The organism is Streptomyces sp. NPDC098101, assembly GCF_044760185.1.
Classification (GTDB): Bacteria; Actinomycetota; Actinomycetes; order Streptomycetales; family Streptomycetaceae; genus Streptomyces.
In genome coordinates this window covers 113,610-170,496 of record NZ_JBIWAS010000002.1, presented here as the reverse complement: position 1 = coordinate 170,496, position 56,887 = coordinate 113,610, and the positions used below count along the sequence as shown (strand labels likewise).

48 protein-coding genes, 1 tRNA gene and 1 riboswitch (1 of these 50 running past the window's edge) are annotated in these 56,887 nt (G+C 71.7%); of the genes, 19 read left to right on the top strand and 30 right to left on the bottom strand.

All coding sequences use genetic code 11. The features are described from left to right. Window positions 1-63: 63 nt before the first annotated feature. The 10 genes from ACIQVI_RS07940 to ACIQVI_RS07895 all read right to left on the bottom strand — a co-directional run bounded on the left by ACIQVI_RS07940 (window position 64) and on the right by ACIQVI_RS07895 (window position 10,982). Window positions 64-1,617 (bottom strand): alkaline phosphatase family protein, encoded by a 1,554-nt coding sequence (locus ACIQVI_RS07940; RefSeq protein WP_403592605.1) that lies wholly within the window; start codon window positions 1,615-1,617, stop codon window positions 64-66. A gap of 134 nt (window positions 1,618-1,751) precedes the next feature. After that, a complete protein-coding gene (locus ACIQVI_RS07935) occupies window positions 1,752-2,810 on the bottom strand; it encodes a 2-aminoethylphosphonate ABC transporter substrate-binding protein (RefSeq protein WP_403592602.1) in 1,059 nt (352 codons plus the stop codon). 88 nt (window positions 2,811-2,898) lie between these two features. Continuing rightward, window positions 2,899-3,696 carry an ABC transporter permease gene (locus ACIQVI_RS07930; RefSeq protein WP_403592599.1) on the bottom strand — a complete coding sequence of 266 codons (798 nt, stop codon included), beginning with the start codon at window positions 3,694-3,696 and terminating at the stop codon, window positions 2,899-2,901. Then, the gene (locus ACIQVI_RS07925; protein WP_351971241.1) at window positions 3,683-4,543 is read right to left on the bottom strand and encodes a 2-aminoethylphosphonate ABC transporter permease subunit; all 861 of its coding nucleotides are present in this window, start codon (window positions 4,541-4,543) and stop codon (window positions 3,683-3,685) included. The genes ACIQVI_RS07930 and ACIQVI_RS07925 overlap by 14 nt, the downstream gene beginning before the upstream one ends. Continuing rightward, complete coding sequence (locus ACIQVI_RS07920; RefSeq protein WP_403592595.1) at window positions 4,536-5,648, bottom strand: ABC transporter ATP-binding protein; 1,113 nt, start codon at window positions 5,646-5,648, stop codon at window positions 4,536-4,538. The genes ACIQVI_RS07925 and ACIQVI_RS07920 overlap by 8 nt, the downstream gene beginning before the upstream one ends. Next, on the bottom strand, window positions 5,645-6,328 hold the full coding sequence (locus tag ACIQVI_RS07915) for a phosphonatase-like hydrolase (RefSeq protein WP_403592592.1): 684 nt from the start codon (window positions 6,326-6,328) through the stop codon (window positions 5,645-5,647). Before ACIQVI_RS07915 ends, ACIQVI_RS07920 begins: the two co-directional genes overlap by 4 nt. Window positions 6,329-6,333: 5 nt before the next feature. Beyond that, the gene (locus ACIQVI_RS07910) at window positions 6,334-7,455 is read right to left on the bottom strand and encodes a TIGR03364 family FAD-dependent oxidoreductase (protein ID WP_403592589.1); all 1,122 of its coding nucleotides are present in this window, start codon (window positions 7,453-7,455) and stop codon (window positions 6,334-6,336) included. A gap of 137 nt (window positions 7,456-7,592) precedes the next feature. Beyond that, entirely contained in the window at window positions 7,593-8,351 is a 759-nt protein-coding gene (locus ACIQVI_RS07905; RefSeq protein WP_403592586.1) for a GntR family transcriptional regulator, read from the bottom strand. A 134-nt stretch (window positions 8,352-8,485) separates the two neighbouring features. Then, on the bottom strand, window positions 8,486-9,616 hold the full coding sequence (locus ACIQVI_RS07900; protein WP_403592583.1) for a hypothetical protein: 1,131 nt from the start codon (window positions 9,614-9,616) through the stop codon (window positions 8,486-8,488). Between the two features lie 124 nt (window positions 9,617-9,740). Continuing rightward, window positions 9,741-10,982 (bottom strand): ROK family protein, encoded by a 1,242-nt coding sequence (locus tag ACIQVI_RS07895; protein ID WP_403592581.1) that lies wholly within the window; start codon window positions 10,980-10,982, stop codon window positions 9,741-9,743. A gap of 56 nt (window positions 10,983-11,038) precedes the next feature. On the opposite strand from ACIQVI_RS07895, the gene ACIQVI_RS07890 reads away from it, so the two are divergent. Further along, window positions 11,039-12,133 (top strand): Gfo/Idh/MocA family oxidoreductase, encoded by a 1,095-nt coding sequence (locus ACIQVI_RS07890; RefSeq protein WP_403592578.1) that lies wholly within the window; start codon window positions 11,039-11,041, stop codon window positions 12,131-12,133. Continuing rightward, complete coding sequence (locus ACIQVI_RS07885; protein ID WP_351971249.1) at window positions 12,130-12,612, top strand: heme-degrading domain-containing protein; 483 nt, start codon at window positions 12,130-12,132, stop codon at window positions 12,610-12,612. The genes ACIQVI_RS07890 and ACIQVI_RS07885 overlap by 4 nt, the downstream gene beginning before the upstream one ends. On the opposite strand, the gene ACIQVI_RS07880 is transcribed toward ACIQVI_RS07885, so the two are convergent. The 5 genes from ACIQVI_RS07880 to ACIQVI_RS07860 form a co-directional block, all read right to left on the bottom strand. Then, on the bottom strand, window positions 12,584-14,497 hold the full coding sequence (locus tag ACIQVI_RS07880; RefSeq protein WP_403592575.1) for a choice-of-anchor A family protein: 1,914 nt from the start codon (window positions 14,495-14,497) through the stop codon (window positions 12,584-12,586). The two genes, ACIQVI_RS07885 and ACIQVI_RS07880, sit on opposite strands and share 29 nt — an antisense overlap. Before the next feature lie 141 nt (window positions 14,498-14,638). Then, window positions 14,639-15,496 (bottom strand): fumarylacetoacetate hydrolase family protein, encoded by an 858-nt coding sequence (locus ACIQVI_RS07875; RefSeq protein WP_351971251.1) that lies wholly within the window; start codon window positions 15,494-15,496, stop codon window positions 14,639-14,641. A 136-nt stretch (window positions 15,497-15,632) separates the two neighbouring features. Further along, complete coding sequence (locus ACIQVI_RS07870; RefSeq protein WP_403592572.1) at window positions 15,633-16,373, bottom strand: YidC/Oxa1 family membrane protein insertase; 741 nt, start codon at window positions 16,371-16,373, stop codon at window positions 15,633-15,635. Window positions 16,374-16,466: 93 nt separating this feature from the next. After that, window positions 16,467-16,778: a DUF6412 domain-containing protein gene (locus ACIQVI_RS07865; RefSeq protein WP_403592569.1), complete on the bottom strand. Its 312-nt coding sequence runs from the start codon at window positions 16,776-16,778 to the stop codon at window positions 16,467-16,469. Between the two features lie 84 nt (window positions 16,779-16,862). Then, window positions 16,863-17,387 (bottom strand): winged helix-turn-helix transcriptional regulator, encoded by a 525-nt coding sequence (locus ACIQVI_RS07860; RefSeq protein WP_403592566.1) that lies wholly within the window; start codon window positions 17,385-17,387, stop codon window positions 16,863-16,865. 100 nt (window positions 17,388-17,487) lie between these two features. Here ACIQVI_RS07860 and ACIQVI_RS07855 point away from each other — a divergent pair, with 100 nt between their 5' ends. The 5 genes from ACIQVI_RS07855 to ACIQVI_RS07835 all read left to right on the top strand — a co-directional run bounded on the left by ACIQVI_RS07855 (window position 17,488) and on the right by ACIQVI_RS07835 (window position 23,215). Beyond that, window positions 17,488-18,966: an MFS transporter gene (locus ACIQVI_RS07855; protein WP_403592563.1), complete on the top strand. Its 1,479-nt coding sequence runs from the start codon at window positions 17,488-17,490 to the stop codon at window positions 18,964-18,966. A gap of 151 nt (window positions 18,967-19,117) precedes the next feature. Next, a complete protein-coding gene (locus ACIQVI_RS07850; protein WP_403592560.1) occupies window positions 19,118-20,116 on the top strand; it encodes an SEC-C metal-binding domain-containing protein in 999 nt (332 codons plus the stop codon). 70 nt (window positions 20,117-20,186) lie between these two features. Next, window positions 20,187-20,633, top strand: a complete 447-nt coding sequence (locus tag ACIQVI_RS07845) for a very short patch repair endonuclease (RefSeq protein WP_403592557.1) — start codon at window positions 20,187-20,189, stop codon at window positions 20,631-20,633. Then, a complete protein-coding gene (locus ACIQVI_RS07840; RefSeq protein WP_403592555.1) occupies window positions 20,626-21,612 on the top strand; it encodes a DNA cytosine methyltransferase in 987 nt (328 codons plus the stop codon). Before ACIQVI_RS07845 ends, ACIQVI_RS07840 begins: the two co-directional genes overlap by 8 nt. A 46-nt stretch (window positions 21,613-21,658) precedes the next feature. Then, a complete protein-coding gene (locus ACIQVI_RS07835; protein ID WP_403592552.1) occupies window positions 21,659-23,215 on the top strand; it encodes a DNA cytosine methyltransferase in 1,557 nt (518 codons plus the stop codon). A gap of 13 nt (window positions 23,216-23,228) precedes the next feature. On the opposite strand, the gene ACIQVI_RS07830 is transcribed toward ACIQVI_RS07835, so the two are convergent. From ACIQVI_RS07830 to ACIQVI_RS07820, 3 genes are read right to left on the bottom strand one after another with little or no spacing between them, the layout of a single operon-like run. After that, complete coding sequence (locus ACIQVI_RS07830; protein WP_403592549.1) at window positions 23,229-24,092, bottom strand: DUF6339 family protein; 864 nt, start codon at window positions 24,090-24,092, stop codon at window positions 23,229-23,231. Further along, on the bottom strand, window positions 24,089-25,084 hold the full coding sequence (locus tag ACIQVI_RS07825; RefSeq protein ID WP_403592546.1) for a hypothetical protein: 996 nt from the start codon (window positions 25,082-25,084) through the stop codon (window positions 24,089-24,091). The genes ACIQVI_RS07830 and ACIQVI_RS07825 overlap by 4 nt, the downstream gene beginning before the upstream one ends. A gap of 3 nt (window positions 25,085-25,087) precedes the next feature. Further along, entirely contained in the window at window positions 25,088-27,226 is a 2,139-nt protein-coding gene (locus tag ACIQVI_RS07820; RefSeq protein ID WP_403592543.1) for a helix-turn-helix transcriptional regulator, read from the bottom strand. Between the two features lie 920 nt (window positions 27,227-28,146). On the opposite strand from ACIQVI_RS07820, the gene ACIQVI_RS07815 reads away from it, so the two are divergent. The 5 genes from ACIQVI_RS07815 (at window position 28,147) to ACIQVI_RS07795 (ending at window position 40,368) form a co-directional block, all read left to right on the top strand. Next, a complete protein-coding gene (locus ACIQVI_RS07815) occupies window positions 28,147-32,910 on the top strand; it encodes a DEAD/DEAH box helicase (protein ID WP_403592540.1) in 4,764 nt (1,587 codons plus the stop codon). Further along, window positions 32,907-34,814, top strand: coding sequence for a UvrD-helicase domain-containing protein (locus ACIQVI_RS07810; protein WP_403592537.1), 1,908 nt, complete (start codon window positions 32,907-32,909; stop codon window positions 34,812-34,814). The genes ACIQVI_RS07815 and ACIQVI_RS07810 overlap by 4 nt, the downstream gene beginning before the upstream one ends. Next, entirely contained in the window at window positions 34,811-38,065 is a 3,255-nt protein-coding gene (locus tag ACIQVI_RS07805) for a helicase-related protein (RefSeq protein ID WP_403592534.1), read from the top strand. The genes ACIQVI_RS07810 and ACIQVI_RS07805 overlap by 4 nt, the downstream gene beginning before the upstream one ends. Then, a complete protein-coding gene (gene drmB / locus ACIQVI_RS07800; RefSeq protein WP_403592531.1) occupies window positions 38,062-39,921 on the top strand; it encodes a DrmB family protein in 1,860 nt (619 codons plus the stop codon). Before ACIQVI_RS07805 ends, drmB begins: the two co-directional genes overlap by 4 nt. Window positions 39,922-40,065: 144 nt before the next feature. Further along, on the top strand, window positions 40,066-40,368 hold the full coding sequence (locus ACIQVI_RS07795; protein ID WP_351969428.1) for a hypothetical protein: 303 nt from the start codon (window positions 40,066-40,068) through the stop codon (window positions 40,366-40,368). A 23-nt stretch (window positions 40,369-40,391) separates the two neighbouring features. Here ACIQVI_RS07795 and ACIQVI_RS07790 read toward each other — a convergent pair whose 3' ends face one another. From ACIQVI_RS07790 to ACIQVI_RS07775, 4 genes are read right to left on the bottom strand one after another with little or no spacing between them, the layout of a single operon-like run. Continuing rightward, window positions 40,392-41,660, bottom strand: coding sequence for a DUF445 domain-containing protein (locus tag ACIQVI_RS07790; RefSeq protein WP_351969429.1), 1,269 nt, complete (start codon window positions 41,658-41,660; stop codon window positions 40,392-40,394). Window positions 41,661-41,671: 11 nt separating this feature from the next. Next, the gene (locus ACIQVI_RS07785) at window positions 41,672-42,661 is read right to left on the bottom strand and encodes an ATP-binding cassette domain-containing protein (RefSeq protein WP_351969430.1); all 990 of its coding nucleotides are present in this window, start codon (window positions 42,659-42,661) and stop codon (window positions 41,672-41,674) included. Window positions 42,662-42,670: 9 nt separating this feature from the next. Further along, window positions 42,671-43,618 (bottom strand): ABC transporter permease, encoded by a 948-nt coding sequence (locus tag ACIQVI_RS07780; RefSeq protein ID WP_403592528.1) that lies wholly within the window; start codon window positions 43,616-43,618, stop codon window positions 42,671-42,673. Beyond that, complete coding sequence (locus ACIQVI_RS07775; RefSeq protein ID WP_351969461.1) at window positions 43,611-44,411, bottom strand: ABC-2 family transporter protein; 801 nt, start codon at window positions 44,409-44,411, stop codon at window positions 43,611-43,613. The genes ACIQVI_RS07780 and ACIQVI_RS07775 overlap by 8 nt, the downstream gene beginning before the upstream one ends. A gap of 148 nt (window positions 44,412-44,559) precedes the next feature. Here ACIQVI_RS07775 and ACIQVI_RS07770 point away from each other — a divergent pair, with 148 nt between their 5' ends. Continuing rightward, on the top strand, window positions 44,560-46,887 hold the full coding sequence (locus ACIQVI_RS07770) for a transglycosylase domain-containing protein (protein WP_403592526.1): 2,328 nt from the start codon (window positions 44,560-44,562) through the stop codon (window positions 46,885-46,887). On the opposite strand, the gene ACIQVI_RS07765 is transcribed toward ACIQVI_RS07770, so the two are convergent. From ACIQVI_RS07765 to ACIQVI_RS07755, 3 genes are all read right to left on the bottom strand, one after another. After that, window positions 46,881-47,201 (bottom strand): multidrug efflux SMR transporter, encoded by a 321-nt coding sequence (locus tag ACIQVI_RS07765; RefSeq protein WP_351969432.1) that lies wholly within the window; start codon window positions 47,199-47,201, stop codon window positions 46,881-46,883. The genes ACIQVI_RS07770 and ACIQVI_RS07765 overlap by 7 nt on opposite strands. 31 nt (window positions 47,202-47,232) lie before the next feature. Continuing rightward, window positions 47,233-47,306: riboswitch (guanidine-III (ykkC-III) riboswitch) on the bottom strand. A gap of 45 nt (window positions 47,307-47,351) precedes the next feature. Further along, entirely contained in the window at window positions 47,352-47,690 is a 339-nt protein-coding gene (locus ACIQVI_RS07760) for a co-chaperone GroES (RefSeq protein WP_030210124.1), read from the bottom strand. An 83-nt stretch (window positions 47,691-47,773) separates the two neighbouring features. After that, the gene (locus ACIQVI_RS07755; protein ID WP_121829875.1) at window positions 47,774-48,094 is read right to left on the bottom strand and encodes a DUF3618 domain-containing protein; all 321 of its coding nucleotides are present in this window, start codon (window positions 48,092-48,094) and stop codon (window positions 47,774-47,776) included. Between the two features lie 141 nt (window positions 48,095-48,235). Here ACIQVI_RS07755 and bcp point away from each other — a divergent pair, with 141 nt between their 5' ends. From bcp to ACIQVI_RS07740, 3 genes are all read left to right on the top strand, one after another. Then, on the top strand, window positions 48,236-48,709 hold the full coding sequence (gene bcp / locus ACIQVI_RS07750; RefSeq protein WP_121829874.1) for a thioredoxin-dependent thiol peroxidase: 474 nt from the start codon (window positions 48,236-48,238) through the stop codon (window positions 48,707-48,709). A gap of 109 nt (window positions 48,710-48,818) precedes the next feature. After that, complete coding sequence (gene proP, locus ACIQVI_RS07745) at window positions 48,819-50,315, top strand: glycine betaine/L-proline transporter ProP (protein ID WP_403592522.1); 1,497 nt, start codon at window positions 48,819-48,821, stop codon at window positions 50,313-50,315. 46 nt (window positions 50,316-50,361) lie between these two features. After that, window positions 50,362-50,445: transfer RNA gene (locus ACIQVI_RS07740), tRNA-Leu, on the top strand. A 55-nt stretch (window positions 50,446-50,500) separates the two neighbouring features. Here the strand turns inward: ACIQVI_RS07740 and rdgB are convergent. From rdgB to ACIQVI_RS07720, 4 genes are all read right to left on the bottom strand, one after another. After that, window positions 50,501-51,103, bottom strand: coding sequence for an RdgB/HAM1 family non-canonical purine NTP pyrophosphatase (gene rdgB, locus ACIQVI_RS07735; RefSeq protein ID WP_403592519.1), 603 nt, complete (start codon window positions 51,101-51,103; stop codon window positions 50,501-50,503). Window positions 51,104-51,138: 35 nt separating this feature from the next. Beyond that, a complete protein-coding gene (locus ACIQVI_RS07730) occupies window positions 51,139-51,519 on the bottom strand; it encodes a hypothetical protein (RefSeq protein ID WP_351969435.1) in 381 nt (126 codons plus the stop codon). 93 nt (window positions 51,520-51,612) lie between these two features. Beyond that, the gene (rph, locus tag ACIQVI_RS07725; RefSeq protein ID WP_053645661.1) at window positions 51,613-52,344 is read right to left on the bottom strand and encodes a ribonuclease PH; all 732 of its coding nucleotides are present in this window, start codon (window positions 52,342-52,344) and stop codon (window positions 51,613-51,615) included. 88 nt (window positions 52,345-52,432) lie between these two features. Continuing rightward, window positions 52,433-52,714: a PTS glucose/sucrose transporter subunit IIB gene (locus ACIQVI_RS07720; protein WP_276209138.1), complete on the bottom strand. Its 282-nt coding sequence runs from the start codon at window positions 52,712-52,714 to the stop codon at window positions 52,433-52,435. 186 nt (window positions 52,715-52,900) lie between these two features. Here ACIQVI_RS07720 and ACIQVI_RS07715 point away from each other — a divergent pair, with 186 nt between their 5' ends. Together ACIQVI_RS07715 and ACIQVI_RS07710 are read left to right on the top strand one after the other, a co-directional pair. Further along, window positions 52,901-54,199, top strand: a complete 1,299-nt coding sequence (locus ACIQVI_RS07715; protein WP_351969436.1) for a PTS transporter subunit EIIC — start codon at window positions 52,901-52,903, stop codon at window positions 54,197-54,199. 253 nt (window positions 54,200-54,452) lie between these two features. After that, the gene (locus ACIQVI_RS07710; RefSeq protein WP_351969437.1) at window positions 54,453-55,718 is read left to right on the top strand and encodes a PTS transporter subunit EIIC; all 1,266 of its coding nucleotides are present in this window, start codon (window positions 54,453-54,455) and stop codon (window positions 55,716-55,718) included. 116 nt (window positions 55,719-55,834) lie between these two features. On the opposite strand, the gene ACIQVI_RS07705 is transcribed toward ACIQVI_RS07710, so the two are convergent. Beyond that, window positions 55,835-56,587, bottom strand: a complete 753-nt coding sequence (locus ACIQVI_RS07705; protein ID WP_351969438.1) for an MBL fold metallo-hydrolase — start codon at window positions 56,585-56,587, stop codon at window positions 55,835-55,837. Window positions 56,588-56,788: 201 nt separating this feature from the next. On the opposite strand from ACIQVI_RS07705, the gene ACIQVI_RS07700 reads away from it, so the two are divergent. Next, on the top strand, window positions 56,789-56,887 hold the start of the coding sequence (locus ACIQVI_RS07700; protein WP_403592514.1) for a type II toxin-antitoxin system PemK/MazF family toxin. It continues 417 nt past the right edge of the window; 99 of the gene's 516 nt are visible here — the first part of the coding sequence; its start codon is at window positions 56,789-56,791; the stop codon falls past the right edge of the window.

Sequence of the window (56,887 nt, the reverse complement as noted above, 5' to 3'; positions counted from 1 at the left end):
CGTGCATGTCGTGCGGGTGCTGGGGGCGCCGCGACTGCGCTGTGGCGACGCCCCCAAGCCTAGTCAGGAAGCCGTGATCTTGACCCCGTCGATCGTCCAGTACCAGTTGTTGCTGCCGGTGTAGCGGAAGCGGAAGCTCACGGTGGAGGCGCCGGAGGGGACCGGGACCGTGAGGGACTGGGGCTGGGAGAGGACGTCGGCGGTGTAGCTCTTGACGGGGGTCGGGGTGCCGCCGTTGAAGCTCGCCAGGACCTGGGCGGTCTGGGAGCCCTCCTGGCGGTAGAGCGTGGTGAAGCCGAGGGTCACCGAGGACGCGCCGGAGACGTTGTGCGCGGGCGTGACCAGGGTGGAGTCGTACGTCCCCGAGAAGCTCTTGTCGGCCCATTCGTCGGAGTCGGCGACGGCGAAGACGCCCCGGGCCCGCACGTTCAGCTCGCGGGACTGGTCGCGCTGGGAGCGGGACCAGAACTCGTCGGTGGCGAAGGACCAGCCGCGCCACTCGGTCACGCCGCCGGTGCCCATCGCGTTGTTGACGACGGACCAGCCGCTCGGCGCGGTGTGGGTGAAGCCGAGGACCCCGGCGGGGATGCCGGTCTCGTCCACGCGGCCGGTGAGCGAGCCGTACAGGGTGTCGAAGGGGTCGGTGGAGCGCTCCTGGATCGGCTTGCCGTCCAGGCCCCAGGAGGGGTCGGGGACGATGCCGAGCTGGTGGAAGACGGTGGCGGCGACGTCGACCAGGCGGGTGTCGATGGGGCGGGCGCCGGCGGCGATGCCGGGGCCCTGGGCGAGGACGAAGGTGCGGCGCTCCTCGACGGCGGAGCCGCCGTGGCCGCCGCCGTCGGTGTGGCCGTGGTCGGTGGTGACGATGACGGTCCAGCGCTCCGTGCCGTACGAGGGGCGGGCCCGGATCGCGGCGAGGAGCCGGCCGAGGTAGGCGTCCTGGACGTCGATGGCGTCGAGGTACTTGGCGTGCGCGGCGCCGTGGTTGTGGCCGATCTCGTCGGTCTCGCCGAAGTAGACGAAGAGGACGTCGGGGTTCTGGTTCCGCAGGACGTCCTCGGTGATGTCGGTGATCACCTTGTCGTTGACGGCGTAGTCGTTGTTGTAGACGAGCTTGGCGTCGGCGCCGGGGGTGACGGTCCCGTGGGTGTCCAGCTCGGGCCAGTCGACGGCGGCGAAGAGCGAGAGGCCGGGGCGGACCTGGTGCAGGCGGGCGAGGAAGCCGGGGTACCGGCCGTAGTTCTTCCCGGCGAAGGTGTTGTCCTTCACGCCGTGCTTGTCGGGCCAGACGCCGGTGGAGATCGTGGACCAGCCGGGGCCGGAGGAGGTGGCGGCCATGGGGTTGGCGTAGAGCAGGGAGCGGCCGTAGGTGCCGTTGGCCATCAGGGACTTGAGGGTGGGGGCCTGGGCGGCGTCGATCCGGTCGTACCGCAGGCCGTCCATGCCGACGACGAGCACCTTGTCCTTACTGGTGCCGTTCGGGAGCGTCGGGGCGGCGGTCGTGGCGTTCGTGGCCGCGAGGGCGGCGGGGGCGGCGGCCAGTCCGGTGACGGCGACGGCCGCGGTGGCACCGGCGGCGGTGAGGACGGTGCGGCGGGGGATGCCGGTGATCGGCATGTCGGAGTCCTCCGTGGAAGTCCGTGGAAGAGAGGCGGGTACGGGCCAACTCCCCTAATTTCGGAGGTAGTTGGTCCGTACCCGTTATCCTTCCGCGATCCGCGCGGGCGTTCCAGGGGCCGTACGGTGAACTCTCAGCTTCCGGTGGCGGACTTCCACGCGTCGACGTACGCCGTCAGGTTCTCGTCGATGTCGGCCCAGTCGGGTTCGAAGACCTCGACGCCTTCGAGGAGCCCGGCGAGGGCGACGGCGTTGGCGTCGGTGGGCTTGACGTCCTTGCGGGCCGGGAAGCCGCCGCCGACGGCGCTGACCTCGCGCTGGGCGCCCTCGCTCAGCAGGAAGTCGAGGAGCTTCTTGCCGTTCTCCGTGTGCGGGGCCTTGTTCACCAGGCCGGCGGCGTACGGCAGGGCGAAGGTGGTGGGCTTTCCGTCCCCCTTGGCCGGGAACCAGATGCCGAGGTTGGGCATGGACTTGGACTGGGCGAAGTTCATCTGGACGTCGCCGTTGGCGACGAGGAGTTCGCCCTTGTCGACCTTGGGGGCGAGCTTGGAGGTGGAGGAGGACGGGCCGACGTTGTTGGCCTGGAGCTTCTTCAGGTACTCCATGGCCGGGGCCCGCCCCCCGAAGTCGTGCATCGCCTTGATGAGGACGGCGGTGCCGTCGCCCGCGACGCCGGGGGTGGAGTACTGGAGCCGGTCCTTGTACTTGGCGTCGAGCAGCTCCTCCCAGCTCTTGGGCGGCTGGGGCAGCTCCTTCTTGTTGTGGACGAACCCGAAGTAGTTGTTGACGACGGAGGTCCAGGTGCCGTCGGCCGCCTTGTCGGCGCCGTCGACCCGGTCGGAGCCCTGCGGCGCGTACGTCTGGAGCAGGCCCTTGGAGCCGGCCTGCTGGATGAAGGGCGGCAGGGTGACGAGGACGTCGGCCTGGGTGTTGCTCTTCTCGCGGAGGGCGCGCTGCACCATCTCGCCGGAGCCGCCCTCGACGTACTTGACCTTGATGCCGGTCTGCTTCTCGAAGTCCTCGAAGACCTTGTCGTACCAGCCGTCGCCCGCCTCGCCCTTGAGGCCGTCGGCGCTGTAGACGGTGACGACCTTCTCGTCGGAGGCAGCGGAGGAGCCGCCGCAGGCGGTGAGGGAGGCGGCGAGGACGAGGGCGCCGGTGACGGCGGCGACCGGCTTGGCGTGCGTAAGCATGGCGTTGTTCTCTCCTGACGGTACGGGGTTCGGTGGTACGGGATTCGGTGGTACGGACTCGGCGGTACGAGGCTCAGCGGTACGAGGCTCAGCGGTACGAGGCTTTGGTGCGGGCGCGGGAGACGGCGAGCAGGGCGAGCAGCGTCGCGGCCATGAGGACCACGGCGAGCGCCGAGCCGGTGAAGAGGGAGCCCCGGTCGGTGGCGGTGAAGACGAGCACCGGCAGCGGCGTCCAGTCCGGCGGGTAGAGCATCATCGTGGCGCTCAGCTCCCCCATGGACAGGGCGAAGCAGAGCCCGGCCGCCGCGTTCAGGGACGGCAGCAGGAGCGGCAGCTTGACCCGGAGCAGGACGTACGAGGGGCGGGCGCCCAGACCGGCCGCCGCCTGCTCGTACATCGGGTCCAGGCGCCGGATCGCGGCCGCGACCGACTGGTGGGCGAAGGCCGTGACGAGCACGGTGTGGGCCAGGATCACGATCCAGCGGGTGCCGTTGAGGAGCACCGGCGGCTGTGAGAAGGCGACGAGGACGGCGAGGCCGACCACCACGGACGGCACGGCGACCGGCAGCATGAAGAGCGCGTCCACGATCCGCCGGCCCCGCTTCCCGAGGGCCGCCGAGGCGAGCGCCGCCCAGGTGCCGGCGGTCAGCGCGACCAGGCTGGCGGTGACGGCCGTGACCAGGCTGGTGGTCAGGGCCCGGAGGGACTCGCCGCGCACGGCCGCCGCGTAGTGGGCGGTGGTGGGACCGGAGGGGAAGGCGCCGGACCAGTGGGTGGAGAAGGAGGCGGCGAGGACGACGAGGAGCGGCAGGGCGAAGAGCGGCACGAAGAGGACCGCGAACAGGAACCAGGCCGTCCACCTGCCCGTACGGCTATGCACCAGCACGGCGGCTCACCCCCCGGTAGAGGGCGTAGAGGCCGGTGGAGAGGACGACGTTGACGACGGCGACGACGCAGGCGGCGGCGTAGTCGGATTCCAGGATCGCCTTGCCGTAGACGAGCGTCGGGAGGGTCGTGACGCCCTTGGCGCCGGTGAAGAGGACGATCCCGAACTCGTTGAGGCACAGGACGAGGACCAGGCTGCCGCCGGCGGCGAGCGCGGGCAGCGCCTCGGGCAGGATCACCCGCCGGACGATCCGCGGCGGCCGGGCGCCGAGCGAGGACGCCACCTCCAGCTGGGCCGTCTCCATCTGCGAGAAGGCGGCGAGCAGCGGGCGCATCACGAACGGGGTGAAGTACGTGATCTCCGCGAGGAGGACGCCCCACGGGGTGGTCAGGAAGCGGAAGGGCCCGGTGGCGGCGCCGGTGACGTCGGTCCAGATCCCGTTGGCCATGCCGACCGTGCCGTAGAGGAACAGCAGGGCGAGCGTGATCAGGAAGGACGGGAAGGAGAGGAAGACGTCGATGAACTTCGCCACCGCCTTCGCGCCGGGGAAGGGCACGAACGCGATCACGAGCGCGAGGGCGAAGCCGAGGACCAGACAGCCGGCGGTGGCCGCGACGGCGATCCACACGGTGGTGACGAGCGCGTCCCGGAAGGACGCGGAGCCGAGGACGTCGGCGTACGCGCCCGGGGCCAGGGACTCGCGGACGACGAGGGCGAGCGGATAGAGGAAGACGAGGCCGAGGACGGCGACGGGGGGCAGGGCCCAGACCCAGGCGGGGGCGGTACGGGGCTTCCGGGTGCGGGAGGCCGCGGGGGCGGGTGCGGTCGCGGTGACGGCGCTAGCCATCGGTCACCCCCGGGCCATCGGTCACCCCCGCCGTCAGGAGCACCGCGTCCTCGGGGGCGAAGTGCAGGGTGACCTCGGTGCCCAGCGGGGGCGTCTCGCGCAGTTCGCGGACGTCCGCCTTCACCCGGTGGCCCGCCACCTCCACGTACAGCCGGTGGGTGGAGCCGCGCCACTGGACCTCGGTGATCCGGCCCCGGAGGGCGTTCGGGCCGTCGCCGAGGCCGACGAGGTGGGGGCGGACGCAGAGGGTGGCCGAGGAGCCGGGGGCGGCTCCCCCGGTCGCCACCTCCAGCTCCGTCCCGCCCAGGGCCGCCCCGTCCGCGCCCACCGTCACCGGCAGCAGGTTGGCGTTGCCGACGAAGGAGGCGGTGAACTCGGTGCGGGGCCTGCGGTACAGGTCCTGCGGGGTGCCGCAGTCCCGGAGCCGGGCCCGGTCCATGACGGCGATCCGGTCCGCGAGGGTCAGCGCCTCGACCTGGTCGTGGGTGACGTACAGGATCGACACGTCGGGCAGTTCGCGGTGGAGCCGGGCCAGTTCGGCCAGCATCCCGGAGCGCAGTTGCGCGTCGAGCGCCGACAGCGGCTCGTCCAGGAGGAGGACGTCGGGGCGGACGGCGAGGGCGCGGGCGATGGCGACGCGCTGCTGCTGCCCGCCGGAGAGTTCCCGGGGGTGGCGGCGGGCGTAGTCGGCCATGCCGGTCATCTCCAGGGCCTCGGCGACCCGGCCGGGGATCTCGGCCTTGGGGACCTTGCGGGCCTTGAGGCCGAAGGCGACGTTGGCGTCCACCCGCAGGTGCGGGAAGAGGGCGTACTGCTGGACGACCATGCCGATCCCGCGCCGGTACGGCGGCAGGTCGGTGACGTCCCGGTCCCCTATGAACACCCGCCCGGAGACCGGCCGGACGAACCCGGCGACGGCCCGCAGCGCGGTCGTCTTGCCGGATCCCGAGGGCCCGAGGAGGGCCATGACCTCGCCGGGCTCCACGGTCAGGTCGAGGGAGTCGAGGACGGTGGTGGAGCCGTAGGCGACGGAGACGGCGTCGAAGCGGATGCCGCTGGTCGTCCCCCGTACTTCCGCGCCCGCTTCCCGTACTTCCGTGGTCATGCCTCGTACTCCCTTATCAGCTGCGGGAGTTCCGCGACGGAGGCGAGGACGTGGGTGGCGCCGTGTTCCTTCAGCGCGGTCTCGCCGTGGGCGCCGGTCAGGACGCCGGCCACGATCCCGGCGCCGGAGCGGACGCCGGAGAGCATGTCGTACGAGGTGTCCCCGGCGACCGCGATCCGGCGGACGTCGTCCACGGCCCCGGTGCGCAGGAAGGCGCCGAGGACCATGTCGGGGTACGGGCGGCCCCGGCCGCCGGTGTCGGCCGGGCAGAGGGTGAGGCCGACGAGGTCCCGCCAGCCGAGGGCGTCGAGGATGGCGTCCTGGGTGACCCGGGCGAAGCCGGTGGTGAGGACGACGGTCCTGCCCTGCTCCCGGAGGGCGGCGATCGTCTCGGCGGCGCCGGGGAGCGGGGCGATCCTGCCGTCGGCGACGAGCTCCCCGTAGGCCTGCTCGAAGGCGAGGTTGGCCTCCTGGGCGCGCCGCTCGTCGCCGCCGAGGAGGTGGCGGAAGACGGAGATCTTCGACTCGCCCATGGTGGCGCGGACGTGGCCGATCATGGCGGCCGGGTCCTCGCCGAGGCGTTCGGCGGCGACGGTGAAGGCCTGCTCGACCAGGCCGTCGTCGGCGACGGTGGTGCCGGCCATGTCGAGGACGACGAGGTTCATCTTGTGTGTGGTCATGGGGTTCACCAGCCCAGTTCGTTGGCGGTCGTCTCGGCGATGGCGGGCGAGCAGGTCATGCCCCGGCCGCCGGGTCCGGTCACCAGCCACACGCCGTCGCGGACCTTCTGGCGGTGCACGACCCGGGTGGTGTCGACGCACTGCGCGTACACCCCGGCCCAGCGGCGCCTGATCCTCGGCAGCGGGCGGCCGAGGAAGGACTCCACGACGCGGGTGAGGTGCTCGTAGGGGTCTTCGAGGGTGTCGAAGGCGAAGGGGTGCTCGTACTCGTGGGTGTCGCCGATGGTCAGTCCGCCGTCGAGCCGCTGGACCATGAGGAGCTGCATCCGGTGGGCGGCGGCGGTGGGGTCCTGCGCCTGGCCCGCGTTCAGCGCGTCGAGGGCGCCGGAGGCGTAGGCCGGGTAGTAGCGGAAGGAGTCGGCGTCCGCGACGGAGGTGGTGAGCGGTTCGCCGAGGGGGTCGGTCTGCATCATCTGGAGGCGGACCCGGCGGACCGGGATCTCGCCGGCGACCTCGCGGACGAGGCCGGAGAGCGAGGCGCCGGTGCAGAGGACGACGGCGTCGCCGCCGTGCACCTCGCCCCGGTCGTCGCGGACGGCGTGCTCGCCGACGACGTCGCGGACCTCGCGGTGCGGCAGGAAGGTGTACTTCCCGGTGGCGAGGAGGGCCTCGCGGAGGGCGAGCTGCGCGGTGCGGGGCTCGACGGCGGCGTCCCGCTCGCACCGGAGGGCGGCCTCGAACTCGCCGCGCAGGGCCGGGTTGACCGCGCGGGCCTCGTCGGCCGTCAGCAGCTCGTAGCCGCGCGCGGCGGCGTCGGGGCGGGCCACGGCGGCCTCGGCGACGGCGCGTTCGAGCGCGTTCCGTACGGGGGTGAGGGAGCCGATGGCCCGGAAGCCGAGTCCGGGGACGCGGGCGCCGATGGCCTCCCAGAGCTCGCGGGCGCGCAGGGCGGTGTCCAGCTCCTCCCCGCCGGCGCGGCCGCTCACCCAGATCTGGCCGAAGTTGCGGAGGGAGGCGCCGCGCGCCTCGGCCTCGCGCTCGATGTGTACGACCTCGTGGCCGCGTTCCACTGCGTGCCAGGCGTGCATGGTTCCCACCACGCCGGCTCCTACGACGATCACCTTCATGCCGACGACGGTCGCGGGGACGGGTGGCCCGGACGGGGCGGGTGGACGACGGGACGGTGAACGGGCCGCCAAACTTGGACCAGACCCGTTATCTTTCTGTGATGTGGCGGACTTTCGGCGGGCGGGCCTTTCCCCCGTCAGTCCTGGCGGCCCAGGTGGGTGGTGAAGCTGAAGCGGTCGCCCCGGTAGAGGGTGCGGACCCGCTCCAGGGGGCGGCCGGAGGTGTCCCGGGAGACGCGGTGGAGCAGCAGCATCGGGAGGGCGGGCGGGGTGCCGATCAGGAGGGCCTCGCGCGGGGTCGCGAGGACGGTCTCGATCCGCTCGTCGGCGTCGCCGAACGCGATGCCGAGCCGGTCGTGGAGGTAGGCGTAGAAGGAGGAGTCCGGGTCGAAGTCGGCGTCCAGGCGCGGGGCGCGGGCCTCGGAGACGTACGTGCTCTCCAGGCCGACCCGCTCGTCGTCGGCGAGCAGCACCCGCTCCATGTGCCAGACGGGTTCGCCGCGTTCGGCGCCGACCTCGGGGGCGAGCGCCTCCGGGCAGGGGAAGCGGTCGAGCGAGATCAGGGCGCGGCCGGGGCGGCGGCCCTGGCGGCGCACGCCCTCGGTGTAGCTGGCGAGCGAGAGGGGCTGTTCGAGCTTGGGGCCCGCGACGACCGTGCCCCGGCCCCGGCGGCGCAGCCGCCCCTCCAGGAGGAGTTCGCGGATCGCCTGCCGGACGGTCTCCCGGGACACCTCGTACCGCACGGCGAGGTCGCGCTCGGTGGGCAGCGCCCCGCCCTCCCCCAACTCGTCCACCATCAGCGCGAGTTTCGCCTTGACGGCGTAGTACTTGGGGACGCGCCCGTGCTCGGGGACGCCGGAGCGGACGGGGGCGCCGGGAGTGCTCTGGTAGTTCACCGGGGGATGGTCGCAGACGGGGGTGAACGGGGAGGTGTACGGAGGGTGGCGCGGGGGTGGTGACCGGTCGCGGGGCGCGGGTCAGGAGCTGCCGGTGGCGGCGGGGGCGGTGACCGGTCGCGGGGGCGTGCGGTTCAGGAGCGCCGGTGGCGGCGGCCCGCGCGGACGAGGGCGGCGCCGAGCAGGAGCAGGGCGACGGCGAAGGGGGCGAGGGCGCGGGCCCGGGCGTCCGACGCGCTTCCGGTGTGGGCGAGTTCGGGGACCGCGGAGGGCGTGGTGGCGGGCGTCTGCGCGGGCGCCTCTCCGGAGGGGGACGGCGGCCGGGTGGGGGCGGTGGACGGAGCGGGGGTGCCGGTCGGTCTGGCGGGGTCCGTCGATCCGGCCGGGGCGGTGGGGCCGACCGGGGCCGTCGGGTCCACCGGGTCCGCCGGTCCCGACGGCTTCGGCGGTTTCGGCGGTTTCGGCGGTTTCGGCGGCTTCGTGCCCTCCGTGCTTTCCAGGCCCTTCGTGCTCTTCGGCGGTTCGGCGGGCGCGGTGGATCCGGCGGATTCCCTGGGTCCGGACGGCTCGGCCGGGGCGTCCGGGCCGGTCGGGCCGATGGTCAGGCGGTAGTCGCCGGAGTCCCCGATCCAGTCCCCGTCCGCGCCCCGGCGCTGGACGATCGCCGCGTTGACCAGAACCTCGCCGGGGGCCGTCCCCGCGTCGAAGGCGAGCCGTACGGGGACGGTGAGGGTCTCGCCCGCCGGGACGGCGAAGCCGCCGAAGTCGGTGAACACGCCCACGTTCTCGGCCTCCGAGGTCTCCTGGAAGGCCACGGGGTGCCAGCGCGCGGCCCCGGCGTCGTAGAACTCGAAGCGGATCTGCTCCGGCCGGAGGACCCGGTCGCGGTCGGTGAGGACGAGCACCGGGTGGATGCCGGAGCAGGGCGACCCGGTGGTGTTCGTGAGGTCGAGCCGCCAGTCCCGGAAGGGGCCGCCCGCCGTGTAGCCGGCCGGGCCGCCGTGGATCCGGGTGTCGAGCGGGAAGGCCTCGTCGTCCGGGACGCCGCAGCCGGGGACGGGCGGGTCGGGGGCGGGGACGGCGGGGAACCGCGGGGCGCCGGGGGGCTCGGGGGCGGCCGCGCCCGCTCCGGGGGCCGTCGCCGCCGGGGCCGGGGCGGAGGTCGCCGTCGCCGGGACGGGGGCCGCGAGCGCGAAGGGGGCCGCCACGGCGGTCGCCACGGTCACGGCGCGGACGCTGCGCAGTCGCAGGGGTACGGATGCCATGGTGCCGGTGCCTTTGCTGATCGCGGGCAGGGGGACGGCCGCGACGCTGCCACGCGGGAGGGGGGCGAGGCGGGCAGCGACACCGGGCGCTCCTCCGGAAGGACCGGGAATCCGCCCGATCAGCCTATTTTCCGACTGTCCGATCAACCGGCTCCACCCGGTCCGCCGACTTCACCCGGTCCGCCAGCTTCACCCGGTCCACCGGCTCCGTCCGGTCCGCCGATTCCACCCGGTCCATCGGCCCTATCCGATCCATCGGCTCTGTCCTTCCCGCAGGCCCTATCCGGTGGAGGCGGCCCGGCTCCTTCCCGAAGACCGGCGCCAGGACCAGCCACGCCGCGCCCTCCGCCACCGCGTCCCGTTCCGCGACGACGCCCACCGGGGCCGTCAGGCCGAGGCCGGCGAGGACCTCCCGTACCCCGTCCGCGTAGACCTCCGGCGCGGCGAGCACCACCCGGCCGCCCAGGAGGACCTGGTCGATGTCGAGGAGCCGTACGAGATTGGCGGCGCCCGCGCCCAGGATCCGCGCGGCCCCGGCGGGTTCGCCGCGCGCGACCGCCGCCAGGCACAGGACCTCCAGGCAGCCGCGCCCGCCGCAGCCGCACGGCGGCCCGTCGAGCTGGACGGTCTGGTGGCCCAGCTCGCCCGCCCCGGTCCTGTCCCCGCGCAGCGGCGCGCCGCCGAGGACGAGGCCGGCGCCGAGCCCCGTGCCGAGGTGGACGTAGGCGAAGGAGCCGGGGGCACCGGGCCGCAGGGCGAGGCCGAGGGCGGCGGCGTTGGTGTCCTTGTCGAGGACGACGGGCAGCCCGAGGCGCCGGGCCAGCTCCTCGCGGACCGGGTGGCCGGCCCACTCGGGGAAGCCCGTGACCCGGCCGGGCACCCCGGCCCGGTGGTCCAGGGGGCCCGGCATGGCGACCCCGGCGCCGAGGACGGGCCCCTCCCCGGCCCCGGCGAGGAGCGCCCGCACCTCCTCCGTCACCGCGTCCAGGACCGGCCCGGCCCCCGCGCCCAGGTCCAGCGGGCGGCGGCGGAGGGCGACGGGCGCGCCCGCGAGGTCGGTCAGGAGGACCGTCAGCTCGTCGCGGTCGAGGTGGACGCCGACGGCGTGCGCGGCGGAGGGCGCCAGGCGCAGGACCGTACGGGGCTTGCCGCCGGTCGAGGCCCGGTGGCCCGCTTCGGCCGCGAGGCCCTCGGCCCGCAGCCGCGCGGTGATCTTGCTGACGGCCTGCGGGGTGAGCCCGGTCCGCTCGGCCAGCTCCAGACGGCTGATGCCGCCCTCCCCCGCCCCGCGCAGCAGATCGAGCACGAGCGCGGCGTTGTGGCTGCGCAGCGCCGGTACGTTCACTCCACCCTGGTCCTTCTTCACACCCCCATTGTCAGGGCCGCTTGCACTTTGGCAACAGCGTTGCTTAAGTGAGGCGCATGACTGGCACCGACACCCCCCGCACCCCCCTCCGCGTCGGACTCGTCGGCTACGGCCTCGCGGGCTCCGTCTTCCACGCCCCGCTGATCGCCGCCTCCGAGGACCTCGTCCTCTCCGCCGTCACCACCGGCAACCCCGGGCGGGCCGCCGAGGCCCGCGCCGCCCACCCGGGCGTACGGGTGGTGGCGGAGCCCGGTGAGCTGTGGGCGCCGGGCGCGGAGGAGCTGGACCTGATCGTCGTCGCCTCCCCCAACAAGACGCACGTCGAGGTCGCCACGGCCGCCCTGGAGGCGGGCCTCCCGGTCGTCGTGGACAAGCCGCTCGCCGGGACCGCCGCCGAGGCGCGCGGCCTGGCCGCCCTCGCCGAGGAGCGGGGCCTGCTGCTCTCGGTCTTCCAGAACCGCCGCTGGGACGGCGACTTCCGCACCCTGCGCCGGCTCCTGGACGAGGACGCGCTCGGCGAGGTCCAGCGCTTCGAGTCCCGCTTCGAGCGGTGGCGGCCGGAGCCGAAGGGCGGCTGGCGCGAGTCGGGGGCGCCGGAGGAGATCGGCGGGCTGCTCTACGACCTGGGCAGCCACGTCGTGGACCAGGCCCTCGTCCTCTTCGGCCCGGTGGTCTCGGTGTACGCCGAGTCGGACGTGCGCCGACCGGGCGCCGAGGCCGACGACGACACGTTCCTCGCGCTCACCCACGCGAACGGGGTCCGCTCCCACCTGTACGTGAGCGCCACCACCGCCCAGCTCGGCCCCCGGTTCCGGGTGCTCGGGCGGCGCGCGGGCTTCGTGAAGTACGGACTCGACCCCCAGGAGGCGGCCCTGCGCGACGGGCTGCGGCCCGGGACCGACGGGGAGGTCTGGGGCGCGGAGCCGGAGGAGCTGTGGGGCCGGCTCGGCGCGGGCGAGTCGCCGCTGACCGGCGGCGGGACCCCGGTCGAGTCGCTGCCCGGCGACTACCCGGCGTACTACGCGGCCGTCGCCGCCGCCCTGCACGGCACCGGCCCGAACCCGGTCACCGCGCACCAGGCCGCCGACGCGCTCGACGTCCTGGAGGCGGCGCGGCGGTCGGCCCGCGAGGGGATCACGGTGGCGCTGTGAGCGGCTCGGAGATCATCGAACTGGAGGCGCAGGAGGCCCGGTTGGTCCTCCCCCGCTTCACGTACGAGGACGCCTGGGCACTCGGCACGCTGCTCGTCTCCCTGGCCCGGGAGCGGAAGGCGCCCGTGGCGATCGACGTGCGGCGCGGGGCGCAGCAGATGTTCCACTGCGCCCTGCCGGGGTCCAGCGCGGACAACGACGCCTGGATCGACCGCAAGCGGCGGGTCGTCGAGCGGTACGGCGAGAGCTCGTTCCTGGTCGGGGCCCGGTTCCGGGCCAAGGGGACGACGTTCGAGGCGTCCTCGCGCCTCGACCCCGACCGGTACGCCGCCCATGGCGGGTCGTTCCCGATCGGGGTCGAGGGCGCGGGAGTGATCGGCTCGGTCACGGTCTCGGGGCTGCCGCAGGCCGAGGATCACGCCCTGGTCGTCGAGGCGCTGGAGCGGTTGCTCAGTTCGTACGGCGCCGGCGCCGGCTGATCATCACGAGGACGCCGCCGCCGAGGGCGAGGACGACCGCCATGGCACCCATGACGATCTTCCCGTTCCCGGCACCGGTCTCGGAGAGCTCGCCGTTGGCCCCGTGGTGGTTGCCGCCGGAGTCGCCGTAACCACCGGTGCTGCCGGTGCTGCCGTGGCCGCCCGTGCTGCCGTGGCCACCGGTCCCGCTGGAACCGCCGGAGTTGCCGTGACCGCCGGTGGTCTGGCCTCCGGTGTTCTGACCTCCGGTGGTGGTGTGACCGCCGGGGCCGGCGGGACCACCCGTACCGCCGGAATCGCCGTGCCCACCGGGTCCGCCCGTACCGCCGGAGTCGCCGTAACCGCCGGTGTCGTCGCCGTAACCGCCGGTGTCGTCGCCGTAGCCACCGGTGTCGTCACCGTAACCACCGTCCGTGGGCGTGGGGGTGGGGTCGGTCGGGGTCGGCGTGGGATCCGTCGGCGTGGGAGTCGGGTCCGTGGGAGTCGGGGTCGGGTCCGTCGGCGTAGGCGTCGGGTCCGTGGGAGTCGGCGTGGGATCCGTCGGCGTAGGCGTCGGGTCCGTCGGCGTCGGGGTCGGATCCGTGGGAGTCGGGGTCGGATCCGTCGGGGTCGGCGTCGGGTCCGTGGGGGTGGGAGTCGGGTCCGTCGGCGTAGGCGTGGGATCCGTAGGGGTCGGCGTCGGATCCGTCGGCGTCGGCGTCGGGTCCGTGGGAGTCGGCGTCGGGTCCGTCGGCGTAGGGGTCGGATCCGTCGGCGTAGGAGTCGGATCCGTGGGAGTCGGCGTGGGATCCGTCGGCGTAGGCGTAGGCGTCGGATCCGTGCAGGACGGCAGGTCCCCGTTGAACGGGTACGCGTGCATCTCCTGTCCGCCGCCGCCGGTCGTCTCCGACGCGTGCGTCAGGTTGCCGGTGGTGAAGAAGCGCCCGTTCGTGCCCGGCATGGTCACGGTCGCCGTGCTGGCCTGGTTGCCGATCAGGACGCTGCCCGCGAATTGGGCCGTCCCCTCGAACTTCACCGTCGCGGCGTCCGGGAAGTTCCACAGGACCCGCTCGCGCAGACCGTCCGGGAGCTGGTTGATGTACGTGTCGACGGTGCGGTCGGCACCGTAGACGTTGACGAGGACGGTCGCCCCGGCCGGGATGCCCTCGAAGCGGAGGTTCTGCTGCCCTCCGCTCGCGGACTCCAGGTCGAAGTCGACGTCGAAGACCTGGAGGTCCGAGGCGCCGTCACCCGTGAAGAGCGTCTCCGAGCCGCTGTTGACGGCGGTACCGGTGGTGGCGCGGTGGGCCCCGCCGACGTAGGCGTAGCACTGGCTCGCGTCGGTGAGCCGGTCGCGGAGCGAGACGTACGGGGCGGCCGCGTCGTCGTCCTGCACCGGGTCCGGGATCACCGTGCCGGAGAGTGTGCCCCCGTACCGCGTGACGCCGCTGACCGTGCCCTCGCTGGTGAGCAGCCGCTGCCCGGCGGCGACCGTCACGTTCTCCCCGACGGTGAGGAAGTCGGTGCCGTTGTCGGGCGGGACGCGGGACCCGGCGCCCACGATCCCGACGTTGTAGACGGCGGAAGCACCCACGCGCTTGTTCATGTCGAAGCCGCCCAGGACCACGACCTTGCCCTCGGCTTCGGCCGCGGCTTCGCGGACGAGGAAGTCACCGCCGACGAAGATGTTGATGTTGTTGTCGCGGTACTGGACGGGATCGCTGTTGAGGTCGGGGTACGTGGCGGGGCAGTTGCCCGGCAGGCAGGGCCCGAGGCCGCCCGGGAGCGGGTCGGCGTGGCCGGTGACGGCCAGGGTGCCGACGAGGGCGGTGGCCGCGACCGTGGACGCGGCGATGAGGGCGAGGCGGCGCCGATCCCGCCCTCGCGCGTGCGAAATTCGTTCCATATCGGGCAATATGCAAAATACGTGCGGAAATGGCGACGCCCCACGCGGGGCGCCGGCCATTTCACCACGGAAGGGCCCAGGCGGGAGCCCTTCCTGACGGCCTTACGGCTCAGCCGCCGACGCCTTCGGCCCCTCGCCAGCTCAGGCGCTCTTGAGCTCCTGGCGCTGCCTGCCGAGCCCCTCGACCTCCAGCTCGACCACGTCGCCGGGGCGCAGGTACGGCTTGGGCTCCGGCTGCCCCATGGCGACGCCGGCGGGCGTGCCGGTGTTGATGACGTCGCCGGGGTAGAGGGTCATGAACCGGCTGACGTACCGGACGACTTCCGCGACCGGGAAGATCTGGTCGGAGGTGTGGCCGTCCTGCTTCAGCTCGCCGTTGACCCAGAGGCGGAGGGAGAGCGCCTGCGGGTCGGGCACCTCGTCGGCGGTGACGAGCCAGGGGCCGAGCGGGTTGAAGGTCTCGCAGTTCTTGCCCTTGTCCCAGGTGCCGCCGCGCTCGATCTGGAACTCGCGCTCGGAGACGTCGTGGGCGACCGCGTACCCGGCGACGTGCGCCAGGGCCTGCTCGTCGGTCTCCAGGTAGCGGGCGGTGCGGCCGATGACGATCGCCAGCTCCACCTCCCAGTCGGTCTTCACCGAGCCGCGCGGCACGAGCACGGTGTCGTCCGGGCCGACGACGGTGTCGGCGGCCTTGAGGAAGACGACGGGCTCGGCCGGGGTGGCCTGGCCGGTCTCGGCGGCGTGCCCGTGGTAGTTGAGCCCGATGCACACGACCTTGCCGATCCGGCCGACGGGCGGGCCGACGCGCAGCCCGGTGGCGTCGAGCGGGGGCAGCACCCCGGCACCGGCGGCGGCGCGGATCCGGTCGAGGGCCCCGGCGTCGGAGAGCAGGGCGCCGTCGACGTCGTCGACGAGGGCGGAGAGGTCGCGGAGGGTTCCGCCCTGGTCGAGGAGGGCGGGACGCTCGGCTCCGGGCGGGCCGACACGCAGCAGCTTCATGGTCTTCTCCCTGTGGTCGAGGTGGGCCCGGGAGGGCCCTGAGGTGCCCCGGCCGATGGAGTGCGGCCATCGGAGGATTGGTCGATCCTCCAAGAGAACGGCCCGCTCTGCAAGACCCCGCCCACGCAGTGGACCCTTACGCGCGAGTAGCGACGCCGTCGCCGGGCGCCCCCGCCACCGGCGCGCGGAAGAGGAAGGCCCGCTCGACGACGGTCCAGGCGGTGCTGGTGACGACGTAGAGGGCGGCGGCGAGCGGCACGACGGCAACCGTGATCAGGGTGGCGAAGGAGAGCAGCGGCATCACCTTGGCGATGGCGCCCGCGCCGGGTGCGGGCCGCCCGAGGTCGAGGGGCTGGGCGGCGAGCTGCCGCTTGGTGTGGCGGTAGCCGAAGGCGGCGACGGCGGTGACGAGGGCGAACAGGACGAGGTAGACCTGCCCGGCCGGGCCGAACGGGCCGCCGTGGGAGAGGGCGTCGGCCCAGTGGTCGCCGAGCGGGGCGGCGAAGAGGGCGTGCCCGGCCATCCGGTCCCCGGCGAACAGGTGGTACATCAGGAGGAAGGCGGGCGCCTGGAGCAGGCCGGGCATGATGCCGGCGAAGGGCGAGACCTTCTCCTTCGCGTGCAGGTCGAGCATCGCCTTCTTGAGCCGCTCGGGGTTCTTGGCGTGCTTCTCGCGCAGGGCGGCGAGCTGCGGGGCGATGCGGGTGCGGGCCTTCTGGCCGCGGGCGGCGGCCCGGGAGAGCGGGTGGACGGCGAGCCGTACGAGCGCGGTGAAGAGGACGATCGCGGCGGCGGTGGCGGTGGTGGCGAAGAGCGGCTGGAGCAGCTCGGCGAGCCGCTCGACCAGGGCGGCGAAAAGGGACATGAGCGCGGACATGGGGGAGCCCTCCGTGGGGTCTCGTCGTGCCGGGGAGAGGTGCGTTTCTCGGCATGACGGATCCGCGCGGGGGATTCCGGGGGCGGGAGCTCCCTACGCGGCCGTCGGGAGGGGACGGCCGGGAGCCCGGGGTCTGCGGCGGCCGGCGGCGTCGGGGTCGCGCTGCGGCAGGAAGGCGGTGCGCCGCTCGCGGTCGCGCATGGCGGTGCGGACGGCGGCCGGCCGCGCGGCCGGAGCCGTACGGACGCCGGTCAGGGCGTGCACGAGGGTGGCCGCGGCGAGGGCGAAGGCGGAGACACCGGCTCCGGCGAGGCCGCCGGCCCCGTCGGACAGGAGCAGTCCGGCGAGGGCGAGCAGGAAGAGCAGCGGCGCGACGACCCGTGGGGCCGGGGTCCTGCCCGTCATCCCGTCACCTCCTCCGTACCGCCGGTTCCTCTGCCGTGAAGACGCGCGGCGGGACGGGGAAGTTCCCGCGCCCCGCCTCGTGGTCTAGGCGGTCTCCAGGGGTACGAGGAGGCGCCGGGGCTCCAGGAGGGCGCGGCCGACGGGGTCGGCGGGGTCCGGGTCGAGTCCGGCGCCGGGCCGCATCTCGACGTCGGCGGGCGGGACGGGGAGGCGGCAGGCGGGGCAGGCGCCGTGCGCGTCGAGTTCGGTGCCGCAGGCGGCGTGGTGGAAGCGGCGCGTCGGCAGGGTGCCGGGGAGCTCGGTCCGGGCCCAGGAGCCGAGCGACCAGAGGACGGGCCAGAGGGCGAGGCCGCGCTCGGTGAGGACGTACTCGTCGCGCGGGGGCGACTCCCGGTAGCGCCGCCGTTCGAGGACGCCGACCTCGACGAGGGCCTGGAGGCGGGCGGCGAGGACGGCGCGGGGGACGCCGAGGTGGGCGAGGAAGTCGCTGTAGCGCCGGACGCCGTAGAAGGCGTCGCGCACGACGAGGAGGGTCCAGCGCTCGCCGACCACTTCGAGGGCGCGGGCGATGGAGCACTGCTGCCGGGCGTAGTCCTTGCCGAGGGCCATGGGGTCCATCGTACCGAAAAGGGTTCGGTCAACGAACCGACCTGATACGTTGAGTTCGTTCACCGAACCGACCGATCGGCCGACAGGTGGAGGCCCCGCCGTGCCCCGACGAACGCGCCACGCGCCCGTGTCCGCGCCCGCACCCTCCTCGGCCCGCTCCCCGGCCTCCTCCTCGGTCCGCTCCCCGGGCGGCGAGGGGCGCCCGAGCGCCGCCACCCTGGCCGTGACGGCGACGGCGACGGCCGTGGCGCTGATGAACTACACGGCCCCGATGCCCACCCTCCCCGCCGTGGCGGCCGCCTTCGGGACCCCTCCCTCCGCCCAGGCCTGGCTGCTGAACGGCACCCCGCTCGGCCTCGCCGCGTTCCTCCTGGTGGCCGGCGGCCTCGCCGACGCGTACGGCAGGCGCCGGGTCTTCCTCCTCGGGACGCTCGCCCTCGGCCTCACCACCGCGCTCGGCGCGCTCGCCGGCTCCACGCCCGCCTTCACGGCGGCCCGGATCGCCCAGGGCGCGGCGAGCGCGGCCGTACTCGCGGGCAGCCTGGGCCTGCTCGCCCACGCGTACCCGACGGGCCGGGACCGGATCAGGGCGACGGGCCTGTGGGGCGCGTCGGTGAGCGGCGGCATCGCCCTCGGCCCCCTCCTGGCGGGCGCGCTGAGCCTGACGGACTGGCGCCTGGCGTACGGGGCGCTCGGGGCGGGGGCCCTGGCGACGGCGGCGACGGGAGCGCGATGGCTGCCGGGGCCGGAACCGAGGCAGACGGCGGCCAAGAGGACATCCGAGGCAGGCGCACCCCACCCGACGCCCTACTCGGCACCCCGCCCGGCGCCCCGCCCGGACGTCATGGGGGCGCTGACCCTCGGCCTGGCCCTGGCGGCGCTGCTCACGGCGCTCACCCTGGGCAGGGACGGCTGGCTGCGCGCCCCGGTGGGCGCCCTGCTCCTGGCCTCGGCGGCCCTGACGGCGCTGTTCGCGGCGGTGGAGGCGCGGAGCGGGAACCCCATGATCGACCTGGCGCTGCTGCGGCGGCCCGCGTTCCTGGCGTCGACGCTCGGGGCGCTGTTCACGGGCCTGGCGGTGATCGGCCTGTTCAGCGTGGTGCCCGCACTGCTCCAGGCAGGCACCGGAATGTCGGCGCTGGACACGGCCTGGCTGTTCCTGCTCTGGTCGGGAACGGCGTTCGTGGCGGCCCTCCAGGCGCGCCGCCTCGCGGTCCGGCTGTCGGCCGCGCACCAACTGGCCCTGGGGTTCGTGCTGTCGGCGGCGGGCGTACTGACGTTCCTGGGGGCCCTGGAGGGGCACGCGGGCGCGTGGCGCCTCCTTCCGGGCCTGCTGGTGGCGGGCGCGGGCAGCGGCCTCCTGAACGCGGCGCTCCCCCGGCTCGCGGTCGACTCCGTACCGCCGGAGCGGGCGGCGATGGGCTCGGGCGCCAACAACACAGCCCGCTACATCGGCTCCTCGGCGGGCGTGTCCCTGACGCTCGCCCTGGCGACGGCGGGCCCGGACGCGGCCCTCGTGGCGTCGGCGGCGCTGGCGGTGACGGGGGCGGCGCTGGCGCTCGTCCTGGCGAGGAGGTAGGACTCCGAAAAGAGAGATCGCCCACTCCGCGGCGGGAAGGCACGAAACCCCGCAGGTGAGGCCGTACGACCGCCCGCCCCGCTCTCCCCGGGGGCACGACAAGGACCGGGGTGCCAACTCTCGGGGGCCGTACAGCAGTACGGTGTGACTCATGCGCCCCGACACGCCTGCCGCCCACACCGCCGAAGCCGAGCGCCTGCTGCGCACCGCCGCGCAGTACCCGGGCGACCGGGAGCCCCTGTACCTCCAGGCGGCGGCCCACCTGGAGCTGGCGGGCGACCGCCCGGGCGCGACGGCCCTCTACCACGAGCTCCTGTCGTCCGAGCCGGCGAACCCGCACCTGATCAGGGCGCTGAAGGCGGCGAACCTGTGGGAGTACGGACACGAGGCGGAGGCCCGGGCGATCATCGAGGGCCTCCGGGGCGCCCGGCCGTCGGACGCGGCGCCGTGGGAGATCGCGGCGGAGACGCTGGAGGCCCACGACGAGCTGGAGGAGGCGGAGTCGACCCTGACGCAGGCGGCGAGACTCCTGGTGACGACCCCGGACGACCTCCCCCACGCGACCCGGTCCCTGATCACGACCCGGCACCGGGTCCGCCGGATGCTGGCGCTGCCGCACGACGACTGGGACGCGCTGGCGGACCGGCTGCACACGGCGGCGGTCCCGCTGGACGAACTGCACGACCCGAAGCGCCTCTGGTCCCTGGGCTCGGAGGACCCGGCGGAACTCCGGGCCGAGATCGCCCGCCTCCGCTCCGAACTGGGCACCTACCGCACGGCCCTCTCCCGCCCCTTCCCGGTCGCGGTCCTCCACTGGCCGGAACCGGAACTGGACGAGCTCCTCGCGGCCTACCCGGAGCTGGAGGCCGAGTACCCCACCTACACGGCCCACCTCACCGACATCGAGGCCTCCCTCCGCGAACTCGCCCAGGCCGGCACCCCCAACCTCGGCATCGTCCGCGCCACGGTCCCCTCCTACGAAGCCTTCGCCGCCTCGGAATCCACCCACCCCTCCAACGCGGACCTCCTCCCCCAGTACGCCACCACCCTGGCCGCCCGAGCCCGCGCCACGGCGTGGCCGCCGGCACGGGGGGCGGAGTGCTGGTGCGGGTCGGGGGAGACGTACGGGAAGTGTCACGGGTCGGAGTGACGCCCGCCGGGTCCGGCAGAATGCAGGGGTGACCGAAGCCGTTCCGTCCTCCCCCGCAGTCTCGGCCCGCATGAGCCGCCAAGGCTCCCGCGACACCGCCCAGGAACTGGCGGTACGCCGACTCCTGCACGCCTCCGGCCTGCGCTACCGCGTCAACGTCCCGGTCCCCGGCATGTCCCGCCGCACGATCGACATCGTCTTCGGCCCGGCCAAGGTCGCCGTCTTCCTGGACGGCTGCTTCTGGCACGGCTGCCCCCAACACGCGACGCAGCCGAAGTCCAACGCCGAGTGGTGGCGCGCGAAACTCGACAAGAACATGGCCCGCGACCGGGAGACGACCGAACACCTCGAAACCCTGGGGTGGACGGTCCTGCGCTTCTGGGAGCACGCGTCGACGGAGGAGATCTCGGCGACGGTGCGCGCGGCGGTGGACCGGCAGAGGAACGACCGGGTCCGGGCGCGGCAGAAGGCGCTCGCGCAGGGCCGCCCAGGGACCGAGCAGGCGACGAATGACTGATCGACTTCGCTTCGTGGACGTCTGCTCCGGTGCCGGTGGACTGGCGTCGGGGCTGGAGGGGGCGGGCTTCTCCCCCGTACTCCTCCTCGACAACAAGCCCCAGGCCTGCGAGACGCTCCTGGCCAACAGGCCGCACTGGAACGTGGTCTGCGAGGACCTCGTCGATTTCCTTCCGGACGAGCACCCGGAAACACTCGACGTCGACCTCCTGTCGGCCGGCCTGCCGCGGGTGAAGGCCTCGGCCGCCGTGGGACGCGCGGACAGCGACCGGGAGCTGCGGCTTCTCACCGCCACGATCCTCCTTCTCCACTCGATCCAACCGCGTGCTTTCCTGCTGGAGAACCTGCCCGCCCTCGTCGACTCACCGGCCTATGCGGACATCCGGGGATTCGTCGAGGCCGAACTGACCCACCTCGGCTACCGCTTCCACTGGTTCGTACTGAACGCGGCGGACTTCGGAGTGCCCCAGGACCGCAGGCAGGGCATCCTCGTGGCACTCAAGGACCGGTGGTTCCCCGGCTTCGTCCCGCCGGAGCCGACGGTGGACGAACACGTCCCGGTCGGTCGGGTGCTCCTTCCCTCCATGAGGTCCCGGGGCTGGCTCGACGCCGAGGCCTGGGCGGCCCAGGCCTCGGCCGTGGCGCCCACGCTGGTCGGAGGATCGGAGAATCGCGGCGGCGCCGACCTCGGACCGTCCGGCACGAAGCGCGCCTGGGCCCGCATGGGGGTGAATGCCGGATCGCTGGCGGACGAGGTGCCGGGGCCGGAGTACGCATGGCCCCGCTCGGACGACCCGGCGCTGATGCTGAAGATCACGGTGGACCAGGCGGCCCTCCTGCAGTCGTTCCCCCCGGACTGGCGCATCATGGGGCGGAAGACGGCCCGATACCGGCAGATCGGCCATGCCACTCCTCCGCCGGTGGGTCGGGCGCTCGGTGCGTCCATAGCCGCCGCTCTGGGGGTTGTCCACAGCCCCTAGACAAGACGTCCTGTCCACCCCTGTGCGCCGGCTAGACTTCAGGCCCATGAGCCACATCGATACGGAAGACTCCTCACCTGCGGATTTCCACATCCTGGACCTCTTCGCGGGCCCGGGGGGACTGGATGTGGCGGCAGACGCGCTGGGATACCGGGTGACCGGTATCGAATGGGACGCGGGGGCGTGCGCCACTCGGGGCGCGGCAGGGATGGACACCTTCCACGGGGACGTCCGCACATACCGTGCCTCCTTCTTTCCACGCGCCCGGGTACTGACCGGCGGGCCCCCCTGCCAGACCTTCACCGTCGCCGGGCACGGCGCGGGCCGCAGGGCACTGGACCAGGTGCTGGATTACGTCGAAGAGCTGCACCGGGTCCTGCGCGAGACCGAGGGGCAGCCCGGCGATCCACAGGCCTGGCTGCGGATCTTCCGGACCTGGCGGGGCATCCACGAGGAACTGAGGCGCAAGGAACTCGAGGCCGAAGCGATCAGGCACGAGAAGCGCGGCCTGGAACAGCGCAGGACCGAGGCGCGCAAGGCCATGAAGGGCCGCCTGGAGCGACAGGGGGCCCCGGCGAAGGAGATCAGGGAGTTCCTGAAGGGGCTCAAGAAACCGCGGACCGTCGTGCTCGTGGACGACGAGCTCCAGGACCTGCTCAAGGTCTTCGTCGGTCTGGACGACAAGCTTGCCGAGCTGAAGGACCGGCTGGAGGAACTGGGCGACGAGCGGACGGGGCTCGTCCTGCAGCCGCTGTGGTGGGTGATCGAGCGAAGCAGGCGACCCGGATCGGAGCCGTACGAGGCCGTCGTCCTGGAACAGGTGCCGGCGGTGATGCCGGTGTGGAAGCGGTACGTCGAGGTTCTGTCCTCCCTCGGCTACCGAACCGCGACGCAACTCATGCACACAGAGGCTTTCGGTGTTCCCCAAACCCGACGGCGTGCTGTGCTGATGGCCCGCTTCGATCGGTCCGACCTGCCGGAGGGCCCCGGACCCGGACTCCTCCGGCAGGTGCCCGAGACGCACGAGCTCTACCACCGGAGGGGGACGTTCACCCGCCTGCCGAAGGCGAATCGGTCGGACACCCTGTTCTCGGAGAAGCCGGAGCACTGGATCTCCATGGAGGCCGCCCTCGAGCGCGCGGAGAAGCACTCGGTCAAGGTGCGCCGTCGCCCTCCCTTCAGCGTCGTCTCCAACTACGGAACCGGAGGCGTGCCGGAGGCACGTGGCCGACGTGACCACGACGATCCCTCCGCCACGATCACGGGGAAGGTGTCGCGCAACCGTGTGGTCCACAAGGAAACCGACAAGGACCTCGAGGACGGCCTCGGACGTTTCAACAGTGCCGAGGCGGGGGTGCTCCAGACGTTTCCCGCGACGTACCCCTGGAGCGGCAACGACATCTCGCAGCAGATCGGCAACGCGGTCCCTCCCCGGCTCGCCCTGCACGTGCTGCTGCACGTACTGGAACCCGAGCTGGACGAGAAGGAGGCCGAGGCCAGGCTGGAACGGGGAATCGAGGAACTGGAGGCCTGGGAGCCCAAGGAAACGGTGGAACCCCTGAGGCACCGCGGCCTCAAGGGCCACCCGCTCGCCGGCGGGTGACCCTTCCGCCCCTTCAGTCCTTGGGTGCCCGGCCCCGTACCGGCGCCGTCTCGAAGAGTTCGACGAAGTAGTCGGTGAGCTTCCGCACCGTCCCCTCCGGGACGGGCTCCTCCTCGGGCCCCCTGGGCAGGGTGTGCCGCGGTACCGCGCGTGCCGTCCCGGCCTCCGCGATCCACTGGCGCAGCACCTCGGGGTCACGCGGCTCGTCCTCGGCCAAGGCGTCGTAGACGAGAGTCGCGCCGGCGGCACTGATCGCCGTCATGAGGCCTTCGATCTCACGACCGGTGGCGATCCCCCGCCCCAGGACGCCCACCAGGGCCTGGGCAGTGGGTCGATGGTCGACGAGGTCGCGCCGCAGCGCCGAGTGGATCAGATCCTGGTTGCCGCAGGCCGCCTCGACCGGGGAGTAGTCGCCTCCGTTGCGGAACATCTCCGCCGCCCACCACAGCCGCGAGAAGCACTGACGGTCGGGCGCGCCCTTGAACCGCTCCGAGTTGATCTTCGACGTGGTCGGGGAGCCGTGCCGCCACGCCACGTAGTCCGGGGCGACGGCCAGTGCGAGGTGGGTCCACACTCTGCGGTCCGCCGCCTCCCGTCGGGTGAGGCGGAGCGTCGCGTGCAGCCGGGGCGCCAGCCAGCCGTCGGCACGGGTTCGACTGTCGCCGAACCCGTGCATCGCGTCCTCCACCAGTTCCCTGAGCGGTTCGACCTCCCAACGGGCGTCGTCCTCCGCCAGCGGTTCGACGACCTTGGCGAGGTCCACTCCCTCGTGCCCCCGGACCCCGGCGAGCAGGTCCTCCGTCAGGAAGGGGTCGGCCGCCGCCGCGGACAGCAGGCCGAGCCGCTGGGGGACGTGGTGCGGTTTCTCGATCGTCATGCCTTGTCCCCTCGGTTCAGCTGCTGAAGTCCGCGCAGGGCGTTGGTGAGCGCCTTGCTCGCACCGGCACGCCGCACGGCCGCGTAATGGATGCGGGTCTGGAGTTCCACCCATCCCGCCTCGCCGGTGCGCCGACGGTGGACCCGACGAAGCGCCTCCTCCGGGCGGACGCCCGGAATCACGTCGGGGAGCATCTCGCGGAGCACCTCGCCCTGCCAGTCGGTCGGAAAGACGGGGGTGCCGTCGGGCTCCACCTCCAGATCACCCACGGAACTGTGGAAGACCGCGGTCCACACATCGGTGGCCATCTGGGAGACGAGCATCTCGTGGACCTTGCTCTCGAGGCCTCCGCTCTCCGCTCCGAGAAGATCGGAGAAGCCCTCGATGTCGGAGTTGACCAGAACCGCCGGCAACCGGCCGGAGGCATCCACGATCCAGGGAGCGTCCGCGTACGCGTGCAACCACTCCCGCGAGCTCTTCGAAAAACTCACCTGCTTCACGTCGAGGCTCAGGCCGCCGAGCGGCTCCTCCGCGACCACGTCCACGGTCCAGTCGTCGTCCGTCTCCGCCAACGACCGGCCCGGTACTCCGTCGATCGTGGCGGCCGCCTGGACGGTGAGCGTGGCGCGGCCGACGTGGTCGTCGCGGAACACCTCGACGGTCCCGGACCACTCCTTGCCCTCCGGAGCGTCCCGCTTGAGGTCGACGGCGGTCCGCACATTGGTCTCGCCGTCGGTGAGCACCGCCAGGACCCGCAGCTCGCTCCACGGGGCGTCGGGGGCGTCGGCGCCGGGAGGCAGAGTGGCGGAGAGACCGATCCTGGCCGACACCCAGTCCTCGTGCTGCGCCACACCGAGGGCGACGGTCCGCTGCTGGGTGGAGTACGCCGACGTGTCCAGGTGGTCGCGGGTGCCGTCGGGCAGTCTGAGCGAGGCCGAGGTCACCCGAAGGGTGATCGGGCGGTTGAGCCGCTTGTACGGGTAGAACTTCATGGCTCATTCCCCCTTTCCGGTGCGCAGTTCGAGAACGAGCCGGGTGAGCGCGGTACGAACCGGATGACTGGTGACGTCGGTGAAGCCGCTGAAGACGGCCCGGCGGGCACCGGGCGAGAAGCGGAGCACACCGTCCTCCACCTCGCAGCCCTCCACGGCGGCGAGTTCCGCCCAGTCGAGTCGGGGACGGCCGCCCGACCTCACGTCGAGCAGGACCACCGGAGTCATGGCCGGCAGTTCGTCCGCACGGGGCAGCTTCACCTCCGCGGTGATCCGCCATTCCCCCGCTTCACCGATCGAGGCGTCCAGCCCGTCCAGCTCCGGCAGGGCCGCTCCGGCGGTGCGCCTGGGCGCGGTCTTGCGGGGGACGGTGAGCGCCTTCCGCAGCTTCGCGCCTCCTTCGCCGCCGGACTGCTTCGGCTTGGCGACCAGTTCCTTCACGGCCGAGTTGACCTCGGTGGTCAGACGGGCGATGCGGTGGTGCGCGGTGTGCGACCAGCGCAGGGTGAGTTCCTCCGTCTGGCCCCAGCGGTCGTGCTCGGGCGGCTCGGCCGCCCGCAGGAACTCCTCGGCCTCCTCTGCGAAGGGAGCCGTCTCCCCCGCCGCGTGCCCCGCCAAGAGAACGGCCTGGAAGGAATTGACCCCCAGGGGAAGGCCGGCGACACCGGACTTCTTGATGGTCATCCGATTGCCGCGCAGCGAGTGGACCTGGTTCGGGGCACCGTCCTTGTCCTCGGCCTCCGTGACAAGGAGGACAGCGGGGTGCGTGCCGAGCGCGCCGGAGCGCCCTCCGGTGCGCGGAAGCTTGAGCGGAACATGCCGAAGAGCGACCTGGCCGGCCTCGGTGAGCCGGTCCACGGTCGTTCCCTCGTAGAAGGAGCGCAGGGCCCTGGTCCGGGAGGGCTGGGTCCGGGTGGGGTCGACCTTCTCCTCCTCCAGGACCACCTGTCCGTTGCGCAGCGTACGGACCGAGGTCTCCAGGAGCGGGAGCCTGCTTCCGCCCCCGGTCATCGCCGCCCAGAAGTCCCGCTCCAGCGCTTCGACCAACCGCCGGTGCATGGCCTTGATGTCACGGGTCCCGTCGTCGATGTCGCCCCCGTCCTCGTCGTCGACATCGGGGGCGGGAGCGCTCTGGTCGAGGCTCGCCAGGTCGTGGGCACCGACGATGAGGAAGGAGGTGCCCGGCTCGTCGCTGTCGCGGGTCAGGTGGAGGCGTTCGACCGTCTCCTCGTCCGACCACCAGGAACGGGCCACCCGGGCACCCGGGCTGTCCGGATCGGGGCGTCCCAGCCAGGCGGGTCCCGCGTACGTTTCGCCGTTGACGGAGCGCCACGGCAGTTCCAGCCGTCCGATGAGGCGGCGTTCGGTACGCCCTTCGTGGGGGACGGAGAGCGTGGAGTTGATCAGGACCATGCCGAGTGCGCTGGTCGCCCAGAGCGTCGCCTTGCCGAGGCCGAACGAACCGCCCGCCCCGCGTCCCGATTTGAGGCTCTCCAGCTGGCGGCGGACGACGGCCGCGAACTTGCCGTCGCCGTAGTCGTCGCCGGTGAGGCCGGAGGCGTTGTAGTCGTCGATCCGGAGGAGGACCAGCCGGCCCTTCTCGAACATGTCGCGGACCCCCGCGTCCACGACCCGACCGACCTTCTGGTGGGAGGCCGACTCCGAGACCGCGGTGTAGTGGGGGTGGAGGTCGTCCCAGAGGACGGCCCTGCGGAAGGCGTCCAGCGCCTCGCCGGTCAGCTCGTGGATGGTGTAGCGCACCCGGACCGGGCGGCCGTTCTCCGTGAGCCGCTCGTCGAGACTGTTCTGACAGGTCTCCCGGGCGAGCACCTGGACGTCGGCGTCGAACGCGAAGGCGGCGGCGTTTCCGCCGTCACGGCCGCCGTCGGGATAGCCGGGCCGGTGGTACCAGGTGACGGGAAGACCCGCCTGCGTGTCGGTGGTGCGCGTGTGCACCGTGCCGACGTCCGTGCCGAGCGCCTTGGCGATCTCCTCCATCACGGTCGGCCGCGGGACGGACCGCTTGGTGATCCAGGCCGAGACCGCGGCGCGGGTCAGCCCCAGCTCGTCCGCCAGTTCCGCCTGCGTCTTGCCCGCGAGCTTGAGCTGACGGGCCAACCAGGGCCCGAACTCCTCACCCATCTCCACAGGACCACCCCACTCCTCGTCGTGTTTCTTGGGCCACGAGCAGGCTAATTTGACGCAGAGATCACTGTCAACCGAAACTTGACCACACCCACCCAGGACGTCAGTACAGTCACTCGATCCCTTAAGTTCCGAATGTCCGACTTGATGCCCTTGCGGGCACATCTGCGATCGCACGAACGTTCGAAATTAGGGATGCAGGGGTGGCCGAGAACCGCCTTTTTTGCGTTTTCCGCGAAGGGGGTGGCGCCGACGCCGAGTTTGCTCTAACGTCAGCATCGTCGAGAAATACGTCCCGCTCGGATCACCCACCGAGACGGCCTTGGGACAGGTGTACCCTCACCCCCATCTCGGTCGGAAACACGCTCACGGGGACTCAAAAAGGATCCCGCAAGAGGGTGGCGCAGCAGGGGAACTTCCCCTACGGTTCGGACAGGAAAAGCGCACCGGAATCGGAGCACCCTCATCGAAGCAATCGATGGGGTTCCGAGACATGCGTCCAGACCCCCTTTCACCGAAATTCCGGCGTAAGGGCCACCAATCAGGAAAGCGGGCAAACCTGACCATGGAAGAAAATTCGGGGGAGGCGGGGTCGTGCGAGGACCTCGATTTGTGTATGCGGGACCTCAGTACCCTGGAAACTAGGCTGAAGACGGCACCCGACGAGGGTTCGACGAAGGAGATTCTGAACGAATTCGGGACGACGCTCAAGGCACTGCGCGAGCACTACGGACTGGACTTCCCTCCTCACGGGACCGTGAGCAACGACGGCTGCTGACGCCTCTGCGCGCGGCAACAGCACGACCCGCGACGGGCCGGCCTTGTGCAAGGCCCTGCCCAATCCGGATTCCTTGCCCAAGGCCGGCCCGTCGCGGTCCTTCACCGACCGTCCTCCGATCAACAGGAGTCGCAGAAAAGTGTCATCCGCCTCGTCCTCGTCCCAGGTGGTCCGAACCGTCCTCGAACAGTCGGCCCGCGTTCTGCAGACCTACGAAGTCGACCCCGGACTCATTCCGGAGCACGCCAACAGCGAACGACGCATCACCCAGGGCGGATACGGAGACCGCCAGCTCTTCGAGCTCGTACAGAACGCGGCGGACGAAATCGCCGGCACGTCCGGAGGAACCGTTCACGTCGTCCTCACCACCACGCATCTCTACTGCGCGAACGAGGGCTCTCCCGTCTCTCCCGAGGGGGCGGAGACCATTCTCCGCATGAGTATGTCGCGCAAGCGGGGAGGCCAGATCGGCCGTTTCGGCGTGGGAGTCAAATCCGTTCTGGTGGTCACCGACGCACCTCAGTTCTTCAGCAGCACCGGTTCCTTCGGTTTCGACCGCGAATGGTCGTACGAATGCATTCGCTCGGTGCCCGGCGTCCAGGAGCACCTGGGCGGAAATTTCGAGGCCCCGGTGCTGCGCATGGCACGACCCCTCGACATGGCCGCCGAACGTGCGCAGGATCCCGTTCTCGACGAGCTGCTCGGCTGGGCCACCACCGTGGTGCGTCTGCCGCTGCTTCCCGGCGCCGCCGACCGGCTGGCCCAGGACATGCACGGCGGCCGGACGCGTGCCGGTTCCTCCCGCGAGGAGTTCCCTCTCGGCTTCCAGCTCCTCTCCCCCCACGTGGCGAAGGTCGTCCTGGAGGACCGTCGGCCCCGCCCCGTCGCCCGTCGCGTACTGACCACCGAGCAGCAGGGCGATCTGCACACGATGATCGAGGAGCGGACGGGGAAGCCCACCGCCACCAGCCGGTGGCGGGTCTTCACCGTCACCCACGAACCGGGGCCGGCCGCCCGCGCCGACGCCGGTGAACTGCACGACCGCCTCGCCCTCGACCTCGCCTGGGCCGTGCCGGCACTGGAGGAGGACCGGACGAGCGGACTGTACGTCTCTCCGAAGTCGCGCGGCCGGGGCCGCTTCTGGTCCTTCTTCCCCACGAAGTACGAGATGTCCCTGAGCGGCATCCTCAACGGGGCCTGGAAGACCAACGAGGACCGGCAGAACCTGCTCGACTCGTCGGCGTTCAACGAGGAGATGATCAAGGTCTCGGCGTCCCTGGTCGTGGATTCGCTCGCCCGGCTGGCCCCGGCCGAGGACCCCGCCGCCTACCTCCCCCTGCTGCCCGGTCGTGTGAAGGAGTCGATCAGCTGGGCGGACGAGTTCCTGACCCAGGAGATCTGGGCACGGACCGCCGTGCGGCCCTCGCTGCCCGACCAGGACGGAACCCTTCGCGTACCGACCACGCTGCGTCTCCACCCGCGCCTCGACAAGGACCCGAAGGGCCCGGCGGGCTGGCTGCGGATGTGGCACGAGTGCCCCGGTCGCCCGGTGGGCTGGCTGCACCCCAGTGCCGAGGCCGATCCCCTGCGGGCCGGAAAGGTGGAGCACGTCCTTGCCGCGGCCGGACACGAGCGGGCCGGTGTCCGGGAGTGGCTGGAAGCTCTCGTCGAATGCGGCACCGTCGAGGCCTCGACGGTGGCGATCCGCATCCTCGCGGACATGGTCGAGACCGGCTCTCTCCATGCCGAAGAAGCCCGAAAGGCACGGATCGTGCTCACCGAGGAACACGGCTTCGTCGCTCCCGTGCACGGACGGGTCTTCCGCCGCGCCGAAGAGGGCGGGCTGCGCGAGTCCCTGGTGTACGTGGTCGACGAGATCGCCCGCGACCCCTCGCTCGCCCATGCCCTCGGTGTCCTCGGCATTCGGGAGGCGGACGCCGAGGGACGGTTCATCAGCGTCCTCGACCAGGGCTTCGACGGGTACGGGGACACCGAGTGGAAGCGCTTCTGGGAACTGTTCCGGCAGGCCGGAGGACGCAGCCTGACCCACAAGTTGCTGGAGCGCGTCCCGAACCCGCGCGACACGCTGCGCGTGCGGACCGCGGACGGGAGGTTCCGGCCGGTGCGCGACTGCATGTTGCCCGGCCCGGTCGTCGATCCGCAGCGCGATCCGAGCATCGCCGTCGACAAGGAGTTCCACTCGGACGACCTCTCCTTCTTTCCCGAGATCGGGCTGCGGGAGCGCCCTTCGGCGGCGGTGCGGCCCGAGGGCGAGGCATGGTTCGAGGAGTACCGGGAGGCGGTCCACTCGTCCTACCTGCGCACCTTGGACGACCGGGCCCCTCGTCCCTCGCTCGCCCGGATGAAGGTGGAGGGTTCCGCCGTCGGCGGCCCCCTGCACCTGTTCCGCGCGCTGTCGGAGGAGTCCCGTGCCGCTTTCCTGAAGGTGCTGCCCGACGACGCCGTGGTGGACAACTGGACCCGACAGATCGGTGCGCAGACGAGCACGCGCCAGGCGGTCGCCTCGCCCATCCGTTGGCTGCTCAGGAAGTACGGAACCGTCTCCACCTCCCAGGGGCTCAAGCCCCTGCGAGAAGCGGTCGGTCCCCAGTTGGCCGCCTACCGCGACGTGCTGCCGGTGGCCGACATTTCTCCGGAGAAAGCCCGCAAGCTCCGTCTGCCGACCACGGTCGACGAGGTCCCGGCCGACCGTTGGCAGAACCTCCTCGTCGAGGTGTCCCGCAGCGAGGACGACTCCTTCGTCGGCGCCACCTACGTGATGCTGACCCGGTTCGGCGCGGAGTTCCCCGAGGACACGCTGACCCGATGCCGGATCGGCGACGTCTGGGGCGCCCGCCCCGACGACGAGATCACCGTCGCGGTCGGCGCCGCCGAGTATCGGGCACTGCGTGCCGAACAGCTCCCCGCGCTGCTCGTGACGAGGCCCGAGGACGCCGAGCTGATGGTCGAGAAGTGGGGGATGCTCCGCTACGCCGACGTCATCAGCCGGGAGACCCGCGAGGTCCCGGACGGCGACCCGGTGCCCCTCGTCGAGCTGTACCCCGGACTGCGCCAGCGGTTGAACAGCACCAACCGGAACAGCCTGGTGCAGCGGTGCGCCGAGCTGGAGGAGGTGATCCGCACCCCCAACGGAACGAAGCCACGTCAGTTGGACGCGGTCCGCCAGGGCGGCACGGTGAAGGTCCGCGTCCCGCTCGACCCGGAGCCGATGCTGCGCCTGATCGACCGCGAACTGGAGCTCGGGCTCGGCACGGCCGGTTGCAGGGCCGTCATGGAGCACCAGGAGCGCATGGCCCGGGACAGCGAGAAGAAGGCCGCGATCAAGGCCGTACGCGATGCGCAGGACGTGGTCACGAAGATCGAGCTGCTGATCGGGGCCGACGCCCTGCGGTCCGGGCTGCCCGAGGGCCTGATGGACGCCGAACTGCAGGAGACCGACGGCACGGAACCGACCGGTCACCGGATCGCCCAGATGGCATTCAACGCACACGGCGACGGAGTGCTCCAGCAGCACGCCCGGGACATCCAGGCCCGGTTCCCGAACGCTCCGGTCGGCTACGGAGGCTCGTCGGCAGCCATCACATTCGTCTCCGACCTGAAGCTCCCGGTGTCGTTCGCCGGCTCCCGGACCCCGTCGCCGCCCGCCTTCGAGACGGTGGACGGCCCCCGGGACTTCCCCCGTCTCCACGACTACCAGGAGGACCTGGTCCGGAACATCAGCGTCCTCCTCGACCGGCTGGCCCCGCAGCGGGCCATGCTGTCGCTGCCCACCGGCGCCGGAAAGACCCGGGTCACCGCGGAGGCCGTGATCCGCTGGGTGAAGCAGGTGGGTGACCTGCGGGGTCCGCTGCTGTGGATCGCGCAGACCGAGGAGCTGTGCGAGCAGGCCGTGCAGAGCTGGAAGTTCGTCTGGAGCAAGGTGGGTGCGGAACGCCCCCTCACGATCAGCAGGCTCTGGAGCACCAACGAGGTGGGGGACGTCGTCGACCACCCGCACCTCGTCGTCGCCACGGACGCCAAGCTGGAGCGCTGCCTGGACACCGAGGCGTACGACTGGCTCCGCCGCGCCTCCCTGGTGATCGTGGACGAGGCGCACACCGCCGTCTCCAAGCGCTACACGGGGATCCTGGGACATCTGGGTCTGACCCAGTTCGAGACCGAACGGCACCTGCTGGGCCTGACGGCCACCCCGTTCCGGAACACCAACGAGGAGGAGACCCGCCGACTGGCCAACCGCTTCGGCAACAAGCGGCTCGACGAAGGCGTCTTCCCGTCCGGCGATCCCTATCGGGACCTCCAGGAGTGGGGGATGCTCGCCCAGGTCGAGCACCGCACCCTGGAAGGAGGCCGGATCGAGCTGACCCGCGAGGAGAAGGCGCAGGCCGACCGGATGGCGACGCTCGCGCGTGCGGCCGAGCAGCGGCTCGCCGACGACCACGCGCGCAGTCGCCGCATCGTCGACGAGGTGGCGGCCCTTCCCGCGGACTGGCCGACCCTGCTCTTCGCCACCTCCGTCGATCACGCCAAGTACCTGGCGGCCATGCTGAACGACCGGGGTGTCTCCTCCGCGGCCGTGGACTCGACGACGAGCACGCAGGACCGGCGTCGGCGCATCGAGGACTTCCGGTCGGGCCGTATCCGGGTCCTCACCAACTACGGTGTTTTGACCCAGGGGTTCGACGCGCCCGCCACCCGTGTCGTGGTGGTGGCCCGCCCGGTCTACAGCACCAACGTCTACCAGCAGATGATCGGCCGCGGACTGCGCGGCCCGAGGAACGGCGGCAAGGACACCTGCCTGATCCTCAACGTCAGCGACAACATCGCGAATTTCGACACCAGGCTCGCGTTCACCCAGTTCGAGCACCTCTGGAGCCCCAAGTGACCGACCCCTACCTCGACAGTCCCCCGCTCACCGACGAGCAGCGGGCCGTGGTCGAACAGCCCTGGGACGCCCGGGTCCTGGTCACCGCGGGCGCCGGAGCGGGCAAGACGCACACCCTGGTGCGCCGGCTCGACGCCCTGTGCGGACACGAGGACCCGGAGGCGGCCCTGGAGGCCGCCGAGATCCTGGTGCTCACCTTCTCCCGGGCCGCGGCGCGCGAGCTGCGCGAACGGATCGCCCGACACGGCGAGCGGGCCCGCCGTGTCCGGGCGCAGACCTTCGACGCGTGGGCGTACGGGGTGCTCCTTCAGGCGTACCCGGACGGGGACTGGGGCGCGACCGGCTTCGACGAACGAATCACGGCCGCGGCACATGCGATCGAGAAGGGGGCGCTGGAGACGGGCGACGCCGTTCCGCCCGCCCACGTCGTGATCGACGAGGTGCAGGATCTGCTGGGCGCCCGTCGCGAACTGGTGGAGACGCTTCTCGACCGTTATCAAGACAGCTGCGGCTTCACCGTCGTCGGCGACGCCGCCCAGACCGTCTACGGCTTCCAGATCGAGGACCTGGCCGAACGCTCCGACGAGACCGGTCGGTTCTTCGACTGGCTGCGCTCCTCGTACGCCGACGACCTGGTGGAACTGCACCTCACGCGGAACTTCCGGGCCGCCACTCCCGAAGCCCGGGTTGCGCTGTCCTACGGTGCCGAGCTGCAGCAGATCGACGACGCGGACCGGGCGGCGACGCTGTACGAGGAGCTGCGCGACCTGCTCCTGGAGCCCGTGAACGGCTTGGGCGACCTCACCGATCCACTCGTCCTGGACGGCTTGCGAGACCTCTCCGACACCTGCGCGATCCTCACCCGCGACAATCGACAGGCCCTGGTGGTCTCCGACCTCCTCCACGAGCACGGGATCGCGCACCGACTGCGGCGCCCTCTCGAAGAACGACCGGTCCCGTACTGGGTGGCGGAACTGCTGCGCCGTACCGGGGCGAGCGGTCTCACCAAGGAACGGTTCCACGCGCTGCTCGCGGAGATCCCCCTGCCGTACGAGCCGAACGCGACCGCCCTGTGGACGGTGCTGCGCCGTGCCGCACGCGGGGCCGGGCGCAACGTACTGGATCTGGAGCGGCTGCGCCGCTCGATCGCCGAGGGCAGGTTCCCCGACGAGGCGGCCGACCCGGAGACCTCCCGGCTCGTCGTCTCGACCGTGCACCGCTCCAAGGGACTCGAGTTCGATCGAGTGATCGTCCTGGTGCCGCCGAGCGCCTCCGAACTCCGCAGGCAGCACAAGAAGGACGAGTTGGACCTTCCCGCCGAGGCCCGGGCACTCTACGTGGCGATGACCCGCGCCCGCCAGGACCTCTACCACGTGCACTGCCCCGAGCTGCCGCTGCTGCGGCGGGCCGGCGGCAGGAAGAACGGCCGCAGGTATGTGGGGGGATGGCGGTCGTACGACAGGTACGGAATCGTCGCCGAGGCGGGCGACATCGGACGGGACCGCCCGCCCGGCCACGAGAGCGACGCCGTGACGACCCAGGCATACCTCCTGGAACGGGTCGCTCCGGGACACGAGGTGGTGCTCCGCAAGCGCCACGACGTGCCGTTGGGAGAGCACCAGAGCCCGCCGTACGCCCTCGTCCACGACGGGCGGGAGATCGGCGAGACCTCGGAACGCTTCCGTGAGGAGCTGTTCCAGGTGCAGAAGGTGAACCGGACCTGGGACCCCTGGTGGCCCGACGAGATCCGCGGCCTGCGGATCGACACCCTGGAGACCGTGACGGGCAGCACCGCCGCCGGCGCCAACGCCGGCCTCGGGGAGCGGGGCGTGTGGATCGCGCCCCGGATCACCGGCATCGGACGGTACCGACGGGCCGAGGACAACGAGGAGACGAGCGCATGACACACGTGGAAGGCCGGCATTCCGAGCACTACCGGGTCAGGGACGAGGAGATCCTGGTGGGGCTGCGCCGCGAGCTCCTCGGCCCCTCTGCCGACGCCGCACCGGACGACCGGGACGAAGTCCTCACCCAGGACGCTCCGATCGACCGCTATCTCGCGGGCATCCTCTATCCGAGGCCCGCGAACGCGGCCGCGCAGGAGCGCAGGAGCGAGGACGAGCAGGAACAGGACGGCTTGGACCGGACGGCCGTGGGCTCCCACGACAGCGCCGAGGAATCGACCACGACGGACGAGACCGGCGCGGGCTCCCGTCGCCCCTCGTCGATGGGGCTCACCTTCGCGGTGGACCCGGCCGTGGGCGACACGCTCGTGGTCCGGGCCCGAGCCGCCGTCTACGAAGCGACCGACACGGACGGCAACCCCGTCCCGGCCCGTCGGGCCGAGGCCCGCACCACCTCCGACCAGCAGGAACGGTGGCGGCGCAAGGTGCTCGAACTGCGGGAGATCTCGGTCGACGCGACCGTGCCCGTCCCCAACAAGGTCGAAAAACTCGGCCACGACGTGGAACTGCGCGTCAACGTCCGACGCCCGGACCCGGTGACCGGCACCGTCACCGTCACCGTCACCCTCGTCAACGCCCGGCGGGTCGGCGAGCACGACCTCCAGGACGCCGCCTCCCTCTTCCAGTGCGGACTCGTCGTTCGCGCGGCCGACGGCTCCAGCGCCTTCGTCGAGCGCACCGCTCCGACCGCCGCCCACGACCCCGAAGTCGCTGTCGGTCGACTGCTCCATCGCCATGCCCCGACCTTCGCCGTCGGCCACGGCTGCGCCGCGGAATGGGACTGGACGCCGCCGCCGATCGGCATGACCGAATCCGTATCGGCCGCGGTGACCGAGGTGCGCAGCGAGTTCGTGCCCACCGTGGAGGTGCTGCTCACCGACTCCAATCCGGAGATCGACAGCTCCGCCCTGTCCATGCTGGGTCTCGCCGAGGGCTCGGACACCGAGATCCTGGACGCTCTGGGAGCGCTGGTAGCGGGCTACGCGCACTGGATCGACCGGAAGGACGCGGAAGCCACAGCCCTGATCGGCACGGTGCACGAGAAGCCGGCACGCGAGCAGGTCGAAGCCTGTCGCGAAGCCCTCGGAAGGATCCGCGAGGGTATCGGACTCCTCGGTGACAAGCCCGACCTGATGCGGGCGTTCCGACTCGCCAACCGGGCCATGGCCGATCAGCGTGCCCGCAGTGCCTGGGTCAAGGACGGACGGGTCGGCACTCCGGATCCGAAGGCCGGCCGCTGGCGTCCCTTCCAGATCGCGTTCCTGCTGCTCTGCCTGGCCGGTATCGACCACCGCCGGCACGACGACCGCAACGTCGTGGACCTGCTCTGGTTCCCGACCGGTGGTGGCAAGACCGAGGCCTACCTCGGTCTCATCGCGTTCACCGCGTTCCTGCGCCGCATCCGGCGCGGCGCCGAGGGCGGCGGTGTCACCGTGCTCATGCGCTACACGCTGCGTCTCCTCACGCTCCAGCAGTTCGAACGCGCCGCGATCCTGCTCTGTGCCATGGAACTGATGCGACGCGACCTGCCCGCGGAACTCGGCACCGAGGAATTCTCCATCGGCATGTGGGTGGGCCGGTCGGCCACGCCCAACACCCTGCAGGAGGCCGAGGAGAAGCTCGCGGAACTGCACAAGGACCCGGACCGGCGCCTGGCCACCAAGAACCCCGTGCAACTGCACGCCTGTCCCTGGTGCGGCACACGTCTCGACGCCCGCGACTACGAGGTCGACCGGGACGACAAGCGGATGCACGTCCGCTGCCCCGGCGAGGGATGCGACTTCACGGGCGGTCTGCCGGTCCATCTGATCGACGAGGCCGTCTACGACGCCCGCCCGACCCTGGTGATCGCCACCGTCGACAAGTTCGCCTCAATGCCGTGGCGACCGGCCACCTCGGCCCTTTTCAATCTGAACGATCCGAACGATCCCACACCGCCCCCCGAGCTGGTCGTCCAGGACGAGCTCCACCTCATCTCGGGCCCGCTGGGAACGCTCACCGGCCTCTACGAGACCGCTGTGGACGCGCTCGCCGACCGTCCCAAGGTGATCGCCTCCACGGCCACCATTCGTCGTGCCGCCCATCAGGGAAAGAACCTGTTCAACCGCGACGTACGCCAGTTCCCGCCCGCCGGACTGGACTCCCGCGACTCGTGGTTCGCGGTGGAGACACCCCGGGAGGAGAAGGCGAGCAGGCGCTACGTCGGGCTCTTCGCTCCCGGCACCAGTCAGTCCACGCTCCTCATCCGCACCTACGCCACCCTGATGCACCGTGCCAAGCAGGCCCGGACCGAGGACGAGGTGCGTGACGCGTACTGGAGCCTCGTGGGCTACTTCAACAGTCTCCGGCTGTTGTCCGCCGCAGAACTCCAGGTGCACGACGACGTCGTGGCCTACCTGGAGCTGCTCGCCGAGCGGGAAGGGGTGGAGGTGCGGTCCACCGCCAACTACTCGGAGCTGACGAGCCGGGTCGACGCCAGCGAGATTCCCACCCGCCTCAAGCGCATCGAGAAGAAGCTTCCCGACGAGGACACCGTGGACGTCCTCCTCGCCACCAACATGATCGCGGTCGGCGTCGACGTGGACCGACTCGGGCTGATGGCCGTGATGGGCCAGCCCCAGACCACCGCCGAGTACATCCAGGCCACCAGCCGCGTCGGCCGTGCCCACCCCGGCCTGGTCGCCGTCATGCTCAACGCGACCCGCTCCCGCGACCGCTCGCACTACGAGAACTTCCTGCACTTCCACTCGGCCCTGTACCGCGAGGTGGAGTCCACGTCCGTCACCCCCTTCTCCGCCCGCGCCCGCGAACGCGGTCTGCACGCCGTGATCGTCGCCCTGACGCGCATCCTGGTTCCCGAGGCCCGTGCCAACGAAGCAGCCGGACGGGTCGAGTCCTACGAGTCCCGGCTTCGTGGGGAGATCAAGGACATTCTGCTCGAGCGCGTGAGCGAGGTCGACCGGGAGGAGACTGAGGCCGTCTCCCTCGCCTTCGACGAATTCGTCGACTGGTGGTGCGAGGAGGCCGACATCCACGGCGGCCTCCTCTTCGAACCGAAGAAGGGCGACCGCAGGCCGTCGCTCCTGAAGCCGTACGGCGACGAGTCCGAGAACGACGAAGCATGGGGCACTCTGTGGAGCCTGCGCGACGTCGACGCCGAGTCCGCCCTGTTCATGGAGGCATCCCGATGACCCCGCCCCCCGCGCGACGCCGCCGCACCGAAACGGGCGGTCGTGCGCCTGCCCACAACCTGCCCCGTCGAGGTGCGGTCCGCCGCTCCCAGGCGATCACCACGTACGGTGTCGGGTCCCTGATCGCCGTCGACCACGAGTCCTTCGTCGTCTCCGGTCTGGATGGGGCGGACACCCACTGGAGTCCCGATGAATCGCCCAGGATCCACGAACGCCGGCTCGCCCGCCTCCTGGGCGTCCAGTACTTCCGGCTGCCTCCCGCCTCCGACGAGGCCAGCAAGGACGGGGTCCGGGTCCGTCGCTTCCCCGTCATGCACTCCTGCCCCGAATGCGACGAGCTGCGTCGGCACCGCGACTTCAACCCGCCTCCCGGCAAGAGCGTCTGCGGCACCTGCGAGGCCGACCTGGTCCCCTCCCGCTTCGTGATCGCCTGCGAAGCGGGACATCTCGACGAGTTTCCCTACTGGCACTGGGTCCACCGGGCGGCCGGCGCCGGAACGACCACCGCGGGCCAGTGCGGGGGAACCCTCAAGCTGCGCTCCTCCGGACGCAGTTCGTCCCTCCGTTCCATCGTCGTCTCGTGCTCCTGCGGGGTGCCGGAGGTCTCGATGGAGGGCTCCTTCCGCAAGAAGGCCCTGAAGGATCTCGGACTCCGCTGCCGCGGTACCCGCCCGTGGCTGGGCACGTCCGTCCCCGCCCAGCCCTGCGACTTCGCCCCTCGTACCCTCCAGCGCGGTTCTTCCGCGGTGTGGCAGCCGGTGCTGAAGTCGGCGCTCTCCATCCCACCGTGGAGCGACGGACACGCCGATCCACTTGCCGAGCACTGGGAGAAGCTTCGCAAATTGGATGGCCGTGACGAGATCGCGGTGGCTCTGAAGTTCCTCTTCGACGGCGAATGCCCGGTGTCCGTCGACGAGGTCATGGCCCTCTTGGACGCCGAACGCGAAGAGGACCCCGAGGAAGGGGAGACCCCGAGCTTCGACCACCGGTACCGCGCCCTGCGCCACAAGGAGTACGAGCGCCTCCGCTCCGGCAACGACGAGCGCGCCCGTTCCCGCGACGAGCAGTTCGTCTGCGAGCCCCCGCTCGGAGACACGGCGGAGTTGCGTCCGCTGGGAATCACCGACCCCATGCTGGTGAAGAAGCTCCGGGAGGTCCGTGCCCTCAAGGCGTTCACCCGCCTCGCCGAGCCCGACGTGTCGACCGAGGGCAGGGAAGCCGCGCTCTCCACGTCGGAACTCCCCTGGCTGCCCGCCATGGAGGTCCGCGGCGAGGGCGTCTTCCTCCGCCTCGACGACACACGGCTCGACGAATGGTCACGCTCGGCCGCCGTGGCGGCACGTGCCGAACAAATGCGTACCGCGCACGAGAGGCTCATGGGGCAGCGTGCCGCCGATCCGGCCCTGGTACCGCCGTCCCCGGCCTCCCCCCGCATGGTGCTGCTCCACACTCTGGCCCATGTCCTCATCAACGAATGGAGCCTCGACGCCGGATACCCCGCCGCCGCACTGCGCGAGCGTCTGTACGCCGACGACGACATGGCGGGAATCCTCGTCTACACGGCGACGAGCGACTCCGCGGGAAGTCTCGGAGGCCTCGTGGCCCAGGGCGAGCCGGAAAGCCTCGCCCGCACGATCCGCGCCGCCGTGCGCCGTGCGGAATGGTGTTCCTCCGACCCACTCTGCGTCGAGTCCGACGCGTCCGGCACCGGCGGTACCAACCTCGCCGCCTGCCACGCCTGCGTGATGCTCCCGGAGACGAGCTGCGAGCACAACAACATCCTCCTCGACCGTGCGCTGCTCGTGGGCACACCGGAAGACCCCGGGATCGGTTTCTTCGCACATCTGCTGTCCTGACGTGCGGCTGCGGGCGGGTGCACGTCAGGCTCCGGCATCCGCCCGCGGCAGTGCCCCGTGATCGGTTCGGGGCGCGGCTTCCTCCCGCCGAAGCCCTGGTTAGTCTCGTACGGAGACACGTCGATCCGAACAAGAGGTGGCCCCATGCCCCGCATCCCCTCCCCCCTCACCGCCGCCGCCGGCCTCGTCGGTGGGTATGCCGTCGCGCGGTGGACCAAGAAGCGGCCGCTCGGTGGGGTCGTGCTCGCCGTGGCCGGTGGGGTGGCCGCGCGGGAGTGGCAGCGGGTGGGCGGGGCGAAGGCGTCCGTGGGGCTGACGTCCGCCTATGTCGCCGCGTTCGCCGGGTCGCACCCGCTCGCGAAGAAGGTCGGGGCCTGGCCCGCCGTGTTCTCCGTGGCCGGGGCCGTCGCCGCCGCCTCCTGGGCCGTCACCCGCGACAAGGGCTGAGGCCGGACCACGGAGAAGGGGGCTCAGCCCCCCAACCCGTGGCTCACCGTATAGATCAGCAAGCCCGCCAACGCCCCCACCACCGTCCCGTTGATCCGGATGAACTGCAGGTCGCGGCCGATGTTCGCCTCGATCTTCTTCGAGGTCTGGGTGGCGTCCCAGCTCGCGACCGTGTCCGTGATCAGGGACGTGATCTCGTCGCGGTAGGTGGTGACGAGGTACGCCGCCGCGTCCTCCGCCCAGCCGTCGACCTTCGCCTGGAGGCGGGCGTCCGAGGAGAGGCGGCGGCCCAGGGAGATGAGGGAGGCGCGGGCGCGCAGGCGGAGCTGGCTGTGGTCGTCCTCGGCCGCCGCGATGATCAGGGAGCGGACCGACGCCCAGGCGGAGGCGATGACGTCCTGGACCTCCGGGCGGGCGAGCAGGTCCGACTTCAGGCGCTCGACGCGGACCCGGGTGTCCGTGTCCGACTGGAGCTCGACCGCGAAGTCCGCCAGGAAGCGGTCGATCGCCCCGCGCGCCGGATGCCCCGGCATGTCCCGCATCTCCGTGACGAAGCGGAGCAGCTCCTTGTAGACGCGCTCGCCGATCCGCTTGTCCACGAAGCGCGGGGTCCAGCCCGGCGCCCCGCCCTGGACCGCGTCCATCACCGAGTCCCCGTGGGTGACCAGCCAGTCGTGGGCCCGGGTGCAGACCAGGTCCACCGCCCGGCGGTGCGCCCCGTCGTCGACCACCTTCTCCAGCGTCTTGCCCAGGGGCGGCGCGATCTCCACCGCCTCCGCCCGCCGGGTGATCGCCTCCCCCACCACCGCCTGCACGTCCGAGTCCCGCAGCACCGTCAGCGCGCCCCGCAGGGCCGTGGACAGCTCCGCGACCACCCGGTCGGCGTGCGCCGGGTCCGCCAGCCAGGCGCCCAGGCGGCCGCCGATGCCCAGGGCGGTCAGCCGGCCCCGTACGACGTCGGCGGAGAGGAAGTTCTCGCCGACGAAGGTGCCGAGCGACGTGCCCAGCTGGTCCTTCTTCTTCGGGATGATCGCCGTGTGCGGGATCGGCAGCCCCAGCGGGTGCCGGAAGAGGGCCGTCACCGCGAACCAGTCCGCGAGCGCGCCCACCATGCCCGCCTCCGCCGCGGCCGCGACGTACCCCGCCCAGGCTCCCGCCCCGGAGTTCCGCGCCCACGTCGCCAGGGCGTAGACCACCGCCACGAGGAGCAGCAGGGACGTCGCCAGCGCCTTCATGCGCCGGACGCCCCTGCTCTTCTCCTCGTCCGCGGCCGTGTACGAGAAACTCACCATGCGTCGACCTCCTACCTCAGGGACTCCCGGCGCTCCTCCCGAGTTCCCCCGTACATCTTCGCGATCACCGCCTCGATGTCCGGTTCCCGCACCGACAGGTCGACGAGCGGATGCGCGGCCGCCACCGCGGCGACCAGCGGGGCCGCCGATCCCGTCGCCGGGAAGGCGAGCCACTGGCGGGGTCCCTCCGCCCGTACGAAGCGGGCTCCGGGCACGTCGATCGGGGGCAGTTCGCGCTCCAGGTCCACCACCAGGAGCCGCTCGCTCTCGCCGACGGCGTGCAGGCCGGACAGTTCGCCGTCGTACATCAGGCGTCCGTGGTCGATGACCATCACCCGGGAGCAGAGCTGCTCGATGTCGGTCAGGTCGTGGGTGGTCAGGAGGACCGTCGTGCCCCGCTCGCCGTTCAGCTCGCGCAGGAACTCCCGCACCTTCGCCTTCGAGACCACGTCCAGGCCGATCGTCGGCTCGTCCAGGTACAGCACCTCGGGGTCGTGCAGCAGGGCCGCCGCGATGTCGCCGCGCATCCGCTGGCCGAGCGAGAGCTGCCGCACCGGCACGTCGAGGAGTTCCCCCAGGTCCAGGAGGTCCACGCAGCGGTCGAGGTTCTCGCGGTAGCGGGCGTCGGGGATCCGGTACATGCGGTGCATCAGCTTGTACGAGTCCCTCAGCGGCAGGTCCCACCAGAGGGTGGTCCGCTGTCCGAAGACCACCCCGATCCGCTGGGCCAGGCGGGTGCGCTCGCGGGACGGGTCGATGCCCGCGACCCGCAGCCGGCCGCCGCTGGGGGTGAGGATGCCGGTCAGCATCTTGATGGTGGTGGACTTCCCGGCCCCGTTGGGGCCGATGTAGCCGACCATCTCGCCGCGCTCCACCCCGAACGAGATCCCGTCGACCGCCCGGACCTCCCGTTTCTCCCGGCGGACCAGGCCCGCCTTGCGGCGGACCGTGAAGGTCTTCTCCACCCCGTCCAGGTGGATGAAGGGTTCGGTGGACGACATCCGGAGTCCTCAGCTTCCCGTCGATCGGTACGAGCGGATCCCGGCCCGCCAGGCGAGGCCCGCGACCCCGCAGCAGACGAGCGCCACCGGGGGCGCCGCGAACGCCGCCCAGTCCGGCACCCCCGCCGGGGCCGGCCGGCCGAGCACGTACAGGGCGGGCAGCCAGCTCACGAACGCCAGCGGCACCACGTAGACGACGCCCCGCACCAGCTCCTGCGCGAAGATCGACGGCGGGTACTGGAGGAGCGTGTTCCCGCCGTACGTGAAGGCGTTCGTGACCTCGGCCGCGTCCTGGAGCCAGAAGAGCGCGGACGCGCCGATCACCATCACCGCGCCGAAGATCACCGCCCCGCAGACCACCGTCACCGGCAGCAGCGCGACCTTCACCGGCGTCCAGTCCACGTCGAGCAGGAGCAGGCTCCAGACCAGGACGAGCAGCGCCTGCGCGACCCGGCCGAAGCGGCGCAGCGCGAACTTGTCCGCCGCGACCTGGGCGAGCAGCGGCGCCGGGCGCATCAGGAAGACGTCGAGCGAGCCGTCCCTGACCCGCCTCCCCATCCGCTGGAGCGAGCCCATCGTCAGGTCCGCGAGCCCGAAGGCGGTGCCGGCCGTCCCGTACAGGAAGGCGACCTCCGCGAAGGAGAAGCCGCCGAGCCCCTTCACCTGACCGAACATCAGGAGGATGACGACGAAGTCGAAGAAGGTGACGCAGAAGCTGTTGACGAGCGTCAGGGCGAAGGAGAACCGGTACGCCATGGTGGAGCGGATCCACATGGCCGCGACCATCCGGTAGGTGCGGAGGGAGTCGCCCAGGACGCCGGACGCGCGGGACGCCCCGCCGGGGAAGCCGGGTGCGCGGGGCGTTTCGCCGGGGGAGCCGGTCGCGTCGGACGCCTCGCCGGGAGAGCCGGTCGCGCCGGACGCCTCGCCGGGGAAGCCGGTCGCCGTCTCAGCCACCCTGCACCACCACCTTCCGCGTCGCCATCGCCTGCGCCACCCGGCCCGCGCCGAGCAGCGCCAGGGCCCAGCAGCCCTGGAAGGCGTACGCCCCCGCCAGCTCCCAGCCCGCGTACCGGCCCAGGTAGACGTCGGCCGGGACCTGGAGGAGGGAGGCCCAGGGCAGGATCCGGGCGACCTCGCCGAGGGCGCCCGGGAAGACGTTCAGCGGGAGCAGCATCCCGGAGAAGAACAGGCCTCCCAGCCAGGCCATCTGCATCACGCCCTGGCCGTCGAGCAGCCAGAACGCGCTCATCGCCACCAGGTACCAGAGCGCGAAGCCGACCACCGAGCCCAGGACCACCGCGAGCAGGAACGCCGCCCAGCCGCCGGGCCCGGACGGCAGGGTGAAGCCGAAGACGAGCGCGCCGAGCGCCATCGGGGCGACGCCCCGGCCGAGGAGCTGGAAGCCGGCCCGGCCCGCGTTGGCCGAGAACCACCAGGCCTGGAGGTCGGCGGGGCGGTAGAGGTCGACGGCGATGTCACCGGTCCTGATCCGCTCCATCAGCTCCTCCTCGAAGCCGCCGCCCATCAGGCCGCAGACGGTGAGCAGGGCCTGCCCGATCCACACGTAGGCGAGGGCGTCGTCCATGGAGTAGCCGCCGAGGTGCGGCCGTTCGTCCCAGAGGGCGATGTACGTGTAGGAGAGGACGAGGCCGAAGACGCTGTTGGTGAAGACGCCCGCCACCGTCGCCACCCGGTAGGTGGCGTAGCGCCGGAAACCGCCCGCGGCCACCGTCGCGTACAGCCGCAGCATGGGGTCCCTTTCCGGGGGTGGACGGAGGCGAAGCGCACGACCTTAGCGGGGGCGCGGTGTCCGGCGCGACCCGTTTTCGCGTCACATGCGAGATATTCGAGTCGCGTTCGGGACTTTTCGGCCATTGCGGGCAATATGGGATGCCATGTCCCCTTCCTCGTCCCCTCCTCCCGGTACGAGCCCGGGCACGGGCCCCGGCACGGGCTCCCGTACGAGCCCCGGCACCGGCCCCGGTACGGGCCCCGGCTCCGGCCCGAGCGGCACCCCCCGGACGTCCCGCCCGGGCTGGGAGCCGAGGGATCCCACCCTGCCTCCGCCCGGACGGGCGACGGCCCCCGCGCCCCGCAGGCGCCACCGCCGCCGGGGCCCCTTCCGGCGCCTCCTGCGCGGCCTCTTCGGCACCCTGCTGCTCGGCGCCCTGCTCCTCGCCGGCGCCCTCACCGCCGGATACCTCCTGGTGAAGGTCCCGCCCGCCAACGCCGCCGCCGTCGCCCAGTCCAACGTCTACCTCTACCGGGACGGCACCCCCCTCGCCCGCGACGGCGAGGTCAACCGCGAGAGCGTCCGGCTCGACCGGATCCCGCTCACCCTCCAGCGGGCCGTCCTCGCCGCCGAGGAACGCGACTTCGCCACCTCCCGGGCCGTCGACCCCAAGGCGATGGTCCGCGCCGCCTGGAACACCGCCACCGGCAAGGGCCGCCAGTCCGGCTCCACCATCACCCAGCAGTACGTCAAGAACTACTACCTGGGCCAGGAGCAGACCCTCAGCCGCAAGGCGAAGGAGTTCTTCATCGCGATCAGGCTCGGCCGCGAGAAGAGCAAGGCCGAGATCCTCCAGGGCTACCTGAACACCAGCTACTTCGGACGGAACGCGTACGGCGTGCAGGCCGCCGCCCGCGCCTACTACGGCAAGGACGTCGAGCAGCTCGACACCGCCGAGGGCGCCTACCTCGCCTCCCTCCTCAAGGCCCCCAGCGCCTACGACGTCACCACCCACCCCGAGAACCGCGCCAAGGCCGTCGCCCGCTGGCACTACGTCCTCGACGGCATGGTCACCGAGGGCTGGCTGAGCCGGGCCGACCGCGCCGCCGCCCGCTTCCCCGACCCGCAGACCGCACGCGCCGTCACCGCCCTGTCCGGACAGCGCGGTTACGTCGTCCAGGCCGTCGAGGAGTACCTGACCGGGCGCGGGATCGTCGACGAGAAGACCCTCGCCGGCGGCGGCTTCCGGATCACCACCACCCTGGAGCCCGCCAAGCAGGAGGCCCTCGCCGGGGCCGTCGAGGACCGGGTCGTCTCCCGGCTCGACCCGGACCGCAACCCCGCCGACCGCTTCGTGCGCGTCGGGGCCGCGGCCGTCGACCCGGCGAACGGCGAGGTCCTCGCCCTGTACGGCGGGATCGACTACACCCGGCAGTACGTCAACAACGCCACCCGCCGCGACTACCAGGTCGGCTCCACCTTCAAGCCCTTCGTCTTCACGGCGGCCGTCCAGAACGGCGCGCAGACCCAGCGCGGCCGCCCCATCACCCCGTACACGCTGTACGACGGCACCAACCGGCGCCCGGTGGAGGGCTGGAACGGCGGTCCGTACGACCCCGCCAACGAGGACGACGCGAGCTACGGCGAGATCCCCGTCGGCACCGCCACCGATCTGTCGGTGAACGCCGTGTACGCCCAGATGGCCGTCGACGTCGGCCCCGCGCACGTGCGCCGGACCGCGATCTCCCTCGGCCTGCCCGGCACCACCCCCGACCTCACCGCCTCCCCCTCCATCGCGCTCGGCGCGGCCACCGCCAGCGTCCTGGACATGGCCACGGCGTACGCGACGCTCGCCGCCCACGGCAGGCTCGGCGCGTACACCCTGGTCCAGGGCGTCACCCGGGGCGGCGAACGGCTGGAACTGCCGGCCCTCCGGCCCCGGCAGGCGGTGAGCCGGGAGGCCGCCGACACCACCACGTCGATCCTCAGGAGCGTCGTCGAGGCGGGCACCGGAACGGCCGCGCAGGCCGCGGGCCGCCCGGCGGCCGGCAAGACGGGCACGGCGGAGGACGACAAGGCCGCCTGGTTCGCGGGCTACACCCCGGACCTCGCGACGGTGGTCGCGCTGATGGGCCAGGACCCCGAGACGGGACACCAGGAACCGCTGTACGGCGCGCTCGGCTCGCCCCGGGTCGCCGGGGGCGGGGAACCCGCCGAGATCTGGGGCCGGTTCACCCGGGAGGCCCTCGCGGGGACGCCCCCGAGGGAGTTCGAACTCCGGCTGATGCCGGGGGCCGAGCCCGAGGCGCCGCCGTCCGCGTCACCGGCGCCGACGGCGAGCGCGGACGGACCGGAGGAGTACGTGACCGGGGAGGCGGGACCGGAGGCGGCCCCGGCCCGGAACGGCGGTCCCGAGCCCGGCGCCGCCTTCCCCGCCCCCCGTACCGCCGAACGGGTCGCGCCGCCCGGCGACCGGCGGGGCGGTCAGTGACCCGAGGTCGCCTTCAGGCCCACCACGGCCACGAGCAGCAGACAGACGAAGAAGATGCGGGCGGCGGTCGCCGGCTCCCCCAGGACCACCATGCCGAACACCGCCGCGCCGGCCGCCCCGATGCCGACCCACACGCCGTACGCCGTACCGATCGGCAGGGTCTTGGCGGCCTGCGAGAGCAGCAGCATGGAGGCGACGATCCCGGCGCCGGTGAACACGCTCGGCCAGAGCCGGGTGAAGCCCTCGGTGTACTTCATCCCGATCGACCAGGCGACTTCCAGCAGACCGGCGACGACGAGAAGGATCCAGGCCATGACGGCACCTCCGTGAGACGGAACAACAAGGGGTGCGTCGTCTTGTCGTGAACCCGGTACGGCGCGTCTCGTCGGGGTCCTTCCAGGCTAGCAAAGAAAGGGCGAGGGCCCCGGTGACCATGGTCACCGGGGCCCTCGCACAGGCCCGGCCTACAGATAGAGCCCGGTCGAGTCGGACGTCCCCTGGAACCGGTCCGCCGCCACCGCGTGCAGGTCGCGCTCCCGCATCAGGACGTACGCGACGCCCCGCACCTCGACCTCGGCGCGGTCCTCGGGGTCGTACAGGACCCGGTCGCCGGTCTCGACCGTACGGACGTTCTGGCCGATCGCGACCACTTCGGCCCAGGCGAGGCGACGGCCTACGGCGGCGGTCGCCGGGATCAGGATGCCGCCGCCGGAACGCCGCTCCCCCTCCGGGGAGTCGGTACGGACCAGGACCCGGTCGTGGAGCATCCGGATGGGCAGCTTGTCGTGCGTGTTCTCGCTCACGGGGTGAACCTACCCGCCCGGGCGTGTCGCCCGTGCACGGAACCCTTGCGCGGACGCCGCACCACCGGGGGCGCCGGCAGCCGTCACCCCTTGCCCTTGCGGCCGGCGACGGCGATCAGCCCGACGACCGCGACGACCGCCAGCGCCGCCGGCACCACGCGCTCCAGACGGGGCGCGCCGTCCGCGTGGGTGAAGCGGGCCTTCACGTCCGAGACGACCCGGTTGACGGCGACGAAGGCGCGGCCGGCGGTCTGGTCGACCGTCGAGGCCACCTTCGCCTTCGCGTCCCCGATGATCGTCTTCGGGTGCACCCGAATGCCGATCTCGTCGAGAGTGACGGCGAGCTGCTCGCGTCGGCGGACGATGTCCGCCTCGATCTGCGCAGGGGTCCTGGCGTCCGACACCGCACTGCCTCCGTAGTCGTGATCGCCGTGATCGTCGTGATCCGGTCGTTGACGGACAGTCTGTCAGCTCCGCCGCCGAAGGGTCGCCCCAGACCCCCATTAGGCTCTGCACGCGTACGCGAACGTTTCCCGAGGAGAGCCATGAGCGAGCGACTGCAGCCCGGCGACACCGCCCCCGCCTTCACCCTTCCCGACGCGGACGGCAACGAGGTCTCCCTCGCGGACCACCGGGGACGCAAGGTCATCGTCTACTTCTACCCCGCCGCCCTCACCCCCGGCTGCACCAAGCAGGCCTGCGACTTCACCGACAACCTGGAGCTGCTCGCGGGCGCCGGGTACGACGTCATCGGCGTGTCGCCGGACAAGCCGGAGAAGCTGGCGAAGTTCCGCGAGAAGGAAGACCTGAAGGTCACCCTGGTCGGCGACCCGGAGAAGAAGGTCCTGGAGGCGTACGGCGCCTTCGGCGAGAAGAAGCTGTACGGCAAGACGGTGACGGGCGTCATCCGCTCCACCGTGGTCGTCGACGAGGAGGGCAAGGTCGAGCGCGCCCTCTACAACGTGAAGGCCACCGGCCACGTCGCCAAGATCATCCGGGACCTGGGCGTCGAGGCCTGACGCACCCGGAGAATGTGACGGGGATCGCACTCCGGACGATCCCCGTTTGCGATCGGCACGACCGCGCAGAAGAGCCTCTTGTGTGTTTCCGGAGAGAGGACGAACGGTCATGCCGGCCACCGATCACGACCCCGCGGCCGACCCCGGGGCCCTGAGACGCCACCCCCGGCTCTTCCGGGCCGTCAACCGGCGCAAGCAGCCCAGGCTGCGGCGGACCGACATCACGGTGACGGACGAGGCGGCGGTCAGGCGGGCCGTGAAGGCGGCCTCGCTCGGCAACGCCATGGAGTGGTTCGACTTCGGCATCTACGCCTATCTCGCCGTCACTCTCGGACACGTCTTCTTCCCGTCCGGGAACGACACCGTCCAGCTCCTGTCGTCGTTCGCGACGTTCGCGGTCGCCTTCCTGGTCCGCCCGCTCGGCGGCATGTTCTTCGGCCCGATGGGCGACCGGCTCGGCCGCAAGAAGGTCCTCGCGCTGACGATGATCCTGATGGCGGTCGGCACCTTCGCGATCGGCCTGATCCCGTCGTACGCCTCCATCGGCTTCTGGGCGCCGGTCCTCCTGATCTGCTTCCGGATGCTCCAGGGCTTCTCGACGGGCGGCGAGTACGGCGGGGCCTCGACCTTCATCGCCGAGTACGCGCCCGACCGGCGCCGGGGCTACTTCGGCAGCTTCCTGGAGTTCGGCACCCTGGCGGGGTACGTCGGCGCGGCCGGCCTGGTGACGGCGCTCACCGCGTGGCTCGGCTCCGACACGATGGAGGCCTGGGGCTGGCGCGTGCCGTTCCTGGTGGCGGGGCCGCTGGGCCTGGTCGGCCTCTACCTGCGGATGCGGCTCGACGAGACGCCGGCCTTCCAGCGCCTGGAGTCCGACGCGGCGCACCCGTCGGAGGCGGCGGACGCGGTGGAGACCACGACCAAGGGCGACCTGGCGAAGATCTTCCGGCGGCAGTGGCCGATGCTGCTGCTGTGCGTGGCGCTCGTGGGCGCGTACAACATCGCCGTCTACATGGTCCTCTCCTACATGCCGACGTACCTCTCGGACGAACTCGGCTACAGCGAGACGCACGGCCTCCTGATCCTGCTCCTGCTGATGGTCCTCATGATGCTGGTCATCACCCGGGTGGGCAGGCTGAACGACCGCTTCGGCCGCAAGCCGGTCCTGATGGCGGGCATGTCGGGCTTCCTCTTCCTCTCCCTCCCGGCGTTCCTGCTGATCGGCCAGGGCGGGATCCCCGCGATCGCGGCGGGCATGGTGATGCTCGGCCTGTCCCTGGTCTGCCTGCTCGCCACCATGTCGGCGGCGCTCCCGGCCCTCTTCCCGACGGACGTCCGCTACGGCGCCCTCTCCGTCGGCTACAACCTCTCCACCTCCCTCTTCGGCGGCACCACCCCCCTCGTGATCACCGCCCTGATCGGCGCGACCGGGAACAACCTGATGCCCGCGTACTACGCGATGGGCGCGGCCCTCGTCGGCGTCATCGCCGTCGCCTGCATGAAGGAAACCGCCCAACAGCCCCTGGAGGGCTCGCCCCCGTCGGTGGAGACCCACGAGGAGGCGGCGGAAATGGTGATGGCCAGGGCGCCGGAGCCGAAGTTCTGACGCCCCTGCCCCCGGTGGCCCGGCGGCCACTACGATGGTCGCGCGAGCGGCCGTGGTGGAATTGGCAGTCACGCTGGGTTTAGGTCCCAGTGGGGTAACACCCGTGAGGGTTCGAGTCCCTCCGGCCGCACGGTTCAGAAAAGGACCGCCCTTCGGGGCGGTCCTTTTCGGTGTCCGGAGGCGGCTCAGCCCAGCAGCTCCCGCACCACCGGTACCAGCGCCCGGAACGCCTTGCCGCGGTGGCTGATCGCGTTCTTCTCGGACGGGGTCAGTTCCGCGCAGGTGACGGTGTGGCCCTCGGGCTGGAGGATCGGGTCGTAGCCGAAGCCGTTGGTGCCGGCGGGGGTGTGGCGGAGGGTGCCCGGCATGGTGCCCTCGACGACGCGTTCCGTGCCGTCCGGGAGGGCGAGGGCGGCGGCGCAGGCGAAGTGGGCGGCGCGGTGTTCGTCGGCGATGTCGGAGAGCTGGGCCAGGAGCAGGTCCAGGTTGGCGCGGTCGTCGCCGTGGGTGCCGGACCAGCGGGCGGAGAAGATGCCGGGGGCGCCGTTGAGGACGTCGACGCAGAGGCCGGAGTCGTCGGCGACGGCGGGGAGGCCGGTGGCGCGGGCGAGGGCGTGGGCCTTGAGGAGGGCGTTCTCCGCGAAGGTGACGCCGGTCTCCTTGACGTCGGGCACCTCCGGGTACGCGTCCGCGCCGACGAGTTCGAGGTCGAGGCCCGCGTCGGCGAGGATCGCGTGGAGTTCGGTGATCTTGCCCGCGTTGCGGGTGGCGAGGATCAGACGGGTCATGTCCTCGATTATCCCGGGGCCGTCGGCCCGGTCGGTCAGCCCGGGGTGCAGACCTTCGTGACCTCGCCCGCCGCGTTGGTGATGGGGGTGATGTCCGGGGTGGTGTCGCCGTTCTTGACCGCCGTGCGGACGGAGTCGACGCCCTTGTTCAGGTCGTCGACGGCCTTGGAGAGGTCCGCGTTGTCGGTGGTGTTCTTGAGGTTGCCCAGTTCGGTGGAGATCGAGGTCAGGGCCTCCTCGATCTGGGTGGGGTCGTTCGAGGCGTTGGAGACGGCCTGCTGGAGGTTGCTCACCGAGGTGGCTATCGCGTCGGCGGTCTTGACGCAGTCCATGGCGGTGTCGAGGGCCGCGCAGCCGCTCAGGACGGTGGTGAGCGTGGCGGCCGTGGCCACGGCGAGTGCGAGACGGCGCTTCAAGGTGGGTCCTCCCCCTGGTGGGACGGGTGGGCGCGCGGATCGTCTCCGCGCGCCCGTTGTCCGTCAGGACGCCGTGGCACCCCGGAGGGTTCCTCAGAGGGTTCCTTCGAGGGCCTTGCGCTGGAGTTCGGCCAGGTCGGCGCAGCCGCCGGAGGCGAGGTCGAGGAGGGCGTTGAGCTCCTTGCGGTCGAAGGGCTCGGCCTCGGCGGTGCCCTGGACCTCGACGAAGCGGCCGTCGCCGGTGCAGACGACGTTCATGTCGGTGTCGGCGCGGACGTCCTCCTCGTAGCAGAGGTCGAGGAGGGGGACGCCGTCGACGATGCCGACGGAGACGGCGGCGACGGTGCCGGTGAGGGGCTTGCGGCCGGCCTTCACCAGCTTCTTGGACTGCGCCCAGGCGACGGCGTCGGCGAGGGCGACGTACGCGCCGGTGATGGCGGCGGTGCGGGTGCCGCCGTCGGCCTGGAGGACGTCGCAGTCGAGGACGATCGTGTTCTCGCCGAGCGCCTTGTAGTCGATGACGGCGCGCAGGGAGCGGCCGATCAGGCGGGAGATCTCGTGGGTGCGGCCGCCGATCTTGCCGCGGACGGACTCGCGGTCGCCGCGGGTGTTGGTGGAGCGGGGCAGCATGGAGTACTCCCCGGTGACCCAGCCCTCGCCGCTGCCCTTGCGCCAGCGCGGGACGCCCTCGGTGACGGAGGCGGTGCAGAAGACCTTGGTGTCGCCGAAGGAGATGAGGACGGAGCCCTCGGCGTGCTTGCTCCATCCGCGTTCGATGGTGACGGGGCGGAGCTGTTCGGGGGTACGGCCGTCGATGCGAGACATGGGAGGAGCGTATCGGGATACGGCGAGGGGCCCGTTCCCCTGCCGGAACGGGCCCCGCCGACGCGAGCCGGGCGCTCGCATCAGGTCCTCACATCAGGTCTTCGATCTCCGCGGCGATCGGGTCCGCGTCGGTGCCGATGACGACCTGGATGGCGGTGCCCATCTTCACGACGCCGTGGGCGCCGGCGGCCTTCAGGGCGGCCTCGTCGACGAGGCCGGGGTCCACGACCTCGGTGCGCAGGCGGGTGATGCAGCCTTCGACCTCTTCGATGTTCTTGATGCCGCCGAGCCCGGCGACGATCTTCTCAGCCTTGGTGGCCATGCGTTTCTCCCTGTCGTTCCGTTCGCGAGGACGCGAATCCCGGCGCACCTGCGGTCCGCTTTGCCACGGTAACCCACGGTTGGCCCAACTTCGCGAGCGAGTGCCGCCGTTCTGCCGAATGATGACGATCACCGGCGGCCTGTCCTCAGCGGGCTCCCGGAGCCTACCGCAACTGGTCTACACCAGTGTGCAACGAGACGCGCACCCGGCTTGTTCCGGGCAGGGAGGACGCCGATGAGTACCGACAGCGCCGCGGCCGCGCCGAAGAAGTCCTGGGGCAGCGGTCTCTTCCAGGGCCTCCAGAAGATGGGCCGCAGCCTCCAGCTCCCCATCGCCGTCCTGCCGGCCGCCGGCATCATCAACCGGCTCGGGCAGCCGGACGTCTTCGGCGCCGACGGCCTCGGCTGGGACAACGTCGCCAAGGTGATGGCGGGCGCGGGCGGCGCGCTGCTCGACGGCAGCCTCGGTCTGCCGCTGCTGTTCTGCATCGGCGTCGCCATCGGCATGGCGAAGAAGGCGGACGGCTCGACGGCGCTCGCGGCCGTGGTCGGCTTCCTCGTCTACTACACGGTGCTCCGCCAGTTCCCGAAGGACTGCGCCGAGGGCACGCGGGACATCGGGGGCGGCTGCCTGGGCGCGGACGACGCCTTCGCCGGGTACACGTACCAGAACCCCGGCGTCTTCGGCGGCATCCTGATGGGCCTGTTCACCGCGTACCTGTGGCAGCGCTACCACCGGAAGAAGCTGGTCGACTGGCTGGGCTTCTTCAACGGCCGCCGCCTGGTCCCGATCATCATGACGTTCGTGGCGATCGCGTTCGCCGCGCTCTGCCTGTGGATCTGGCCGCCGATCGGCGACGCCCTGGAGAGCTTCAGCGACTGGCTGGTCGGGCTCGGGGCCTGGGGCTCGGGCATCTTCGGCGTGGCGAACCGGGCGCTCCTCGTCATCGGCCTCCACCAGTTCCTCAACGTGCCGATCTGGTTCCAGTTCGGCACGTACACGAAGCCGGACGGCACGGTGGTCCACGGCGACATCCCGATGTTCCTGGCGGGCGACCCGAACGCCGGCCAGTTCCTGACGGGCTTCTTCCCGATCATGATGTTCGCGCTGCCGGCCGCGGCGCTCGCGATCACCCACTGCGCCAAGCCGCACCGGCGCAAGGAGGTCGGCGGTCTGATGCTGTCGGTGGCCCTGACCTCGTTCGTCACCGGCATCACCGAGCCGCTGGAGTACTCGTTCCTCTTCATCGCCCCGGTGCTGTACGCGATCCACGCGGTGCTCACCGGCGTCTCGATGGCCGTGACCTGGGCGCTCGGCGTGAAGGACGGCTTCAGCTTCTCGGCCGGTCTGATCGACTACGTGATCAACTGGAACCTCGCGACGAAACCGTGGCTGATCATCCCGATCGGCCTGGCCTTCGCGGTGGTGTACTACGTGATCTTCCGGTTCGCGATCACCAAGTTCAACCTCCCGACGCCCGGCCGCGAGCCGGACGAGGTGGAGGAGGAGATGGAGCGCGACAACGTGAAGTGAGCCCGTCGCGCCCCCTCGGCGGGACGCTCCCAGGCCCCCGGACCCCACGGTCCGGGGGCCTTTCCGCGTCCGCTACGGAGCGTGTCCGAACGGGTGAGAATTCACAGGTTCCTTATCTAAGTCGCGCGTGCTAAAACTGGTCTACACCACTCATTGGTGTAGACCACGCGGTCCAGACCACCGCGTTCCACGAGACGCCGCCGTCACCCCCTTTCACTTCTCTGGCGGCGCCTTGCCTTACTGGAGGAAGTTGATGAGTACGGCCACCGCCCCGGCCGCCGCTCCCGCCAAGAAGCGCGGATCCGGCCTGTTCCAGGGCCTGCAGAAGGTCGGTCGCAGCCTGCAGCTGCCGATCGCCGTCCTGCCGGCCGCGGGTATCCTGCTCCGTCTCGGCCAGCCCGACGTGTTCGGCAAGGACGGACTGGGCTGGGACAAGGTCGCCTCCGTGTTCGCCACGGCCGGTGACGCTGTCTTCTCGAACCTGCCCCTGCTGTTCTGCATCGGCGTCGCCATCGGCTTCGCCAAGAAGGCCGACGGCTCGACCGCCCTCGCCGCCCTCGTCGGCTTCCTGGTCTACAGCAACGTCCTCAAGGCGTTCCCGGTCACCGAGGCCGTCGTCAACACCACCGCCAACAAGGGTGTCGACGTCGCCGCGACCTACAACAACCCGGGTGTCCTCGGCGGCATCATCATGGGTCTGATCGCCGCCGTCCTGTGGCAGAAGTTCCACCGCACCAAGCTGGTCGACTGGCTGGGCTTCTTCAACGGCCGCCGTCTCGTCCCGATCATCATGGCCTTCGTCGGCACCCTCGTCGGCGTGGTCTTCGGTCTGGTCTGGGAGCCCATCGGCAACGGCATCTCCAGCTTCGGCGAGTGGATGACCGGCCTCGGCGCCACCGGCGCCGGCCTCTTCGGCCTCATCAACCGCGCGCTGATCCCGGTCGGGATGCACCAGTTCGTGAACACCGTCTCCTGGTTCCAGATCGGTGACTTCACCAACGCGGCCGGCGAGGTCGTCCACGGTGACCTGAACCGCTTCTTCGCCGGTGACCCGAGCGCCGGAATCTTCATGTCGGGCTTCTTCCCGATCATGATGTTCGGCCTCCCGGCCGCCGCCCTCGCCATCGCGCACTCCGCCCGCCCGGAGCGCCGCAAGGCCGTCATGGGCATGATGCTCTCGCTCGCGCTGACCTCCTTCGTCACCGGCATCACGGAGCCGATCGAGTTCACCTTCATGTTCATCGCGCCGCTCCTGTACGCGATCCACGCGGTCCTCACCGCCATATCCATGGCCGTGACCTGGGCGCTCGGCGTCCACGCGGGCTTCACCTTCTCCGCGGGCTTCATCGACTACGCGCTGAACTGGAACCTCGCGACCAAGCCGTGGCTGATCATCCCGATCGGTCTCGTCTTCGCGGCGGTCTACTACGTGGTCTTCCGCTTCGCGATCACCAAGTTCAACCTCCCCACCCCGGGCCGCGAGCCCGAGGAGGAGATCGAGGACCTCACCAAGGCGTGAGTCCCGCCCCGTACGACGGGAAGGCCCCGGAACCGTCCAGGTTCCGGGGCCTTCCCCTTGTCCGTAAGCGTCCGTAAGCGTCCGTACGCGTCCGTCCGCGTGTCCGTACCGCGTGCTCAGACCTCGTACACCGCGCCCGATCTCGCCAGCTCCGACGGCCCCGCGTACACCTCGCGCGCGTCCGCCAGGTTCCGCTCGCCGTCCGTCCACGGCGGGATGTGGGTGAGGACGAGGCGGCCCACCCCGGCGCGGGCCGCCTGGGCGCCGGCCTCGCGGCCGTTGAGGTGGAGGTCCGGGATGTCCTCCTTGCCGTGGGTGAAGGAGGCCTCGCAGAGGAAGAGGTCGGTGCCCTCGGCCAGCTCGTGCAGCGCCTCGCAGGTGCCGGTGTCCCCGGAGTACGTGAGGGAGCGGCCGCCGTGCTCGACCCGGATGCCGTACGCCTCGACCGGATGGCACACCTTCTCCGTGCGGACGGAGAACGGGCCGAGCTCGAAGCCGCCCGACTTCAGCGTGTGGAAGTCGAAGACCTCGCCCATCGCGGTGGGCGACGGCGTGTCCGCGTACGCCGTGGTCAGCCGCTGCTCGGCGCCCTCGGGCGCGAAGACGGGGATCGCGTCGCAGCGCCCGCCCTCGTGCCGGTAGTAGCGGGCGACGAAGTACCCGCACATGTCGATGCAGTGGTCGGCGTGCAGATGGCTGAGGAAGATCGCGTCGAGGTCGTACAGACCGATGTGGCGCTGCAACTCGCCCAGGGCGCCGTTGCCCATGTCGAGGAGCAGCCGGAAGCCGTCGGCCTCGACGAGGTAGCTCGAACAGGCCGAGTCCGCGGACGGGAACGACCCCGAGCAGCCGACGACGGTGAGCTTCATGGAGCGTGAACCTCCGTGGACGGGTGCGGGAATGCGCAAGGGGAGGGGAGGCTGTGCGGTCTGTCGAGCGTAAGGCGCACCGGGGCCCGTCGCTCCTTCGCGGTGGCCGGTTGTGGGCGAACTCACGGGCTCTGTCACCGGTTCGGATGGATGCCGACCCGCCACGGCGCAGGGAACCGCGCGCCGGTACCGTCGTGAGGTATGGACACGTCGTGGTGGCCCGCGCTCGTCGCGGTCGTGGTGCTCGCGCTGGTGGTGGCGGTCGTCGACGGGTGGAAGCGGTCGCCGCGCCGGCCCTCC

Coding starts and splice junctions, on each gene's coding strand:
- ACIQVI_RS07940 (WP_403592605.1), bottom strand. CDS start 1,617: ATGCCGATCACCGGCATCCCCCGCCGCACCGTCCTCACCGCCGCCGGT.
- ACIQVI_RS07935 (WP_403592602.1), bottom strand. CDS start 2,810: ATGCTTACGCACGCCAAGCCGGTCGCCGCCGTCACCGGCGCCCTCGTC.
- ACIQVI_RS07925 (WP_351971241.1), bottom strand. CDS start 4,543: ATGGCTAGCGCCGTCACCGCGACCGCACCCGCCCCCGCGGCCTCCCGC.
- ACIQVI_RS07920 (WP_403592595.1), bottom strand. CDS start 5,648: ATGACCACGGAAGTACGGGAAGCGGGCGCGGAAGTACGGGGGACGACC.
- ACIQVI_RS07915 (WP_403592592.1), bottom strand. CDS start 6,328: ATGACCACACACAAGATGAACCTCGTCGTCCTCGACATGGCCGGCACC.
- ACIQVI_RS07910 (WP_403592589.1), bottom strand. CDS start 7,455: ATGAAGGTGATCGTCGTAGGAGCCGGCGTGGTGGGAACCATGCACGCC.
- ACIQVI_RS07900 (WP_403592583.1), bottom strand. CDS start 9,616: ATGGCATCCGTACCCCTGCGACTGCGCAGCGTCCGCGCCGTGACCGTG.
- ACIQVI_RS07890 (WP_403592578.1), top strand. CDS start 11,039: ATGACTGGCACCGACACCCCCCGCACCCCCCTCCGCGTCGGACTCGTC.
- ACIQVI_RS07880 (WP_403592575.1), bottom strand. CDS start 14,497: ATGGAACGAATTTCGCACGCGCGAGGGCGGGATCGGCGCCGCCTCGCC.
- ACIQVI_RS07875 (WP_351971251.1), bottom strand. CDS start 15,496: ATGAAGCTGCTGCGTGTCGGCCCGCCCGGAGCCGAGCGTCCCGCCCTC.
- ACIQVI_RS07870 (WP_403592572.1), bottom strand. CDS start 16,373: ATGTCCGCGCTCATGTCCCTTTTCGCCGCCCTGGTCGAGCGGCTCGCC.
- ACIQVI_RS07865 (WP_403592569.1), bottom strand. CDS start 16,778: ATGACGGGCAGGACCCCGGCCCCACGGGTCGTCGCGCCGCTGCTCTTC.
- ACIQVI_RS07860 (WP_403592566.1), bottom strand. CDS start 17,387: ATGGCCCTCGGCAAGGACTACGCCCGGCAGCAGTGCTCCATCGCCCGC.
- ACIQVI_RS07850 (WP_403592560.1), top strand. CDS start 19,118: ATGCGCCCCGACACGCCTGCCGCCCACACCGCCGAAGCCGAGCGCCTG.
- ACIQVI_RS07845 (WP_403592557.1), top strand. CDS start 20,187: ATGAGCCGCCAAGGCTCCCGCGACACCGCCCAGGAACTGGCGGTACGC.
- ACIQVI_RS07840 (WP_403592555.1), top strand. CDS start 20,626: ATGACTGATCGACTTCGCTTCGTGGACGTCTGCTCCGGTGCCGGTGGA.
- ACIQVI_RS07835 (WP_403592552.1), top strand. CDS start 21,659: ATGAGCCACATCGATACGGAAGACTCCTCACCTGCGGATTTCCACATC.
- ACIQVI_RS07830 (WP_403592549.1), bottom strand. CDS start 24,092: ATGACGATCGAGAAACCGCACCACGTCCCCCAGCGGCTCGGCCTGCTG.
- ACIQVI_RS07825 (WP_403592546.1), bottom strand. CDS start 25,084: ATGAAGTTCTACCCGTACAAGCGGCTCAACCGCCCGATCACCCTTCGG.
- ACIQVI_RS07820 (WP_403592543.1), bottom strand. CDS start 27,226: ATGGGTGAGGAGTTCGGGCCCTGGTTGGCCCGTCAGCTCAAGCTCGCG.
- ACIQVI_RS07805 (WP_403592534.1), top strand. CDS start 34,811: ATGACACACGTGGAAGGCCGGCATTCCGAGCACTACCGGGTCAGGGAC.
- drmB (WP_403592531.1), top strand. CDS start 38,062: ATGACCCCGCCCCCCGCGCGACGCCGCCGCACCGAAACGGGCGGTCGT.
- ACIQVI_RS07795 (WP_351969428.1), top strand. CDS start 40,066: ATGCCCCGCATCCCCTCCCCCCTCACCGCCGCCGCCGGCCTCGTCGGT.
- ACIQVI_RS07790 (WP_351969429.1), bottom strand. CDS start 41,660: ATGGTGAGTTTCTCGTACACGGCCGCGGACGAGGAGAAGAGCAGGGGC.
- ACIQVI_RS07785 (WP_351969430.1), bottom strand. CDS start 42,661: ATGTCGTCCACCGAACCCTTCATCCACCTGGACGGGGTGGAGAAGACC.
- ACIQVI_RS07770 (WP_403592526.1), top strand. CDS start 44,560: ATGTCCCCTTCCTCGTCCCCTCCTCCCGGTACGAGCCCGGGCACGGGC.
- ACIQVI_RS07765 (WP_351969432.1), bottom strand. CDS start 47,201: ATGGCCTGGATCCTTCTCGTCGTCGCCGGTCTGCTGGAAGTCGCCTGG.
- bcp (WP_121829874.1), top strand. CDS start 48,236: ATGAGCGAGCGACTGCAGCCCGGCGACACCGCCCCCGCCTTCACCCTT.
- proP (WP_403592522.1), top strand. CDS start 48,819: ATGCCGGCCACCGATCACGACCCCGCGGCCGACCCCGGGGCCCTGAGA.
- rdgB (WP_403592519.1), bottom strand. CDS start 51,103: ATGACCCGTCTGATCCTCGCCACCCGCAACGCGGGCAAGATCACCGAA.
- rph (WP_053645661.1), bottom strand. CDS start 52,344: ATGTCTCGCATCGACGGCCGTACCCCCGAACAGCTCCGCCCCGTCACC.
- ACIQVI_RS07715 (WP_351969436.1), top strand. CDS start 52,901: ATGAGTACCGACAGCGCCGCGGCCGCGCCGAAGAAGTCCTGGGGCAGC.
- ACIQVI_RS07710 (WP_351969437.1), top strand. CDS start 54,453: ATGAGTACGGCCACCGCCCCGGCCGCCGCTCCCGCCAAGAAGCGCGGA.
- ACIQVI_RS07705 (WP_351969438.1), bottom strand. CDS start 56,587: ATGAAGCTCACCGTCGTCGGCTGCTCGGGGTCGTTCCCGTCCGCGGAC.